We start from the raw sequence: 57,671 nt of genomic DNA, 5'->3' as shown, positions 1-57,671 counted from the left end.
GATGGGGAGAATATTATTGAGGTCATACCGCACAAAGCAAAAGCGGGTTACACCAGCGGATATAGTGACCCTGAGTTTATCGAGAAGTTGCAACAGATCTCGCTACCGTTTTTACGTGCCGGCAAATACCGCGCATTCCCGGTTTCAGGTGATTCCATGCCCCCGCATAAAGACGGTTCTTTTATCGTTGGGAGGTATGTGGAACAGCTTGGGGATGTAATGGACGGGCGGACGTACGTACTGCTCACCAAAAGCGAGGGCATTGTCTATAAGCGCCTCAACCGCAATGGCAATAACCGCCTGATGCTCCAGTCGAACAATTCATTTTACAAACCTTACGAGATACGGGTCTCCGAAGTGCTGGAGATTTGGGAGTATGCCTGCAGTATCGAGACAACAGAATTCGAAGCCGACGACTTAAGTTTTGATTCAATCCGTGGTATGTTTCTCGAACTACGCAATGAAATTCGAAAAACAAAGATATAATCCTTTAAGAGAAAAATTATCATGCTTTACTAAGAACAAGAATTTTTTCCTCTATGCACATATTTCCTAGTACATATAAGATTTCCATATCTTCTTTGGGATTGTAATCAAGATTAAGTTCACAAAATAGTATAAGCCATGCTAAAAAACGTAATGAAATAACAATATCAGCATTTATAAGATTTTGAAATTCGGCCTCATAGTTAGGATAAATTGAAACGCTATGTATTCCGCTTTCAATTTTAGTTGATAGTAGGGCACTTATATCCATTGTGCCGAAATGTGCTATTTCTGACAATGTCGGATATAAAAACTTACCAAGATTCCCTAAAATATTTCTAACATTAGGTGTTTTCTTAGACAGTTTAATAATGGTATTTTTATCCAGTTCGTATATCCGTGTAAGGTTTTCAAGATTCTTCCGGCACAAAGTCATGGCTTCCACTCCATGACCTTCAAATAATAAGCGGTGCAACAGAAAATGCGTACGAATAAAGGAGGCGGATAAAGCAATTTGATATCCTTTTTCAAAAGTTGGGTGTTTGATAGATGTCCTTAGCGTTCCTGCAATCTTACTTATCAGGCCATTAAGAAACAGGCGGATATCCTTTAGTGCCTGAGTTTCCCCATCAAAATATTTTTTTTTTGATGATATTTCAGCTTTATCTATCATCGCTTCAAATTGCCCAAGTGATGAGAGAAGCTCTTCAATAGTATTTTGATTCATAATAATCATTATTTAACGCCCTATTAAAGCTTGTTACGAAGTTAGAAAGATAATCATTGAACCTTTATTTTCAGAGTTTGTAAATGTATTTAATCAATAGAAATTATAAGCCACATACCAATAGTACTAGAACTTAGTTTTAAGGCCCCACTATTATGAGTGAAAAAACCAGTATCTCCGAAGTTCAGACAATATAAAAGAACAAGATGAGCCTAAAGGCTTTCTCTTTATTGCGCTGAAATCTGAGGATCCCTATTTGAAATAATTTTATTAATTTCCAATTCTGCGGAACGGAGTTTTTCCCTGCAGAATTCAACCAACTCGGAAGCTCGCTTGACTTTATCTGCTAACACATCTACCGTTATTATCTCGTTTTCGATTTCCTTAGTTATTTGCTCCAGCTCATTATAAGCTTTCTCATAAGTCATTCCCTCTTCCATTATATCCGTTTTTTTCTTTTATTGTTGACCGTATTATATTGTCGTAAAATACAACATCTATATCATCACCCGGTTCAAGGCTGCCTGCATTATAGACTATTTTATCACTTTTCATTATAATTGCATAGCCCTTCTTTAATATATTTCCAGGAGACATGATACGGATAGCTGTTTCAAAATTCGCTAGTTTTTCATCCTGCTCTTTTAAACAGGCATCTGTATATATTTTTATATTCTTCTCTATGTTCTTAATTTCATTTTTCCTGTCTTTAAGCAGAAGCTGTGGCCTGACAGTAAGTATGGCGGAGATCTGTAACAGTTTTTTCTGTTGGCTAAAGATAATGGATTTTGCCCTTTCAGCTATCTTATGGTTCAGTGTAATGAGCCTGTCCTTTTGTCTGGCTGATGAATTGCGAGAACTTTCTATAACACCATAGTTAAGCACGGTCAATTTTTGCTGGGCAACAGCAATTAACTGTTGTGAGCGCATGACCACGTTTTTCTGGAATGTAACCATCTTTTCCTCAAAATTTCTATTGTAAGCAATAATAAATTCTGCTGCCTTCGTCGGCGTTTTAGTCTGAGTATGTACCATTAAGTCGGTAAGGGTCTCATTTTTCTGATGCCCTATACCGGTGATTATCGGAATGGGGAACTTCGCTACAGTGCGTGCAATTCGATAATTATCAAAGATAAGGAAATCAGTCTGTGCACCGCCACCGCGTACAATTACTACTGCATCGTAGGCAACTCCGGAATTATACACGGCTACCAGCTTATCCACAAATTGCTGTACATTTTTTTCACCCTGCACTCCGGCAAAGTAATCATCCACCTGATAGGTATAACCGTAATCGTTATTGTCAAGGGTGTGCCTGAAATCTTCACTACCGGCTGATATTGATGACGAAATCAGCGCTATACGCTGCAGAACGGGATTCAGCCTGAGTTCATTATTATCTGTAAGGTAGCCGTCCCCAATCTTTTTAATAAATTTATTACGCAGCACCAGCATTTCAAGGGTCGCTTTGCGCTGTTGTTCCAGCAAGCCCAGGGTAAAATTGGGGTCAATATTTAGGAGCGTTACAGATAGCCCGTACTGGGCATGGTATTCAATGCTTACCAGTATAAGTACCTGGATATTATTAGTAAAACGCTGCCCAGTTACATTTTCAAAATCCTTAATCTTCACAGCACTGGTACCCCATGCCTTCCCGGCTATTTTGGCTACAATAGCATGAGAATTTCCATCTTTCTCTACCAGATCAAAATTATGGAAATTCTTCGCTTCTTTATACGAATGGTTAGTTACATCTGCGATTACCCAATAGCTTTTATTACGGAATGCCACCTCTATGGCATCTGTAATCAGGGTGCTCAGCTGCGAAAGCTTTATGGGGTTACTAAATTGTGACACTGGCCATTCAGGTTATAAAACAAATTTAGCATTATTAATGTAATGGCCAAGCTATAATACATGCATGATAACGACAGAAAGGCAAATGGTTATCCCAACCTGTTTCTATCCATCCTTTCTTTAGCCTGAATTAAAATACTATGTATCTTTCGCTCCAGTTCTTTTTTAGATGGAAGTTCCGTCCAGTATTCTGCCACCATTATCCCATCTTTATGCATCTCCAGTAACTCCACCTGCTCCCGGCTGCTTTCAGCGCAAAGTATGAGCCCAATAGGTGCACCTTCCCCATCTGCCTTTTCGTAGCGGTCCAGCCATTTCAAATAGAGCTCCATCTGTCCTTTATGCTTTGCCTGGAATTTGCCCAGCTTTAATTCCACTGCCACGAGCCGCTTAAGTATGCGGTGATAGAATAACAGGTCCAGATGAAAATCCTCCCCATCAATGATCATCCGTTTCTGGCGTTCCACAAAAGCAAAGCCCTTACCTAATTCTAATATAAAACTTTCCAGTTCCCTGAGGATTGCCTGCTCCAGGTCTTTCTCAAGATAGGTGTCCTGCAACCCTAAAAAATCCAGAAAGTAGGGGTCTTTAAAATTGTTATGGATACCGGGGTTGTTGCTTACATTTTGTAAGTTGGCAATAGCAGTGCGCTCAAAATCTTTTGAAGCAATCTTTTTGCGCAGGTCACGTATCCCCAAAACTTCATTCGCGGCAACCTGGGCATAATACCATTGCGCTTCCTGGGTTTTTAAAGGCAGCAATTCCACAAAGTGGGACCAGCTCAAATGCCGTGATAATGTCATTAACACCTGCTCATCAGGAAACTTTTCGGCAAACTGTAGCATACGCCTTAAATTTCGCAATTCAAAATTCCTACCATACTGCGCCTTCAATTGTGTCGACAGTGTCGACACAATCTGTTTTGAATATTCAGCCCTCTTATATTGCAGGATCTCGCGATTAATACGGCTGCCGACATGCCAAAAAAGCATGGTCAGAGTACTGTTTGCCTGTGCCACCAGACTGCCCTGGCTTTGCTCAATAAGGAAAGATAACTCTTTGAAAAGGCTGTCTTCATTGGTGTCTGTAGCTACTATATCTTTAATTGCCATGATACGATTGATTATATGTAAAAGTAGATTAATAATTAAGATCTTTAAAAACCCAGCCTTACTTTTTGATTACCAGGTATGCGAAGGCAGGGTCACTTAACAGGCGGTTTATTTCAGAATGTGTGATATCCTGTATGTCCTGCTTGATCTGCAGATAATTCTTTTGCACCATCGAATTATCAATCTTGCGTATCACTTCAATTTCTTTGTAGCTATCTTCTTCCTCTTTGAGGGCTTTATGGTCGTTGAGAATCTCACAGTGAAACGTTTTAAGCTCAATCTTATTTTCAGGGTCATCGGCAACCATGCCGACAAATTCCCCTGAACTTAAGGATGAAATTTTTGAGGGTGGCACCGCCGATTCCAATTGTTTTGAACGGCTTATCGAGGTGTCACCACTATTGATCGAGAGGCTTTCCCTGTCCTGCATAATCTTACCAAAACGCTCTGACAATTGTTTGGCGGTATCACCGGTTACCTGCCCGCTGGCAATGTTCCCTACAATATTAATAATCACATCGGCCTGCTCACGCCCGTAGTCTTTACGCAGCTGGCTGAAGTCTTGGATACCGAGGCAGGTCGAGACTTTATTGCTACGGGCTGTCGCAATTAGGCTGTCCATATTGTTTAAATAGATGGTCGGGAATTCGTCAAAAATCAGGCTGCTTTTCTGCTTTCCTTTTTTGTTTACCTGCTTTACCAAGCGGGTAACATACAAGGATAAAACGGCTCCATAGATCTGGATTTTCTGGGGGTTATTGCCCATGCAAACAATTTTAGGGTCATCCGGGTTATTGATGTCCAGTGTAAACTCATTCCCTGATAGTACATAATATAGCTGTGGTGATGACAACCTTGCCATGGCTACTTTAGCAGAGGCGATTTGTCCCTCCAGCTGCTCCATAACGTCATTAAGATACGCATTGACAAAGGGATTGATGAGCACTTCAATTTCTTTTTCGGTACGGAGTAATGTAAAGAGGCTGTCATAATCCGCCTGCATCAGTTCAATAACATGGGGAAGGGTACAGAACTCCCCATCCTTATATTTTTTCAGGTACCATATTATGGCGGTAACAAAATTAATGGGAGATTCTACAAAGAAGTCTCCCTGTTTTTTTATCCATTCCCTATTGAGCCCCATCAAGATCGTACGGGCTGACTCTGCCGCGTCCGTAATATCGGTCATGGCTGAAGGTTCTAACGGGTTACAGCGGTTCGTACGAGACAAGTCGTCAAAATTAATAACGTAGAACTTCGGTGGCTTAGGATACAGGTGTTTGTACTTAAGCCAGGTATTGTATGCGATCCGCGAGAGGTCATCAAACTTAAAATCATACACGAACATTGTAAACCCTTTGCGGATGTGCTGGGTAATGACGTGGCGGATCAGGAAATACGATTTACCGGAACCGGGCGTACCTGATACCAGTATCCCACGGAATGGGTTGATGATATTAATCCAGCTTTGCCGTACCTTGTCTTTAAGGTAATAGCGGGCCGGCAGGTTAATGGAATATTCATTTTCCAAAAGCCGCTCTTCCTGTGGAAAAGTCTCATTCTCTTTGTTGAAAATATCTTTGTTGTTAAGCCTGTCCTTTATAATGCGGGAGAGCAGTGTGCCCCCGGTCAGCACCAATAAAAAACCGACACCGGTAACACACATATAGGTTGTTGCTACCCAGATAATTTTAAAGGGCAACAGCAGTGCAAGGTAGCCTGCAAAATACAAAAGCATACCTGTAATAATGTATGTAAAGGCGGCCTTGTAACTTAATTTCTCATCCTTGCGCCCCTTCGCACCCAATAAAGAGATAGCCAAAAAGGCTAAGGCAAATAACTTTGATTTGTGAAAATTACTGTATAATCCTGTATTGCGAACATTGCCCAGAATTTTATCACTGAAGCCGCTAATTACTCCCCACTGCTCAAATGCAGCATAACAGTAATAATAAAAATGCAGTGCCAGTATGACAATACTGATCAGCCTGGTCATGTCAAGAATTTTCCTTAGTGCCTGTTCATTTTCTCCGGTTTGCATTGCCATGATGATTTATATTATGGATTATCGGACCGTCCCCTTCTTTTTTTCTTTTTCCGCCTGCCTTTAAGTTCCCCCGGAATGTATCCCGGTGCCTGTTCAGCCTGCGTTAACAGGTCGGCAAGTTTCTCAATTGCACTATCACCATTTGCTTTAATAAGGCTATTCATAGGAGGTGCGCCTTGTCTATTCGTAATTGCCTTTGCCCTATTACTCTCTGTAATGCGCCGGCTAACATCATTTTTCTTAACCACGACTTTATGATCGTCCTTTGCTGTAGTACCGCATCGCTCCAATATGCCTTTAGCACTGTAGGGCTTGCCCAAGGCGCTACCATTAAAAACACTTTTGGTGGTATGGTCTACGTAGGTAATCCCATAGACTATACCTTCTGTATTTTTCCTTAGTACGGTGTTTACGCCCTCCTTCTCCAAGGCGCCGATGAAGCCGGACAATACAACACTATTACCTAACAACGCCCGGTTAATGACGCTTTTTACCCTGGCCTTGTGCAGCACCTGTGCCACCTTATTTGCAGGGAACTTTTGTTCTAAAAACTTCAAGGTCGGCCTGTTATAAAAATCACTGGCTTTGACAGGCACACCTGTAGGGATGCCATTCTCATCTAATATCCGGTATACTAACCCACCTCCTTTAAATATTCGTGAGCCCTCACTCCCCCGGTCGGCCTTAACATTATATAGTTGGAGCACCGCATTGAGTTCCGGCAGGCTGGCATATTTATAGTTCGGTAGCACAACACTCAATACATTTGTAATCGCTTTTTTTGACTGTATTTTGCCATACCGCACTTTAGCGGTACTGATGGGTTGCAGTTCAAAACCTTCCCCTTTTTTACGCCCTTGTGCCACAACCAAACCATACTCTTTCTCAATCTCTTTCCTTGCCGTCTCGGACTGGTTACGCCCAATATTCTGGGTATCTATCCGGCTGCCATCATCCTTAATTTTTATAGAAACCAGGTGGATATGCGGATGCCCTGCATCATGATGCTGGTACACAAGGTAAGGCTGCTGTCCGAAGCCTATCCGCTCCATATAATCAGCAGCGATATCCATTAGTTTTTCTTGCGGCAAACCTATTTCCGACGGATCGAAATTCAGGGAAATATGCACGCTGTTCCGCGTCACATTATCATTAAGTGCTGCCTGTTTTAATAGCCTGTTAAGCTTCATTGTAAGGTTCATTTTATCCACATCAACGGGATAATTTCCCTCACCAATACATTGCGCCACACCTTCCTTCACTTTATTTTCGTTGTAGTTGAAAATGTTGCGGATGGAATGGCCGGTCTTTATGATTGCAACCATTGTTCTGCCATTTTTTGAATGTGCACTTTAACCTCATCGACCTTATTAAAAAGTATCTTTCGCTCCAGTTCATAGCTGACCAGCCACGCTTTAAATTCAGGTATTTGCTGCACGGTATGCAATTTTTTTACGGCCTGGTTAAAGTTGTTCCCTATCGCATTGAGCTCACCGCGCAAGCGAATCAGTTCACCCATAAATTCATCAAGGGACTGGTTGCGGTAATTGGTCACTACAGGCTTGTCCAAAAGATTTTTACGTACATATTCACTGATTTTTCGGCAGGTTGATTTGCTGAAAGCCTTGAATATCTTTTGGTATTCAACAGGGCTAAGCCTAAGATGTATCCATCTGGTACGGTTGTTTTCTTTCTTTTCCATCTTCTTTCATTTTCATTTCTCCAACACTTCTTTCTTTTCAGTGTCACTGCCCAACGAGTTCCGAGTGACCGGGCAGCCAGATTCGTTTGTGATACAAACGGACATCTGGCCGATTGCAGGAACGTTGCAATCTCCCTTGCCCTTTGAATGTCCTTAAGACCTTTTAACAGCTATAATTTCAAAGGCTTTTCGTACTCCAATGAGAATCAAAATCTAAACCCTACTGGTCCATCCAAAAAATGAGGAAATCCGTAATGGATACTTTTCCTAATTACCATCTTAGAAAAGCCCAACTGCAGGCAGTCACTTTTTAGCTTTCAATGAAAGTGCACACCGTGCATTTATAATCTCCATTTTTTAATTTAGCAACATCGCAGATGCCTTTATGCAACGATTGGGAGGTGTGCTTTTTCAATCCCTATATGAACTTTGAAAACCGATAAATGCCTTCCCGTTTCAGGGAAGGGTTTTGTTGGTTCATCATCAGTAAAAAAGTCCATTACCACATCCTAAGCCTTATACTAATGACGAAGGTAATCAAGGTCTAACTCACTAACAATCATGGCTAAATTTCGACCATGAAATTCTGGAAAACGCTTTTTACTTTTGTGTTTTACTTAGTATTAATTCAAACCATTAAATGTTATGACAACAAATGAAGAAGCTATGGTTTTCGACACCCTTTTGAGTGTCCCTGGCATGAACGACGTAGTGAAGATCGACCTGAAGATCTCGCGTAAAAATGTGTTCCTTTTAAACCACGTTATCAAACGTGGGTTATCTACTGATCCGGAGGACAAGGACTCCAATCTTTTCTCTAATGCACCGGAAGAAACCATTAAGGAGTTAAAGGATTTGGCTTATGATTTTCTGGAAAAAGCAGGGCTGGTTGAACTCAGCGAAAAGCTCAGTTCGCTTTCAGCGAAGGATAAGAAATAAGAGGTAATGCAGTAAAAGGGATGTGTGATATCATGTCCCTTTTTATTATTACTCCACTAGATAACAAAACATATATAATAGCCTGATTTTAAAACATTTTAGCCGTTTTTTGATACGCTTTATTTTAATTATTACACCTAATTTGGCTTAACCGAACGGAATAACAATCTTAAAATTACGGCAATGAAAATAGCTCCGCCTTATAGAGAATATATCATCCAGATTGTCTGTTACCTCTATATAATTTTATTCACTTATGCTGCTGTTAGCAAGCTGTTGGATTTTGAAAATTTTCAGGTACAACTTGGGCAATCACCATTACTTGCCGCGTTCGCGGGTTTTGTTTCCATTGTAGTTCCATCTCTTGAATTATTAATAGTAACAACTCTGGTTATTCCAAGGTTTAAATTATCAGGTCTATATGCCTCCTTCAGCTTAATGACAATGTTTTCGGCTTATATATTTATTATCCTGAATTATAGCTCTTCGATTCCTTGCTCCTGCGGCGGTATATTGGAAAAAATGGATTGGAAACAGCATTTGTGGTTTAATATTTTTTTTGTGATTATAGCCGGAATAGCAATTACCCTGTCTTCACTTGATGATAAAAAATTTAAAATTAAAAACTTAACCGCTCGAATTTTACTATGTATTGCACTATCATCAGGATTGGTAATTGGTCTTTATGCATCTTCAAAGCAGATGCTTCAGTATCATAATTCTTTTATCAGAGTATTTCCAAGAATGGCTGCAGAGAAAGACCAGCAAATTGACTTAAAATACAATTCGTTTTATTTTGCCGGAACTTCAGATGCCGAAATATATTTAGGTAATTATACTACTCCTCTTAAGGTGATCGAATTTGATCGTGATTTAAAAAAAACAAAATCATACCAGATTACTTTAGACCGCCAAGATCTTCCATTTCAATCGGTTCAAATAAGTATCTTATCTAAAGATTTTATAGTCTATGACGGTTCGGTTTCCTGTATTTATATTGGTACAACTGACAACTGGAAAGCACAATTAAAATTCAGAGGCGATACTTTTATCTCAAGTGCCGAACCACTTGATTCCAATACTATTGTATTTCGTGGGTTAAAGACTTCTACTTTGACAAGCAATCTGGGAAAATATACTATTCGACCTGAAAGTTTCGTACACAATGATAGTTTATTACAAAAACAGAATGATGGAATATTTGATTCTGATGGGATGTTGCATTTTGATGTTACTTCAAATCGGATTGTCTATATATACCGCTACAGAAACCAATTCTTTTCTACCGACAAAAACCTGCAATTGATTTCAAGAGGCAACACAATTGATACCATTAGCAAGGCACAAATTAAGATAGCTAAAATCGTAAACCGTAACCAGCAGAAAATGTCAGCTCCACCACTGGTCGTCAATAAAAGTTCAACCGTCTATCACAATCTCCTTTTCATCAATTCTTTAATTATGGGAAGGTTTGAGCCCGAAGATATGTGGAAAGACGCAAGTATAATAGATGTTTATGACCTAACAAACGGCAGCTATAAATGTAGTTTTTATATCTACTCTGAGGGTAACGAAAAACTGAGATCTTTTCGTGTTGAGGGCAATACACTCTATGCTTTAGTGGGCAATGCTTTGGTGGCATATAAATTAAGCCCTGAGATTACTCACAACTACAAATAATACTTCCATAAAAAGTAACCAATCGATGGAAACAGGGGTTAGATCGAAAACCTGGAACAGAGTAGATCACCAACTTTAATTTTTATTTTTATGAAAACAAGCATTTTTAAAATGATCCTGCCAATGGCAGTCATTGCACTGGCTTCTGCCGGAGCCGTCGAATCGCAGGCTAAGAGCCAGAAATCTGCATTAGTAAATGAAACAGGATGGTATCACCTGTCAGCAACGCAGCCCTGTATTTCATCTACGATGTGTTCACTTGCCCCCGGTGCGGTCTGTACAGTAAATGCAATTCCCGGTGCTCAGCAACTTTATAGAAAAGGCGCTGGCAGCACTGATTGTGCATTCGTATTACGACAACCTGAGTAGCAGGTTTTAAATGCAATGCAGCCTTTAGGCTGCATTGTTTTTTTAGTTATTTATTTCCATCCAATTAGGTAATGGTTCACTTTTCAGATAATACCCAAACCAGGATTCTATCTTTTTTGCAAGGTCAAATTTGTTGGATTCATTAAGTATGCTATGATCCTCTCCCGGATATAATAAAAGTATATGGTTTTTGTTAAGCCTTTTCATCGCCAAAAACATTTCTATACTTTGAGTTGCCTGCACTGTAATATCCTCCGTACCTGACCAGCTCAGCAAAGGTGTTTGAATTTTATTCGCCTGGAGGATAGGTGAATTCGCAAAAAATAACTGCCGATCATTAAATAGTGATTTTCCCATCCGCATGTTGCCCGGTGATTCAAATCTCCAAAACTGCAATTGGCTCTTTGATATTGATAAACTTAAATACCAACTTGTCAAATCATTAATTGCCCCGCCTGCAACAGCCGTTTTAAATATATTGGACTGTGTAATGATGTAATTAGTTTCAAAGCCGCCAAAAGAATGGCCGATAATTCCGATATTATTCTCTTGTGCAACTCCCATGCTGACCACTTTTTGTACCGCAGCCAGCACGCAAGCCTTCGCTGATTCCCCCGGCTTACCCATTTCATATTCGATATCGGGAAGCAGGACTAAATATCCCATTGAAGTGAGGTTACTAATATTGAAACCTTCCTCATTTGTAAACCCGGGATTCCTATACATGTGTAACGAATTACTTTGCTTCTCATAAATGTGAACAATCATCGGATAGCTTTTAGATGGAGTGTAGTCAGCCGGATAAAATAGTATACCCGACAAAGCTTTCCCGTTAAAACCTGTGTACTTAATTAAGCTTGATCTTCCCCAATAGAAGTTTTGCTGGTGTACATTAGACTGATACACCTTAAAAAAAGTGCTGTGCGATTTTGATAGTTTTGCAACCCATAATAAGGCTGGTTCATCATAATCTTCAGTAGTAAACATCATTGTACTATTGTCCTGAGAAAACTTTCCATTAGTTATCCTTTTATCCTCATCAATGATTTTAACCAATGTGTTCTCTTTTAGTACATAATATCCAGAACTATAATTTTGCCCTTTTGATTCTAACAAAATACCATCATCACTATCATATACTGCCTTGACAACATTGTTATAATAGCGTACTTCCCTACGCTTTGCTGATACGGGAGAAATTCTAAAAGCTTGGTTCTTCTCCCTACCTTTTGTAAGCCGTATAGCTGTTCCATCTGCGGTAGCTATTTTCCAAATATCAAATTCATCATACAACAATACATAGTTATCTTCCTGATCCCATCCAGGACTTCCATAAGGGACTGCCTGATCCAGAAAGGTAGGATCGGTTTTAAAAAATACAGCATTTACTTTTTTACTGATGTTCCAATGTTTATTATTTTTAAAATCATAGAGATACCAATTTGACGCCTTAGGGTATAACATAAATTTTCCGCCCGGGGAAAAAGACAGTCCCCCTTCAGCACCCGGATAAGCAGTGAGTAAATGTTTTTTACTACCGCTTTCCAGATTAATAACCTGGTAGTCCCGAGGAGCATATGCCTGAAATTGGGGTTCATACTTGTAAGGGTCGCAACTGACAGCATATTTAAAGTCAGCCGTTATTCCAGTACTTGGTAAGGCTTCATCCGTGATCTGGCATATCCTGTTTTCCATAGGAAACCATACCGCCAATTCTTCCCGGCCTGTAGGTAGTTGTGTCTGTGAAAAAGCTGGGTAAATTATCCTGTCAGCTACATTCCATACCTGTACATCCTGAGTATCTTTCTTTAAAGGGACTTTAGTGTTTTTTATCCCAAAGAATATTCGCTGACCATTGTCTGACACCAATAACTGTGTCTCATTGGTGTTGGCAACAGCATACTCTTTTGGAAAACCAGGAACATCATCAGGAACCATCGCATAGAGTTTTGCACCTTTTACATTATAATAATAAACGGCGCCGCCTCCAGATGCAGTACCACTGGGATACTGCGTAAAGCTTATTCCTTCGCCATTAGTTTGCCAGGCCATATTATTATAGGGGCTGGAACCTTTCGCAACCTGAATGCGCCAGTGATTTTTCTCTAATTTTATGATCGAAATTTGGTAGTTGCCATCGTTTTCCCAAACATAAGAAACTGATTTACCCGTAGGGTCCATCAACCAATATTTGATATTTCCGATGCTATAAAGCCTGTTACCTTTCAGATCACTAATCACCAGATTTTGCGTATTACCGCTTTGAGTTACCAATAGTACATATTTTGTATCTCCTGAGAAAGTATACGATAGTACCTCCTTAGTAGCCACAATCGCCCCAGTATTTAAATTTGTAAGGTAAAACACACCCCCGGCGAGGCATCCGAAATAATTTTTCCCACAGAAAGTACCGTAGTGAGCCTGAGGGAAATTATAGCATGTCTTATTTTTAGTATTCTTTAGAAACAGCGTATCCTTCCCGCCATCATAATGCACTTTATAGGACACCCAATTTCCGTTTTCAGAAATGTTATCAAGGCTAAGGCTGTGCCATAGATGGTAAACTTCTTCCTTCACTATTTTTTTTTGCCGTACCTGCCCCCATAAAGAACAGGTTGCAAAAAGTAAAAAAGAAATAAAAAATAGCCTTTGTTCTATTTTCAGGTCATAGCGTATCATCAGTATCCCGGATTTTGAGGGTTAAGGTTCGGATTAACCAGTAATTCGCGTTCCGGAATGGGCAGCAGCCTGTCCGTAATGCTCCAGCCTAGTTTAAAATTCCCTAGGGTACTGTCTAAAGAGTTTGTCCGCTTAAGGTCAAAGAAGCGGTGGCCGTGTTCCGTAAAAAACTCTACCCTTCGCTCATGGGCAATGGCGGCGAGGAGCCCATCGGCAGTTGACCCGGTATTAGCAGGGAGCTGCGCAGTATTTCTAATTATATTCAGGTCTTCCCTTGCCCCGATTATATCTCCCTGGTGTGCACGGGCTTCGGACCTGATCAGATATTGTTCAGACAGCCGCAGCATTACTGAAAATTGGATGCTGCTTCCTGTATTTTCAAACGTGGTGTATTTATTGGGATAATACCAGATGGAGTTACCATCTGTAATTTCCTTGGTCCAGATTTCTTTTCGCAAATCGCCATTTTCAAAGGAAGCCATAAATTGTTCACTTAGTGCCGTTAATGGGGGTGGCCCTTGTATGATAATGAACGTCGTCGCCTCTGAAGCATTTTCTCCCGGCAATGCACTGTCCAGTTGCCAAATTGTTTCGCTGCTTTCAATTTTGAAGACATTAGCCAAATCACTCTCAATACTGTATACCTGCGTCTGGTTCAACACTGCTGAAGCTGCTTCGGAGGCCTCTGCCCATTTCCCCTGATAGAGGTAGACACGTGCCATCAATGCCATAGCGGCAAAACGGTTTGGCCTTGTTCGGTTGCCATCATTATAGGCCTGGGGCAAATATTCTACAGCCAGCAACAGATCCTCTTCAATATTTTGATATACCTGATCCACCGAAGTACGTGAGACATTGCTGTTAGTCAGGTAATCCGTTGTTGTAATATAGGGTATATCGCCATAAACCTGCAAGAGATAAAAATGAAGTAGCGCTCTTAAGAAAAGGGATTCCCCACTTAACCGGGTTTTAAAATCGCCGGTTAATGAACTGGAATTTTCAACACCTTCCAATATTGCATTAACTGCATAGATTTGGTTATACGAACTATTCCACCATTCAAGAATGGTAGGATCATCTACCAACAGGGTGTTCCTATAAAAGTTTTCAGTGGATAATCCTGCCGGCCCATAGTAAATTAATTCATCGGCATAATTACCTAGCTGGCACGACATACCGCTCGCAGTTCCTGTAAGAAGACCTGTATCCCTGATTTTAGAATATACGTCTGTCATGGCCGCGTTTGCTGTAGATTCGCTTTCAAATACAATCCCTGTTGTTAATTGAGATGTGGGAAGGTCGACTTCCACAAAATCGCTACAGGATAAAAGCATTATAAAGGGAAGCAAGATGAAAATCTTGAATGATGCTATATTTTTCATAATAAATTGATTAAAAGGTTAACTGGATTCCGGTGGTTAAGACCTTTAAGGGAGGCAACGCACCGGTTGCGCTGAATTCAGGATCGGCACCCTTGAATTTTGTAAAGATTATCAGGTTCTGGCCCTGAAAATAGATTTTGCAATGTATCTTAGGAATATACTTTTGGGGAATGTCCCACGATAAACCTATGTTTTTAAGCCTTACATATGAGGCATCAGTTATCACTGCGTCACTCGCAATATAACGCCCGTACGCGATCGCTGCTGCGCTGTTCGCCCCACTGGTGTATAGCTGATATGCACCGGTATTTTCCGGACTTGTCCAGCTGCTTACATTCGGGCTGGCAACATTTCTCATTGTTCCCGGCAAGGGGCCAAAAGCCGCTGTATTATAATTGCGTTGTTTTACGAATTGAAATAAGAAGTCGAGTTCCACATTGCCATATTTCAGCTGGTTTTGAATTCCACCGTAAAATTTCGGGTTCAGGTCTACAATAGTTTTACGATCTGCGGCATTATAGAGCCCATCGTTATTAACATCCTGAAAAGTATAAGTCCCGGCCTGACTGTCTATACCCGTATAGTGGTATACCTTTTTTATGTTAAGTGGTGCGCCAACTGCCAATAAATTAGCATAGGTTGAGGTTTCTATACCCGGAAATGATACCAGCTCATTTTTTGATTTGCTGAAATTGATACTGGTTGTCCAGTTAAAATGATCGGATGTTATATTTATTGTACGTAAGGTAACTTCCACGCCCCTGTTTTCAACTGTTGCATCCATATTGGCCTGCAGGGTTTGAAAACCTGTAGTGCCTGGAAGCGGAATCCCTGCAAGTTGATTTGACGAGCGGTTTTTATACCAAGCGGCTGTGACAAAGATGCGGTCCTTGCAAAATCCGGCTTCTAACGCGACCTCCAGTTTCTTACTACGCTCCCATCCAAATAATGGGTTAAAAAGCCGCGTAGGCTGCAAACCGATGACACCCTGGTAATTCGTTCCGGCTGTTGTATAGGTATCCAAAAATTGGTAGTTACCGATCTGGTCACTGCCCGTTGTCCCGTAACTAGCCCGAATTTTTCCAAAACTTAAAAAGCTGTTTTCTTTCAAAAAATTTTCATTTGAAAATAACCATGCTCCCCCAACGGCACCAAACCATGCAAACTGCCTGCCCGGACCAAAGCGGCTGGAACCATCACGCCTTCCTGTAATATTAATGATATAGCGCTTGTCCCAATTGAGGTTAAGACGCCCGTAAAAAGCCTGGTAACGATACTGTGAAATATCGTTGTTAATAACGTAAATGTTCGAGGCGGCAGCCAAATTATAAATTAAGCTGTTACTCGTGAAACCCGAGGCCTGTAAGCCCAGTTGCTCATTGCGCTGACTTTGGAATGTGCTGCCGACCAACGCCTCAACCTGTAATTTCCCGGTGTCAAAGCCGTAATTTAACTGCGGTTCGACAATCCAGGATTTTCGGGAAGTTGTCCCAACAAAAATTTGTGAACTTTCCGGTCCAAGTTCATAGGCCGGGTTAAAAATCGTAGAGGGCTGCGAACTACTTTCCGTATGGTTGAGGTCCGTATACCCCAGGCTTGTTTTTAGTATCAGCCGGTTTGCTATCTCGTATGAAAAATTTGCGCTTGATACCAAATCGTAGGTCTTGCTAAATGATTTGCCGCTGAGCAAACGCAAGGGATTTTCAAAAGTATTATTTTCCCAATTAAGGTTACCTGTAGCATCATAAAGATTTGGGGCATTTGGCGCGAGGCTTAGTGCCTGTGTCGTGATGTCGGTAGAAGGCTGATTGTTGTCTTGTATTGTATAGCCCGCAGAGAAACCGACTTTAAACTTCTGATCCAAGGACTCGTGGTTAAGGCCGGCTCGAACATTCCCTTTAAGATACCTGAAATCACCTGGAAATACCGTTGTCTCCTTTCCAAAATTACCGCTTAAGGAAAATTGTGTCTGTTGGTTTCCTCCGGATAATGAGGATTGAAGGCTCGTAACCTCGGCAGTACCCCCAAAAAGCACTTTCTGCCAATTGGTGTTACGGTTCTGCTCCCACGTGCCGTTGATATCATATTCATATGCTGGATATTCAGTGATCCCGTCATTAACGAAAGCCTGACGGCGCATTTTTAGGTATTGCTGCGTATTCATCATATCCATAAACCTAGTCACTGACGCAAGGCCATGGGCGAAACTGACAGTAAACTTTGTCTTGCCTGCTTTTCCCTTTTTTGTGGTTATCAGTACAACGCCATTCGCCCCACGTGAACCATAAATAGCAGTGGCATCCGCATCTTTCAGCACTTCCAGGCTTTCAATATCAGCAGGATTAATATTGTTTAAGGGGCTTGTCGGAGACTGCATAACCGTGTTTGTAAAGCCCTGCCCAATTGCATCTGCGGTATAGGGTACCCCGTCTATTATGTATAAGGGATTATTACCATCACTGCGCAGGCTGTTTATTCCCCTGATTTTAATATCGAAGCTCCCTCCGGCTATACCTGTAGATTGTGTAACTGCCACGCCGGCCATCCTTCCCTGCATCGTCGCTAAAAAGTTAGTAACAGGCTGTTTCTCTATATCTTTAGATGTAATCCGGGCTATGCTGCCGGTACTTTCCTTTTGCTTCACTGAATAGTATCCGGCGTTGACCACCACTTCTTCAAGTTGCATAGTATCTTCAATTAAAAGGACACTAACAATAGTTTGCTGTCCTATGCCGATTTCTATTGTTTTGAAACCCATAAAGGAAAAAACGAGGATATCTCCTGTTGCAGCATTAATATTGTACCTGCCCAGCTCATCGGAAGTGCTTCTAACGGTGGTACCCTTTACAATAATATTCACCCCTTGTAATGGACCGAGAGCATCGGTAATTACACCAGTTATTTTTTGCTGTTGCAAAAACAGGGGTGGCGCTTCGCTTGCAATAGCAGAACAGGAACAAAGGTATACCGCTAAAACAAGCGTATACCAAAGCCCCACCCTACCTTTGCAGAATAAAAAATAATTCATACATTGGTTAAGTTAAATGAAACGAAATGTTTTGTTAGCCGAGCCTCCTAGTCGTCCGCCAAGAAGATATAGGGGGCTTTTTTTAATCTACAGAAGGTCAATGTAGTTGTCCTTGCATAGGCAATCGCAATAAATGGTTGATTTGAAAAATAGCCCGAGACTCCCGACCACTAACTCAAAAGAAAATCAGTACCTCCCAGGCCTTAAAAGCATAATAAAGATTTTTTATCCCATAGGCAGCAACTATTGGTTCAACAATTACGTATATGCGAGACTATGAATATATGTGAAGTACGCTAAGAATTAAGCAGAGTAAAATTATAATAATGCCAAAAAAAAGAGGCGTGGGTTTAAACTCAGCTTATTGCTTAAAGGATTTACTGGACTACCTGCGCGCGAATAAGTGAGCCCACGCCCTTTAAGGCGTGAGCATTTGCACTCATCATCTTGCGCGCTAAAAAAGTGTCCAGTTTTTCTAAGCAAGATTCAAAGCGAATGCTTCAAATATTTTATTGAAGAATCGCAAAATTACACATTCATAAGTATAATAATTACAAATATATTAAAAATAAATTTCATTACCGAATTCGGTAATGAAATTTTTATTAGCAAGCTTCAACTTGCAAGCAAATGCTAAACCCATGAATGAAACTATCAAAATTAAAGAGTTAATAGCTAATAGAATTAAAAAATCAAAAGGTAATATACCGTATACTCAAATATCTGAAAGATGCGATACTACCTCTGCTAGAATAAGCGACGTTGCAAACAACAAAATAGATTGTCGATTAAGCACTTTAATTGATATTGCTATTGGCTTGCGTGTCCATCCTAAAGATTTACTTGATATTGATTTTGATTTTAATGAATATTATTCGAGCTTAGACGGAGCTATCAAAAAGTGATTGTTTTACTTCTTATTATGGCAAGTTATATACTCAGATTATTTTATTCATGGAATTTAAATATAATTCTTACAAGAGTAATACATCTATGATCAAATCTTAATCACATAGAAATGACAGGAAATATTTATTTAGATGATCTTTATAATTCAGTTAGCAAGATTGATCAAGTTTTTATAACATTTGACACGTACATTGGTCTAGAGAAAGGTGAAAATATTTCAGACAATCCCTTTTTCCAAGCTGAAATTGAGAAGAATAATGCGGACGAATATATTTTACGATTTTTGGAGAGTCAAAAAAATATTCGTGAGCATTCATTAGAAAGGAATTTTTGTTACCAACTGTATTACAGATGGTATTCAATTGTAAACGGTACTGGACATAAGTATTCATCACTAAACTTAAATGGAGAGATAAACAAAGCCAACTTAACGCTGCCTTTAAAAAACTATGAAAATTTAAAGAATTTATCACTTTTTGAAAAAATAAAAGAGAATGGTTTAATAGATCAAACTTATTTTGTTCCTGACTTTGTTTTGCATGGAGGACAAGATAATATAAACCATCAAACGTTAATTGCTGAGGTTAAATTAAATGAGAATTTGAAAAGTGGGAATTTTGAAAAGGATTTTTATAAACTTGCCATTTATCAAAAGTTATATCAATTTAAAAGTTGCTGTTTTATCATACTTAAAATGAATATAAAAGAACTTTTAACTGAACTCAAAAAAGTTGATACTGACACAGTTGATAAAAAATCATTTTGGTTTATTTTAAAAAATGTAAATAATACCTTAATCCTGTGTCTTGATGATTTAGTTTAAATCAACATAACAAATCTAATAAATGACAATCGTAATAAGCGTTAAATATCTAATAATGAAAACGTTAATCTGACGATGAAAGAAATCTATAAAATATATATGAAATTAGTAAATTAATTTAATGTAGGGATGATATACTACAGTAACGTGTTTCTTCTAAAATGACTATCGTGACAATAAATAAGCAGATAATGTTTATTTTTGCGTATGGATAATTCATTTATTTACTTCGATAATAATGCAACCACTCCCATTGATGACAGGGTTTTAGATTCAATGCTGCCTTATTTTAAAGAAAATTTCGCAAATGCTAACAGTACACATCAAGCAGGAATAGCTGCAAATTCGGCAGTTAAAGATGCCCGAAATAATGTTGCGGAACTAATTAATGCAGATCCAACCGAAATTATTTTTACTTCTGGAGCTACAGAAAGTATAAATATTGCCCTAAAGGGCTTAAGTTTACAACATACTAATTATAAAAAGCACATTATTACTGTTAAAACGGAGCATAAGGCTGTTGTAGATACATGTAAATACTTAGAGTCATTAGGATTCGAAATTGATTATCTAGAAGTAAATAATGATGGGTTAATAAATCTTGAGCAATTAAAGCAAATCATTAAAAAAGATTATACTTTACTTGTTAGCGTCATGTGGGTCAATAATGAGACAGGTGTAATTCAGCCAATTCAAAAAATTAGTACAATTACACATCAAGCCAACGCGCTGTTTATGACGGACGCTACCCAAGCCGTGGGTAAATTAACTACAGACGTTCTAGAAAATGAAATCGATATAATGTGCTTTTCTCCTCATAAATTTTATGGACCAAAAGGTGTTGGAGCATTATATATCAATAAAAAGTCAAAAGCTAAGATTTTATCTTTACAACACGGAGGAGGTCACGAAGCAGGATTAAGGAGTGGAACACTAAATGTTCCGGCAATTGTCGGTTTTGGAGAAGCAAGCAAGTGTGCTATTAAAGATATGACTTATAATGAAAAACATATTTCTGAAATCAGAAATATTATTGAGAATAGGTTATTAAAAATTAACGGTTCTTTTTTAAACGGTAGTAAAAGTCAAAGATTATACAATACTTTAAATATATGTCTTCCGAATTTTGATGCAAATATCTTTATAGGTAAATACAAAAACATCGCAGTCAGTAATGGATCAGCCTGTACATCCTCGTTAATTCAATCATCCCATGTTTTAAGTGCCATGGGATTGGATGACACACAATCTTTAGGCAGCTTACGTATTTCTATAGGTAAAGCAAATAAATTTTCTGATATAGAAAAATTGGTTCAGGCGATCGAATTTGAATGTAAGAATGGTAAAAGTTTGCTATAATTAAAAGCTTCTTCGATATTTTCCGACACTGAACAGTTCCATTTGGAAAAAATCGACATATAATAAGGTTTCCACAACCTTTCTTGTGCACCCCCTACAATTCGTATATATTCCGAATCAGTAAGAATATTTTTCACTTTATTTTTATTATAATAATTTTGAATTATAAAATCAATCCCTAAAATAGCATCCATCGGCGGATATGCAATTCTTGGCGTAGGAAGGATAAGACTTTGTCCATAGTTAAATTTTCCGAGCGCATCTTTCATCTTGTTACCTCCAAAAGTAAAATGATAATGCGGATGAGAAAATTTGTTTTCTTCATCAAGCTTATCAAAAATATGTCGATCAAGATGCCATGATGAATGCAAATCAGTACCCTCTGGATAAAGATCATTTAAAACATAACCAAAAAGTTCAATATTAAATTTTAAGTCAATTAATGGGTCGCTGACCGTATATATATCCATTTCTTTGAAATGAATGCATATTGAAAATAAAATTTTTAAATCATCTGTTTCCATTGGTATGCTCTTACCAATTTTGTCGATATTTATGAATTCAAAATCAATAATTTTATAATTATGTTTATCTGAATGGTGGATATTATAAAGACGGCCAGTAGTATTATTAAGTTGGTCGATATCTCTACATAGACTTTCTTTATAAAGTAGTTCTGCTAAGTAATTTAAGTCACTATTCACCATGCGATTATCGTTTTTCTCTTTGTTCTTCCCTTTCCAATACAGCCTTTAGCTTTTCAAGCTTTTCTTTGTCAATTATCGCAACATCTTTCCATAATGTTTTATTTGTGGGCCTGAGGGCCTCATCCCGACTTATATATTCTTTTTCCTGCCAAGGAAAATTATCATCTTGATTAGCAATTATAAAACCATCGACATTATCGATTGCTCGTTTTGTAACTTTACATACAGTCCAAAATTTATTCGAAGTAGATCTTGGAGTTTTTTCGAGTGGGGATAATTTTAAAGCGAATAGCTCACTTATCAATTTAGCTCTATCTAACGATGTTATTGACCTCAAATAACAATCTTTAAAATTTTCATCCCACCAATTTTCAATTTCCACCATCCACCATCGATCATAAAAATCAGAAAAAACGCCTTTATATTTATAGTCGTTAAGAAAGTTATTCTTGAAATTTATCCAATCTTCTGACTGCATTGAGATACCTAATCTGGCTGACAGGTAATATTCATCAATTAAAAAGGATGGTTTCTCAAAGACATTTTTAGTAAGAAATCTTGAAATTACATGAGTTGGCTGATCTTTAATATCATTAAAGTACTGAATGAATCTAAAGTCAATATTAGAAACTTTATCATAAGAAAATATATATTCCAATGACTTTTGTTCATTATTAAAAAATATATAGCCAGCAGCTAAACTTATTAATTTACTTCGGAATGTTGTATAAGCGTTTCCAACATCACTTCTTTTTACGATATTATCAAATAAGTCCTTCCCTGTTTCATCCAATGATGTGTCAACATTTTCATTAGCTGTGATCAGAACAATTGGAATATCATGGTTGATTTCCTTTTCTTTTACCAATGTTCTTATTTCTTGTGCTACGGTTGATCCGCGATATGTTGCAGTGTAACCTTTATTGTTTGCATTGTCATATAGTCGTAAATCTAATATCAAACCATTGTAGCCCTCTAAATTTTTTGGTAGATAATCAACATTTGGTGTTCCATCGATTTCTTTGGTAAACATTAAATCCCATTCCATAGGCTGCATAAAATCAACTTCGAGATGACCATCCTTTTGAAGGGCATTAATAACACCAATTTCATTGCCATCTTTTACGTCATCTATGTATAGATATTTATACTGCATAATCTTGTCTTTGTTTTTCTGTTGCTAATGGCATTTCAATTCTAATGCAAGTCATGTAACCTTGTTCTGGTTCTATTAAATCAATTGTTCCACCATATGTTTGAACAATATCTTTAACAATTTTTAAGCCCAAACCTGTTCCTGTCAAACGTTCATCTTGGGTTGCATCAAATCCTGCCGGTGTTGATGTAGTAAAAAAAGCGTCGAAGATTCTATTTCTATTTTCAGATGGAACGCCGTCACCATTATCTAAGAATTCAAGGTAAAGTAAATCTGCTTCCTTACCAATTATAATTTTAATTTTGCCTGGCACATTCCGTCTTTTGATTGCTTTTTTTGTGTTGGTATATAAATTAAATAAAATAGAACTCCATTCAGACGAATGCATTGGAACGGTAAATAAGTTATATCCATATGGCTCCACTACTAATTCAATTGACAATTTTTTTAAATCGGAAGATATAACATTCTGGAACTTTGTTACAACTACATCAAGCTCTTGAGGCTTTAATTCTCTACTAACATTTGCAGATACCGTTGCATTAAAATAAGAGGTATATGATGTGAATAAGTCGATTGTACGCTTCAAATTCTCAAGTGAATATAAACCCTGTTCGTTTAAAACCTGATCTGTTAATACATCTAAATCCCCATATAATGAGGGAGAAAACTGAACGACCTCATGGGTAAATTCCCCTATGGTCAAACCCAATCCAGCTAAAACTCTAGTCATTCCTAACTCGTCTAAGAGTTTTTGAAAGTCTTGCTTCAATCCATCAACATACTGTCGTATATTAGCTTTGTATGTGGATGCCTGCTCATCGCTTAGGTTTCCTCCTACTAAATCATCAATATTATTTTGTAAGTCATCTAATTTTTCAATTGGACTTCTTATAACATCCGGAATAGTATTAGAAGTTTGTTGTTTTTGTCTTTCATTTTCGTCTTTAATTCTAGTTATTTGAGCACGTATTCTATTGGTACCTGCGCCAAGAGACTTCGAAATAAAATCTCTAAGTTCAAGATAAGATTCATTCTCAAGAACTCCTTCACGACTTGCAGTTTCCTCAAATTGAGCACCTTCCTGATCTACAATTTCAACAAACCCAAAAAGATTTTGATTTCCTGATGGAATATTAGTTTGTCCAGAAGCGTCAAAATATCTTTTATCAATCCCTAGCCAATCATTACCTCTTTCTCCATACGGAAGTACTCTAAAACCATTTCGATATAGTTTTACTCCGCCTTGTTCTTTAGCAATCTTTTGAACACTAGCAAGTTCCGTCTTACTAATATTAGTATAATAAATTTCTCGATTATAAATAAAATAGTAAACTTTAAAATGAATATTTTTTAAGTTTTTATATTTATCAATTATAATCTTTTTTTGAATTTCGACTCCATTCTCCAAAACGGTTGCAGTAGATTTTTTGCCGTAAAGAATAGGGATAATATCATTTTCTAATTCCAAATTATTACTGTATACTGAACAGAAACCATCGTGATCATTGTCGATGTAACCTTCAATAACTGCCAATGCCTTCTCAAAAATCATTTTGTCCGGATTTGCTATAGCAACTTCAGACCCCCAAATTTCTTCTGAAAAATTTACAGTAAATGATTCATCCTGTTGTTTTGCTAAGTTTAAATCTCTACTCCTATCGGATAGATAATCCGGTTGAAATAAATCTGATACATACCGATAAATCCTTTTAATTTCCGCAATACTCCAAGATTCACGTAAATTATCAATAATTAGTTCAGTACCTTCAGGTCTAATTTTGTCAATTTCTTCAACGGGATTTTTAATATTGGCCAAGTCCTGATCTATAACATAGCTATCCCAATTTATAGTTAGTTTTAAGGCCTTTTCAGAAGATAGCGTTTGGGTAATTATTGTCAAATTACGTCCCAGACGGTGAGTAGCGAAACGACCTATACCTTTCCTGCCAGCTTTACTTCTCTGGTACCTTTCAGATATGGGGTTATGTACTTTATCTGAGGATGAGATTGTCATGAAGCCTCTTCTTAGTTGCTCTCTTGTCATTCCTAATCCATTATCAATAATTTTTAAAGTACCGCCTACGATGTTAGAATTTATAAATTTAACTTCTACTAATGTAGCGTCAGCGTCATAAGCGTTTTTAACTAATTCTGACACGGCAGTTTCTGAACGACCAACAAGTTCCCTGCCTAACCTGTCAATAAGGCCTGCATCTACAGTAAAACTTATAGAATCATTAATCTCAACTTGGATTTCTTTTTCTTCTTCCATTATGTTATATGAAACAACTTGCACATCCTTCACCTTCGGCTTCAGCAAGTATATCTAGTAAATATGGTGATGTTGAAGTCTTTCTTTCACTTCTTTTAATGTAATTTTCTTTTATTTGAGCGATCCTTTCCGGTTTTATGATATCTGATAGTGGCTCATCTTGTATCCAAGCATATCCATCTTTCTCGTATTCCATTGCTTCAGCAAACTTTTCAGGATGTTGCTCATATAGCCAAATCCACTCAATTTTTTGTTGATAAAAGCAGAAAAAACAGCCAGATCTGCTTCTGGCATAAGTTCCTTTTTTACCATCAATTTCAAATTCAATCTCTTTATAATATTCTGGCACTCCTACACCTGAGTCTTCTAACAATTTAAAGATATCGTCTCGTACTAAAATTTCTTCATTATTGATTAGAGCAAAACTATCTTCTTGGGATAATGGGTAATTAGTAGTCTTTATAAAACTAAAGACAGCATGATTAAATTCCTTAATTCCAAGGTCTAATAATTGATTTAATTTTTGTTGTTGGTTGTAGTTGGGTGAAAGTTTTGTCAACAAGATTTCTTGTATTCTTTCAGATTTATTATTCTGAACTGCAGATTTAAAAATATCGGATACTACCTCTATATTTAAATTTGAAAGAAATTTGCTGATGACATCTTCACTCCAGATATTTTTTCTGAATGGAAATATTGATTGAATATTTGTTTTTTTTGAAATATATCCTTCCCTGTCTTCATCGCCACGGATACCTACGTAAGAGATTACTGGATCATCACCAACAAATTTTTCAAAAGGATCTAATTTAAGATACTTCGTACACCACCTATTTTGAGCTGATGGCAAAAATCCGCCCAACATTTTTAGTTTATGATCAAAAGCAATTTCTGGACTTTCTTTATATCCTCTTAATTGAATAATTTTTTTTCCAAGAAAAATTTCCAGATTCTTAATTAATTCGTATGTCTCCTTTAATTCTTTACCTGTATCTGCTGTATAATATTCTATATCTAGTTCAGGATAATGAATTTTCATATATATCGCTAAAGCAGCACTGTCCTTTCCTCCTGAGATGCCTAACACATGCCTTACTTTACTCATTTCTTATAATTTCGTTTAATAGATTTGTCAATGCTGCAATATTCAAAGTCGGATCATTCGATAGTTGTTTTCTAACATTGTCCTGAATGCTATCAATTTGATTTTTTTTACTTTTAGGTAAACGTACTACTTTTTTACTAGAACCGTTAGAAAAAGAATTAATTTGTAAATCGAATACATCTTCTTTATCTTCTTTAAAATCAGACTTTGATAGGACAGTTAAACTATCTAATTCTAAAATCATTTCTTTGAACTTGTCATAAATTATAATTTCCTGCTCATCTTTAATATTGTCCAAAGTTGTATTTATCAACGCTTGAACCAAAGAATTTATCCAAGCTCTCTTATCATCAATTCCGGAATCTAAACGTTGAACAAACACTTTCTGATGTCCTAATAATAAATGTCTCCTAAGTTTTTTATACCTACTCTGTAGGTTTGTTTTATAATTTTCAAAAGATAAAGACTCGCCAATAATTTCCTGAAGAATGAAGTCTTCAAAACGATTTACTAATTCATCATAACTTGTCCTAATATCACGAACTGCTTCCTGTAATTTAATACTATAATTTTGTAAATCATCTCCAGAAGATTGAATTTTTGATATGGAATAACCTAAAGCAAGAGGGAAATCTTCAAAAAAAGTTTGTTCAGGATCTTTTGAAGAAGCTATAACATTTCTTACTTCTAAACCTTCCCTAGTAAGACGCTTAGTAAACTTGGAATAGTTAGGTAAATTTTTATAAAATGTTAAAAATGGCTTTATTGTTTCTATAAAATTGCCATTAGTAAGCTTATGTTTTGAATTCTGATTTAAAAAGATTCTATAACTATTAAATATATCTAACTTAACGCCTTCAATATCGAACGTTTTTATCTCGTAATTCTCCGGATTTTTAACTAAAAGTTCTAAAACTTCATCATTTAAATATGGTATATAACCATTACTTCCAAAAAGAGCAAAGTCATCTCGTTTAATAAATAAAAATGTAGGAACCCAAAAATCTATCAGTCCTTGTTTTAGTTTAAATGGTTTTTGATTAAGTAGCACTGTAAATTCAGACAGTTTGCGTTTAGAAATCTTGGCGCTTTCCAGGAATTTTTTTGATAAAGTCCATAGTTCGTCAAATCTATTTTTACTATTTGGAATACTTTCAACAATTGAATCATCGCCATATAAATAGATGTCATTGTTTTCCAAAAGTGATAAATATATTGTCTTCTCTGGTGGATATTTTCCTGCTTGAAAACCTAATTGCGGCTTATCCCAATTATTTACAAGTGCTTTAAAATAACTCTTTTTCGCAGTATGAATTGACGAAGATATTTTGTGCTTATTTACTAGCTCATTATTAAAAATAGGAGCTTTGGAATAGATTATATTACATATGTCTGACAGAGTATTATTCAAATTCTTTTTATTGGCTATGGCAATTATTTTTCCATCAAATATCCATTCAACCTCAGATTTAACTCCATTAAAGTTATTTAATATTTTGTGGGATAATAAATTCTGCTGATGTATAACAATGTTGTTTAATTCACGAATAGCAACCTTATCATCACCATTTTCTGCAATGACTTTTTTTGTTTTTTCAATTTCAAAAAGTAATTCTCGTATAACCTTGGAATTTTTATAATAACAGAACAAGATTGCTTCAGGATTACTCGCCGAATGTTCCAATATACTTTCTATAGTTTCCTTTTCATTAAATACCAAATTTATAAATCCATCAATATCATCTTTAGGAATATCACTAATTGGGTATGAAGAAATCCTATATTCAAATAAACGAGGAGTTCCTGTCTCATATGTAATTTTTTTGGCTATTGTAGGTGGTAATGTGAAATGCTTATTCAACAATGTAACAATATCTGTAACATCATCTACTTTCTCTCCTGCTTCAATTAGGGCATTCTGAATATCTAAATCACTCCCTTCAAAAAGGACAAAACGCATACTATAATTGCGATATATTATTATTTTTTTAATTTCCAACGCCTCAATCAATTGCATCGAGTTATTTATTGACAAACACTTTTTTGAATACTCTGCTAAAAAAGTTCTGTCAAGACGTGCTCCAACTAGGGAGTTTATACTTAATAAACCAATAGTTTTAATAATTTTTATACTGTCATTTACATTATCTTCAAATGATGTCTCAACGTTTTCTATCGCAGATTTTATTGATTTCCAGCTACTAAAATCTGGATTGTAACGCGAATTTAAGAAAGAGTGATAATTAAACATCAAGTAATCATACACGTCTGCAATTGAGTAAAAACCATCCTTGGTTTGAGTATGCTGGAATAATCCGGTATGATCAGTTGATTCCAAGAAAGTAAACAACGACCGTTCATTTTGCCCATACTTTTGTAAAGATAAAGTTAAGACATAAGCGGAAATTGAATCTAGCGGAAATAATTTCTCGGCTATTTCGCTAACATAATCTTCGTTAATATTAAATGCTTTCGACTTTAATAATAAATTTATAGTTTCAACAATATCTCTTGAATATTTTTTTGTTGATGGTCTAGTTTTAAGATGCTCAGAAGCTAAAAATAATAGTTGTTCAACAGGTTCATTAAAGGTGATTTCTTTAAATCTGCCTTTAACTTTACCCCATTCCATTCTTTGTGCTTGGCTCAGACTGACCGCATAAGCATCGAAGTTTTGATGTACAGTAGTAAATAAGACAATATTGTGATCTGGATTATTTATAAATTCAGCTAACTGCTGGACAAAATAAAGCTCTTTTTCAGGTTCATTTTGAGCTGCATATTCTAAAAATTTACCAAATTCATCAATCAGGATAAATAATATTGGACTTGTTTTACCCAAACTGCGGTATTTCTGATATATTTCTAAGAATATATCCTCTGCAGTCGAAGTAGTCGGCATTTGAAATGTTTCAGCAAATACTTCTCTAAGTGATCTAAATTCTCCTATTAAATCAATAAATTCAAAAGATGGATCGGCGACAAAATTGATTCCGAAATATTTTTTTTTATTCGCAAAACTTTCCTGAAAAGCCCATAAAAAAGAACTTTTTCCAGTTCCGTAAGAACCGATTATATTAAATGATCGTAAGCCTTTTTTAAAATCGTTCACGATTTGATTTACGACCCTAATAGAGTTGGGGGTCGGAATATAATTTAATTCCTTGCCTTTGTCACGAATTATATTTATAGAGGTTGTAAATTTAATTGACATAATATTGATCTAAAATTTCAAATTTGTTAGGCTTTGTCTTAAACTGTAATTCCTTTATTCCGGCGTGATCATTAAAAGTTATACCAAAAGTTTTGAATTTATTATTTAATGTTATATTTTCCAATTTAGAAACTAAACCGGTTCTATTAATTCCGAAAATACTTCCCGGTTGATTTCGTCCATATTCGATTTCGGATAAATTTATCGATTTATCGAAAATATCCGCATCAAGAATTACAAAAAGTATCACTTCTTCTGGAATAATATTTTTTTCATCATTAATTATTGAATAAGAATTTAACGACTTAACATCTCCAAATCTGCCTTTTTCTTCATGCAATATGTTAATTTCTGTAAGAATTCCCGAGAAAGTATCTTCTCTATCCTTGGAGTGTATATCTGTCCTAAGGTACATTTTTATCAGGACTTCAAAATCTGCTGAAATAGTATTTTTATTTATTTGAGTAATGTTGTATTCCTCTGCTTTTCGAAGAACATATGCAATGAAATGATCTTTAGTGAATTCAATTTTTTCTCTTCTAAAATCGTTAAATATTAAACTATATATAGATGCAATATTATTTTTTACCAAATGATAATGAAGCAACCAAATTGTACCTTCATCTTCTAAATAACGGTCTTTACCATGATTGTCATTAAAAATATACTCTGCAAATTCGGTCAAATCATTATTTTTGTCAATAATTCCAAATGCTTTCATCCAAAAATTTATAGCTGAAACCATATTTCTACCTACGCCTAGTTTAACAACTGCGTCGTCGTTACTAAATTTCTCACCCTTTTTTATGAAGTCAAAGCCCTTTTTTAACCATAGATGACGACAATGAAAAGTATCATGTCCTGAGAAAGTAAACTTAACTTTTTGACTAATTAATTCGTCCACAGATTTTCATTTTTATTATATACAAATGTAGCAATAAAAAGGCAGGGACTAACTAATCACTTTAGAAACCATGGTCAAATATTTGGTCACTGATTGCGTTTTATAAAATTATTCTACGTAAAGCTTAATTTAATTTCAAGCTTACCTAGTCAAGTGTAAATATAAAATTACTCCAAAAACATTTCATTTTTAATTAAAAAAATAGGGATTAGCAAATTATTTGTTTTAAACTTTTTTGTAGTTATTAACCATTTAGATTATGATCTATAATTTCTCTACTACTAATTTAAATAGTCCTTTAAGAGTAAAAGTTCTTAACCATGGGAATCATAGTCTTAAACTACGTAGCTGATCTTTCAAGAATAATGGTATCGATCGATACACCCTACTCCCGAACGGTCTAGTACTGGAATTCATCGGAGAGTGCCAAAAATCGTATAATTTATTGTAAGTAAGGAGAATGGCACAGGCCCCGCCTGCTGCGGCAGGGAGTGCAGCGGCATCCTTTTCAGCGAAAAGATACAGCGCAAAGCCCGGTTAGCCGCCAAAAATCGCAAAGCCCTCTGAAAAAAATCAAAGGGCTTATCAGTAAAGGACTATTTCTTTCCTTCTTCAATAGAAACCTTACGGTATTCTTTAAAAAGTTTCTCCAGCTCTAAGGTTGCTTTACGGGCACGTGCACCAGCAGCTTTGGTGCCTTGGGCAAAAGATTCTGACTCTTTCTGGAATACTTCAATCCCTGCGCTGATCTTTTCGTTCAATTCGTTCATGTGTTTATTTTTTAAATGAGCCTGCAAAAATAGGTTTCTTTACCAATACCCAAAAGCGAAAACTGCAAATAATAACGCAGAGGGCACCTCCTACCCTATTCCTTAACCCTCCTCCTCCCCTTCCTCATTTTTCCTTTTCATCTCCTGGATAAAAAATACTGCCGGCATACCGGTTACTGAAAAGAAGGCATTGGCAAACCGCTGGGTACTGCTGTAGCCTACTTCTTCCCCTAAAGCCTTGTTAGTATAGTTGAGCATTTTCTTATCCTCCTTTAGCCTGTCAATGAGGTAATTTATCTTCAGGTCGTTGATGTATTCTGTAAAGCCCTTATCACGGTAATGGCGGATTACTTTGGAAAGGTATTTCGTATTAGAATTAAAGGCGGCTGCGAGCTTTACCAGTGTCCAGCCTACTTCCAAAAATCGTTTATCCCTTTCAAATTTGGCTAGTAATAGCACCAGTTGTTGCGCAGCCTCAGGGTTAAGGTCAGGGTATTCTGCCCGTACTTTTTCCACAGGCGGGGAAGCTATGGCTAAAGCATCTTTCTGCATCAGCGCTTCAAACTTTTTACGGAATATCTTTTGATTGGTTATGTGCCGGTAAACAAGATAAAAAATGGTCAAAAACAAGCCTAGGATTGCCGACCCGTAGATATAATCATTGTACTTCCTGCGGTCCAATAGTAGTTCGATACGCTGCTTCTGTTCCAGGAGCTCTTTCGTATCATAGTCTTTATGGACCCTGCCGGAGAGGTAAACGAACGTCGCCTCTATAATGCGGTCGGCCCTTAATAGCTTTTTCACATAATATAACTGCTGCTCCAGGTCTTTCATATCCTGGTAATAGCGGATTAGTATCTCATAATTTTCACGCAGGTCGGGGCGCAGGAAGTTAGTATCCTCAAAACTTTTATCCACTTTTACAAAGTAGGGCAGCGCACTGTGTAAGTCTCCCAGGGCCATGTAGCATTTGCCTAAGTAAAAATTCCCCACAGCCTCATTGGCAAAATCTTTTTTACGGATAATGTAGGGCAGTGCCTGATTGATATTATGTATGGCGGCAGTATAATCCCCAAGAAAATAATGGTTGATACCTTCGGAATGGATAAAATAAGGCTCCATATCGCGTACACCAAGCCGCTTACCTTCACTGAGCCCTTCAGCATTAGTTCGGGCAGAAAGCCCATAATTCCCAATTTTATTATAACACAATCCCAGGGAGTGCAGCGAATTCAGGTACCCCCTGTCGTCATGCCCTTCGAAGTAGGCTGTGCATTCTTTAAGCAGGGATATCGCTTCATGGTAGAAGCCAAGATACTGCTTAATCTGCGCCATGTTGTATTTGGTCTTATAGATAAGATATTGATCGTTCGTGTTTGCAATTAGGCCATTCGCAATAAGGTAATTATCCAGTGCTTCCTTATGCTTTTTCTGCCCGTAGTAGGCTATGCCTTTTGTCAGGTAAGCCGAACCCTGCAATGCCCTGTCATGGGTTGTCTTTGCGGTCAGGACCATACTGTCCGCATAATTAAGCTGCTGGCTCACGGGGGCATAGTACACATAATTTTTGTAACCGTTCACCAGCTCTTCTTCATTGTTCTCCCGTTTGGCTTTTTGCAGGAAGGCATCCAGGTATACCGCCTGCCGCTTACTACCGGGGTCGCTGTTATCGATACAGTCGTACAGGTAATCATAGGCCTTGTTTTGTAATGTGTCCGGCTCTTCAATTTTGTGCTGTGCTACTGCTGAACCACCTGAACACAGGGAGCCCATTAGGATGTACTTTTTAAGCATAATAAAATGTGTTTATGCATTAGTAAAGCCAGCTTTGCCATTCTAAAGTACTTTTTAAAATGATTTGGGGATGCTATGCGGGCATACTATCAAATGTAATGGAAAGTTTGTATTTCCATTAAATCTTTAACAAAAACGTGCTATGGATTTCGTGGAAATCCATAGCATTTTTCATGGAAACGCACAGGACTTGTGTTGCCCCGTATCAGGACAGGCTATAGTTTTGGCCTTGAATTCAAAAGCGAAACATTTGGCATATGCCGGATACTGGTTCTGCTTACCCGGGTGAAATGAACTGACGAAAAAAAAGTAATCAGTCACATTTAACACATTTCTGACCATGAAAAATTTCCTACCAGGAACTGCACTGCTATGCTTTGCATTCCTTTCGTGTACCACTGAAGCTATCCAGAGTGGCGCAACTGAATATACTCTAAACGCTAACCAGGCTTTTGCAAGCAGGCAAGGCCAAGGTGACGCTACCCCTGCCAATACCCAAAATCCCTACGACTTTGCGGGTGCAGCCCAGAACGAACTGCTTGACCTTTACCTCGATGGCAACTACAGCTACAGTTCTATTGAAGAGGTAAGTGAACAGGTAGCACTGCTGGCTATCCAGCACTATACATTCGGTGGGCAGGATACACCGCCCACGATATCACAGGAACAGATTGCGGCTATTCTAACAAACCCCAGCGCGGCCCTCGGTGCCGTTGCGACGAGCCCTGCCTTATCCGATACTGCAGCAGCAGCCTTTTCAGACTTTATGGTAACACTAAATGCTGCCCAGGGCGCGACTTATGAAGAACTATATTCCCTGATTATTTCATATGAGGCGACGGTAATCAATAATCCGGCCTACAGTTCCACCGACAAGGAAGTTATCCTTACCTCGACGTCCATCGCACGCTATACGATTTACTACAGGAAGAAACGAAAAGACAGGGATTGGGATACCTCCGTGGGCAATATCGTGGCTGGTGCCAGTGGTGCGGAGGAGAATACCATTAGTGCTGTAGCGATGGCAGTAGTTACCGGTATTAGTATTAATAATGGAATTACGCAATAGCATGGATCCTAATTCAGTGATGGAATCAAAAGTAGTGGGCACAGCGTGCCTGCTACTAATTGTTGTTAACCTGGTAAGCCTTTATTTCATAGTAGACCTTTACAGCTATGATGAAATAACAGGTTACTTAGGCAACGGCGCCTTAAAAAGCTGCGGCACACGCGGCTTCGTATACCTGATGTTCCCCGTTACAATGTCGAACCTGTTGTTTATCGGTATTGCCCTGATGGTAAGGTTTATAAAATAGTCTGCTGTTTATATTATGCTAAGACTCGTGTAGAAAACTAAAGGAAAGCCATGAAAGAACCTCAACAAATCCCGCACTATTCCAACTACGGCCCGGGCCTGTGTTTGTACTATATAAAATCAGGGGTACCCAATTCGGTGCTAAGGGAGGTTTTTACTACCACTGCGGTCCGTATAATCCTGATAACAGACGGTACGCTGGAAATCGAACTTACTACGGGGCAGTATACGCTGCACCAAAAGGATCTTCTTACTATCCCAGCAACTATCACAGCCAAGACGACGGGAAACAAGTATGAACTTTGCCTGCTGACGGCAAGCATAACCTTTCTTGTAGAGCACAGCCTCAACAGTATTGGGAAAGAGTCCTTTGGTTTTCTGCTCACACAAACGCCGGGAGTCATCCACCTTAACATAGAGTCTTTTAATACTCTTACTGGATTGTTAACACACCTGGAATCGATACTTTCTAATGCTTCCCTTTTTCAAAGGGAAAAGGTAATGCTCTGCTTTAACCTTTTGCTGTTTGAGCTTACGGAGCTTTACAATACCGATTCGGCCGGAGTAATGAAAAGGGGCAGCCAAAGGGAAAAATTAGTTTTGGGATTCCTAGCAGTGGTCGCGCAGCATTGCCGCGTGCAGCATGGTGTAAAATTTTACGCTGACCGCCTTTACGTCACCCCGGATTACCTCAATAAGGTTGTAAAGGATATTACCGGCAGCACGGTAAAGCATTTTATAGAGGAAGCGATAATAGCTGAAGCGAAAAACCTTTTGCGTGCAACTGAAGATACCGTCAGGGAGATTTCCGAAACTCTCAACTTCAGCCACCCGGGATCATTCAGTACATTCTTTAAAAAACGGACAGGCACTTCACCCTCTGCATATCGGCGAACCAGGCCTGGTGATACAACCCGGGAGGGCGGCACTTATGGAGCCTTCTTTGTAGTTTGGGATAAAAAATCCGGTCAATAACTTTTATAGCGCCTTATGTAGAACCGCAAAACAGATAATTGTATGGCACAAAACTATACCCTGGAATGGCTTGACTCCCAAATTTCCATTGTACTCAGCCCACATAAGATGTATTTTCAGGATATCTCAAAAGATGAGCTGCAGGCTATGTCCGAAAAGGCCACTATAGAAACTATCGCCATTCAATCGGAACTCAGGAACCAGGTTTTCTCATTGCACAAGGAAAACCAGATCAAGCTTCTGGTACGCAAATACCATTCTGCACTGATCATCTTGCTGGACACCATTACCGAGCATCAAAAGCATCCGGCCTTTATCCAGGCTGACCTACTTAACATTGCGGCAACACTGATCTCCTGCCTTGATGAATTGCTGACCTTTATTGAAAAGAGGTTTTCTAATTTCCTGAGCCTTGAAGAGCGTGTCCCTTCAACGTACCTGGCTGTTTCCTGCAATGAACTTAAGATTAAGCTGGACCGGTTAAAAAAGCGATTAGTCGCCAATGTCGCAGATACACGTTTTACAGATTTGGTATTGGGCAACCTGTATGGTTTTATTAATTCAAAAAAAAATGGGCGCGTCACCTTCAGGGAAATGCTTTACCGCAAGGAACTCGTAAAAGAACTGGAACTTGTGGGGGAGAAAAAAAACCAAACGAGTGTCTATGCAGCACTACATGAGTTGTTGGTCTATATGAATTTCAACGGCAGGAGTTATATGAATTATTTTACGCAATGTATCGCCGATAAGATCAACCTGCTGCAGAATAAAGTTGAACGCATCGACAGCCTGAATTTCCATTATAAGGAATTCCAGCAGATGCACAGCAACCAAAATATGGTACTGTACCCGCACCACGACAACCTGAAAGATGTCCTCAATAACTGGTTCAGCCAGGAGATCGCCTATCTTGAAAAGACATTGCACCTCGCAGTAAGTCCACTGAGTGAACATCGCGCGCCGGCGGCAGTACCCATTAAAGATGAAAAAATAATATGTGACCTCTCAGCAGACCAGCTGGCCCTTATATTACGTGCAGCGGATGAATCCAGGGTTGTAGTTGCTAAGTCAATGACCGAAGTTTTTAAGAGCATCGTACCCCACCTATCCACTACCCGGAAAGAAACGCTGTCCTATACGGCAGTGCGCAGTAAAGCCTACAATGCTGAAGACCGGGATAAAGAACTTGCGGTAGTGGCACTGCAGCGCATGATCGAAAAGATAAAAGGGTATTGACTATAACGTAAATAAACAAATAAGAAAGGGATGCACCGTTACCGGTGCATCCCTTTTTTTCATCCTCCTGCAAAAAATAAATACTTCTTAACGCCCTAAAGTAGCGGGGGAACAAGGGGAACAGCACGGGGGCACAAAAAATTTGTGCTTGTAGCATTTTTGATTGATGACTTCATTTGTCCCATAAAACTTCCCGGCCAACTCCGGGTACAGCGAAAATGTTCAACGATAAAAGAAAAGATTATGCTGACAAACATTTCATGGGGCACTTACGTTACAGCCGTCGCCCTGTTACTCACAAGCTGGTACGCCTTTGTAGGATTTCGCTTTTACCTTACCGAAGTAAAAGGCCTGTTATCCGGAAAACACAAATTCAGGGTCACAGGCCCAAGATCCCTTAGCATGGATGAACCGCCTCTACCAGAGGCTGAGGCACCTCCCATTGCACATGAGATCGACACCTCCGCCTTTGCTGTCGAGGACCCTACGTTCAATGATGTGGATGCGGTCGTTGAAAAACTCAAATCTACTATTGCCGACGCGGCCAAACGCAGTGTCGTAAAAGAGGAACTGCTTACATACCTGCACTTGGTATTAGAAGAATTTCCCTCGGTAAAAAATTCCCCTTTCCGCGAGTCGGTCAGTGAATTTATCGCCTCAGAATGCAATAAAAATGACACTCTTACCGTGACCGCTGAAGAAGCGGATGAATTGTGGGATTAAAACTAAAATAGCACAGGAAAGCCCTTGCCTGTCCCCAATGCGGCAGGACGTGATGTGACAGAAGGAAGCGGGCTACAAGGCAACGGCAAACCTGCGCTTTATTACATATCAACTTAATATAAAGCACCATGAAAAAATATAATTCCTATTATAAATATCCCAACCAAAAAGCAGCAATCTATATACTGCTATTGTCAATCGTATTCCCCTACACTTTATTAGCCCAGGACGGCCTTGCCGGGATCAATGAAGCTAACGACCAGGTGCGCAGCTACTTTGCAGCAGGCACCGACCTGATGTACGCAATAGGTGCCCTTGTTGGCCTTATCGGCGCGGTTAAAGTCTACCAAAAATGGAACTCCGGTGACCAGGATACCTCCAAAGTTGCCGCAGCGTGGTTCGGCAGCTGCATCTTCCTTGTTGTTGTAGCGACGATCATCCAGTCCTTCTTTGGTGTCTAAAAAGCTATGGAAAGCTTACTTAAGGAAAAACTATGGGCGCACATTGCCCATCATAATCCGGACCTCATGCTCAACCTGCAGGCGGACCATTCGGTAACAAAATACCTTGATGAAAAAATGAAAGGTATTATGCCAATGATAGCGCAATTAGTTGCTGAGGCAAAACCGCAATATATCATTCAGGAACTGTGTTTGAAAGCCCTTACATCAGACCTGATACCCTCAAAATTCCATTATATCCGTTCGATAATTGAAGAAGATTTCAGTGACGATTTTGAGCGGCTGAAGAAAACAGGGATCCTGACGTTTGAGGTGGCCAACCTCATCACGATCTGTAATGCTACGGTTTTTAAAAGTTTAGGCTTTACGACGGACAATCTGGAGGACCGGCATCTTCGCTACGCGGTCATTGCAGAAATATATTACTATCTCCTGGGGTAATGCAATTGATGAAAGGGAACTATGAAAACAGGGTACTATGGCTTACAATATCTCAAAAAAACTCGAAGGCAATGTCCGCGCCATCCGTGTGGCGATGGATTTCCAAAAAGGCCAACCGCTCTCATCGGAAGACCTTGCCACCCTTCAAGGTTACGCAGGTTTTGGCGGTATTAAAGCCATCCTGTACCCATATGGCTCCGAGGAAGGCTGGCAGGCAAACGGGGCGACCCGTGAAGATCTGAAATTGTATCGCGATATCATGGCGTTGCACGACCTGTTGAAAGAGAACCATACGGAACCGGAATACAAAGAGATTGTAGCCTCCCTTAGAAATAGCGTACTAACGGCTTTCTATACCCCTGAAGTCATTCCCCGGACAATCTACAATGTTTTAAAGGAACGAGGGATAGCACCTAAAAGGCTTTATGAACCTTCAGCGGGTTCCGGTGTATTTATCAACGGGGCTCTTCAGGCATTCACAGGCCTTGAACAGGTTACGGCAGTTGAAAAAGACCGGCTGACCGGCCTGATACTTTCGGCGCTTAACAGCACAATAAGTGTACAATCCGATACCCATATTAGTGGGTTGGAACAGGCACCAGTAATTGACAACGGCACCTACGACCTTGTGGTAAGCAACATCCCTTTTGGTAACTTTCCTGTATTTGATGCATCGTTCCCCAGTAAAGACCTATCGGGCAGGATCCACAACTACTTTTTTGCCAAGGGACTGGATAAACTGGCGGATGGCGGACTGATGGCCTATATTACAACCGATGCCTTTTTAAACAGCCCTTCCAACCAGGGTGCAAGAGAATACCTTTTTAAGCATGCGGACCTGATCAGTGTGGCAGTAATGCCGGACAACCTGATGAAGGATACCGGAAATACAGAGGCGCCAAGCCATCTGCTGATTGTCCAAAAGAATAACAGCAAGGAGAAATTAAGCTGGGAAGAGGATTTCCTAAATGAGGTACGTGAAAAAGAAAATGAGTTTGGCAGGTATCCTTACAATTATTTACTATCGATAAACGACCATGACGTGGTGATAGGAAACTCCCGCAAACCGGGGACGAACCAGTACGGGAGGGCTACGGAAGTTATATGGCAGGACGGGGACATCAACCAGATTGGGGAAAGCCTTCATGCAAGCCTAGCACACCAGTTCCGGAACCGCTTTAATATGGAGCTTTTCAAAAAAGCCCAGGCCCCTACTGTCTTGCAATCGGCACCCCTACATCAAAAGCTGACCTACTTACCCCTGCCGGAAAATAAGGCTCGGGGTTCAGCGGTACAGCTTGGCTTGTTTGACCTGGCACCGGCAGAAAATAGTAACCGTGCTTCGGCCTACCTCAACAGTAATGACGAGGGTATCATCCGCAAGGAATCAGTCAGGCTGATCGGTACTGTCCGCAATACGGAGAACCCCGGCCACGAGAACATTGTCCTGTTGACCGCTAAACAACTTAAGGGAGAGCGGTACCTCTACAGGTTACATTCCAACCTTGGGGAAGTCAATAACCTATCGGTTAACTGGATGAACGCATCAGTATTGGCGTATGAGATTAATGCGATCAACACGATGCTGAATAGTTTCGGGCAGACCTTCAGGTTTGAGGGTGACCAGACGCTGGAGAGCCTGTTCCGCTTCCACGAAAAGGAAATCGGGCCCTTTACGGAACTACTGCCTTTTTACAGGCAGGGCACTTTGGTGGTACATATGGGACGGGCAGGAAAACTGGACAACCCGGATCCTGAATTTAAACAGGCTGCGTTCCATCCCCTCAGCGGGCAGGGTACTCTCAATTTTTATAAGAGTTATATCGCACTTCGTGACAACTACCTGCAATTGTCCGCCCGCGAAATTGAAGGCAATGAGATCAGCAGCGGCGAAAGGGAAGCCCTCAACGGGCAATACGACCGCTTCGTATCAAGCTACGGTACGCTGAACAGCCCTGCCAACCGAAGGCGCATTACGGAAGACACTGCTTTTGGGATATCTCTTCTGGCATCCCTGGAGCGTAAAGAAGGCGAACGTTATGTGAAATCCGATATACTGAGCCATTCTGTCCAAAAATCGAAAGAGCGTTTTGTAACAGATGACCCCATAGAAGCGCTTGCCCATAGCTTAAATGATACCGGCGGTGTAAACCTTGACTTTATAAAAGTGGCTTTGGGCACCGATGAGATCGAAGCCATAAAACGCCTTGGGGATAGCATTTACCTCAATTCGGGATCAGGCTCATGGGAAACCGCAGACCAGTACCTGAGCGGAAATGTAGTGGAAAAGCTTCATTTAGCGCGGGCACATCTTGAAAGAGAGCCTGAAAATATACAATACAAGCGAAGCGTTACCGCATTGGAACACATACAGCCGGAACGTATCCCCTTTGAGATGCTGGACTTTAACCTTGGGGAGCGCTGGATACCTACTGATTATTACAGGCAGTATGCCACGGAACTTTTTGAGAAGGAAACGGATATCAGTTACTTTCCGTCACTGGACACCTTTAAGGTTGCAACAGCACATAACATCAAAATAGACCGTGAATATGCTGTTACACCGCAAAATGGAAGGATCACCTACGGCTATACCATACTGGAACATGCCCTGGAAAATACGACCCCATTTTTTACCTATGAGGTATCGGTTGGCGGCGGTAAAACTGTCCGTGTGCCGGATAATGATGCGATACAATTGGCGCACCAAAAGATAGAGCAGATCAGGAATGGTTTTGTGGACTGGCTAAAGGAACTGCCGGATACAGACAAGAAATATATTGAGAACCTTTATAACGACACGTTCAACTGCTATGTGCTGCGCGAGTATGACGGCAGCCACCTGACTTTCCCCGGGCTGGATAAAAAAGCACTTGAGATCGATGACCTGTACAGTTCCCAGAAGAATGCGGCATGGCGCATTGTACAGAACCGCGGCGCGCTGGTGGACCATGAGGTGGGGCTTGGAAAAACGCTTACCATGATCGTGGCAGCCCAGGAAATGAAACGGCTTAAGACGGTTCATAAACCGATGATCATTGCCCTTAAAGCTAATGTGGACCAGATTGCAGAGACCTACCGCAAGGCCTACCCTGCGGCAAAGATACTGGCACCAGGGCAAAATGATTTTACCCCGGCGCAGCGAACCAGGCTGCTGCACGAGATTAAGAATAATAATTGGGACTGTATTATCCTGACACATGACCAGTTTGGCAAAATCCCGCAGTCCCCTGAGATACAAAAGCAAATTTTTCAGGAAGAGCTTGATAACACTGAGCGGGATCTGGATAGCCTTCGTGAGCTGGGCGGGGATATCTCAAAAAAGATGCTTAAGGGCCTTGAAGTACGCAAAAACAACCTTGAAGGTAGCTTAAAGGGGATACTGCGCGATATTGAGGAAAAAAAGGATACGGGCATTAACTTTAAGGAAATGGGTATTGACCACCTGTTTGTGGACGAAAGCCACAAATTCAAGAACCTGACCTTTACCACAAGGCACAACCGCGTTGCGGGCCTTGGCACCACAGAGGGCAGTCAGAAGGCGCTGAACATGTTGTTCGCCGTGCGTACACTGCAGGAAAAATTTGACTCGGACCTGTGCGTTACCTTTTTATCAGGTACACCGATTTCCAACAGCCTTACGGAAATGTACCTCTTGTTCAAATACCTGCGCCCACGGGAAATGGAGCGCCAGCACATTGAGAATTTTGATGGCTGGGCAGCAGTATTCGCCAAGAAAACTACTGATTTTGAATTCAGCGTCACCAATGAGATCGTTGCCAAAGAGCGCTTCAGGCATTTTATCAAAGTACCGGAACTGGCCATGTTCTATAATGAGATCACTGATTATAAAACGGCGAAGCATATCAACCTTGACAAGCCTGAATTACAGGAAACCCTTGTGAATATTGCCCCGAGCGATGAGCAGAGGGAATTCATAAAAAACCTGATGGCTTTTGCCAAGACGGGCAATGCAGAACTGATAGGCCGCGCTAAGCTCACGCCAAAAGAAGACCTTGGGCGGATGCTGATCGCTACCAACTATGCCAAGAAGATGGCGGCGGACCTGCGGCTGGTGGATGAAGATAAATATAGCGACCATCCTCATAATAAAGTGAATACCGCGGCGCGGAATATCGCGTCGATCTATGAAACAAGCACCCCACATAAGGGCACACAGATCGTTTTTTCAGATATCGGGACGCCCAAGCCGAACAGCTTTAATATGTATGATGCGCTAAAGGATAAACTAGTCAGTGATTTTAATATCCCGCCCAACCAGGTAACGTACATCCATGACTGGACGGACAGGCGAAAACCGGAATTGTTCCGGAAAATGAATAAAGGGGAAATCCGTATACTGATCGGGAGTACTGAAAAAGCAGGGACCGGACTTAATGTGCAGGAGCGCGTCGTGGCGATGCACCATTTGGATATCCCCTGGCGGCCTTCTGACCTGGGACAGCGCAATGGCCGTGGCGGCAGGCAGGGCAATAAACTTGCAAAGGAACAGTACGACAACAAGGTCCAAAATTTTATTTATGCCACCGAGCAGTCGCTGGACAATTATAAGTTCAACCTGCTGAAAAACAAAGAAACGTTCATTGCACAGATGAAAAACTGCGAACTGAATGTACGCACCATTGATGAGGGGTCCATCGATGAAAAGAGCGGCATGAACTTCTCAGAATACATCGCCATCCTCTCGGGAGATACCTCACTGCTGGAAAAAAGCAAATTGGAAAAGAAAGTGGCCGTTATGGAAAGCCTGAAGACAGTTCACTTCCGGGAAGCCAGCCGGACAAGGATCGGGTTGGAAAAAATGCAGAATGAAAGGTTCAGCACCGCAGCAACACTGGAAAAGTTGACAGACGATGCGTCCCACTATATATCACGCCTGCAATATACCCCGGATGGCGTCAAAGCAAACCCTGTAACCTTAAGCGGTCTTGTTTCTTCCGATCCCGAAGCTATTGGCAAGCATATCATTAGCTTGTATGAGGGATGGAAACCACCGGAAGGACAAGCGGAGCAGAAGATCGGAAGCATCTACGGGTTTGACCTTTTCATCCAGCGAAAATATGAAGCCTACGAAGAAAAAGGCAGCTATGAGTATCGGTATTCCAACAGCTTCTATGCGCAGCGACAGACAGACGGGATCAAGTATACCTATAATGACGGGCTGCCCAATATTGATAACCCTAAACTGGCGGCACGCCACTTCGTCAATGCCATTGACCGCGTGGACGGCCTCAAGGAAAAGTACGATTCGAAATTAAAAGAGCTGGTAACCGAAATACCCAAACTGGAAAAGTTATTACAGAAATCCTTTGCGCAGGAAAGTGAACTGCAGCAGATGAAAAATGAGCTTGCAGGCCTGGAACGGGAGATCACGATTAAAATCCAGGAAAGCCAACTCAAACAACAACAGGAACATTTCGGCAACGCTGGTGATGATGCTACTATTGAGATAAGCCATACGGTAGTAACGGAACAGGAAGCAGCGGCACGCGGGCCCACGGTGCAGGAATCAGAACCTGTAACCAAAACGGAACCGGAACGAATACGCAGCAGGATGCGATTATAACTTTAAAAGTAAACTAATTATGTCAAACAGCGTCTACCAAGTCAATAAAGGGATTAATAAATCTATAGAATTCAAGGGGCTGAAAGCACAATATATATGGTATCTCGGGGGTGGCATCGCCGCGTTGCTGGTAGTGTTTTCCGCAATGTACCTCATAGGCCTACCCTCCTTAATTTGCGTGGGAGTAATTCTCATAGCAGGCGCACTACTGGTAATGAAAGTGTATGGGATGAGCAATAAATATGGTGAGCATGGCCTGATGAAAGCAATGGCGCGAAAGCAGGTACCTAAAGTTATCAAAATACGCGGCAGGCAGATATTCCTTAAAAAATAAGCCATCAAACTATGTAACGACAATACTATGGAAAAGACAATTGAAAATATGTTTCCCATAATGGATGTGGAACATGACTGTATCATCAGCAAGCAGGGAGATGTAACCATAGTCTTCCGTGCGGACCTTCCGGAGATCTTTACGCTTTCCGACCAGGAATATGAAACCTTCCATCAGACGTGGGTAAAGGCCATTAAGATACTCCCAAAATTCAGCATATTCCATAAACAGGACTGGTTCCTGGACAGCAGCTACACGGCTGATTTTACAAAGGAAGATACAAGTTTTCTTAGCCGCAGCAGCGAGCGTTTTTTTAACGAACGCCCTTTCTTAGAGCACAGTTGCTACATTATGCTGACTAAAAAGCCGGCAGGCCGTAAAACGTCAACATCGCTTTTCTCCAGCCTGCTGCGTACTACCGTGGTACCGGAAGAAACCCTGAAGCCACAGCTCCTACAGGAATTTCTGGACAGTGCAGGCCAGTTCCAGAGGATACTGGAAGACAGCGGTTTTGTACAATTAACAAGGCTAAAAGAAGAAGCGCTAAAAAGCCATCAGGACAAGCTTGGGCTGATCGAACGGTATTTTTACCTGGCAGACAAAGCGGACGACCTTATCATTAACGACCTCAAATTCGATGAGGGATTGCGTGTCGGTGACAAATATTGCCAATTATACACACTGGCGGATGCTGAAGACCTGCCGGCACTCTGCGGCAGCCGTATCAACTATGATAAGTATTCTACGGACAAAACTAAATTCAGTGTCGGGTTCGCTTCCACTTTGGGTCAACTGCTTTCGTGCAACCATATTTATAACCAGTATGTATTTATTGAAGATGCCCAAAAGACACTCCAAAAACTGGAAAGTAAAAGGCTGCGCCTGCAATCCCTATCGGCCTATAGCCGTGAGAATACGATCTCCAGGGATGCCACCAACGATTTCCTGAATGAGGCGATTGGGCAACAACGTTTACCGGTTAAGGCACACTTCAATGTACTGGCGTGGACCGATACTAAAGAGGAGCTTAAAGACCTGAAAAATATGATCTCCTCGGCTATTGCACAAATGGATGCCGTAGCCAAGCAGGAAACCGTAGGCGCCCCGCAGATCTATTGGGCAGGCATACCCGGTAATGCAGCTGATTTTCCAATGAACGATACCTTTGATACGTTTGCAGAGCAGGCTACCTGTTTCTTCAATTTGGAGACCGGCTACCGTTCTTCTATAAGCCCATTCGGCATCCGTTTGGGCGACCGCCTGACCGGAAAGCCGGTACACGTTGATATTAGTGATGAACCCATGGCAACGGGAATTATCACCAACCGGAATAAATTCATTTTGGGGCCTTCGGGCAGTGGGAAGTCTTTTTTCACCAATCATATGGAACGCAGCTATTATGAACAGAACACGCACATCGTACTTGTGGATGTAGGCCATAGCTATAAAGGGTTATGCGATATGGTAAACGGTTACTACTTCACGTACACCACCGAAAATCCTATCCGTTTTAACCCTTTTTTTATCGGGGAGGGCGACGCATTGGATACCGAAAAAAAAGAAAGTATTAAAACATTACTGCTGGCCCTGTGGAAGAAGGACGATGAGTCGTTCCGTCGAAGTGAATATGTAGCCTTATCTAATGTCATAGCGGGCTATTACAGCCACCTCGAAGCAAAAGATGACTTATTCCCGGGCTTCAATAGTTTTTATGAATTCCTGCGCGATGAATATGTGCAGGTTTTAAAAGACGACCATGTAAAGGAACGGGACTTTGATATTGACAATTTCCTGTATGTGCTCCGCCCCTATTATGAGGGAGGTGAATTTGACTACCTGCTGAACGCTACGGAAAATCTTGACCTGCTGCAGGAGCGCTTTATCGTTTTTGAACTGGATAATATTAAAGACCATCCTATACTGTTTCCTGTGGTGACGATCATCATCATGGAAGTCTTCATTAACAAGATGCGAAAGATGAAAGGCATCCGCAAGACAATACTGATCGAGGAGGCGTGGAAAGCCCTCATGAAGGAAGGTTTCGCAGAATATATAAAGTACCTGTTTAAAACGGTTAGGAAATTCTTTGGTGAGGCTATTGTGGTTACCCAGGATATTGAAGACATCATATCCTCTCCGGTGGTAAAACAGGCCATTGTAAATAACAGTGACTGTAAGATACTCTTAGACCAGTCAAAGTACCAAAACAAATTCGACCAAATACAGGAACTGCTTGGCCTTACCGATAAGGAAAAAGCCCTTGTGCTGTCGATGAATAAGGCTAATGACCCTTCCAGGAAATACAAAGAAGTTTTCATATCCCTCGGGGGCACACAGTCAAAGGTCTACCGCACCGAAGTATCGTTGGAAGAATATCTGGTCTACACAACGGAAGAAACGGAAAAAGTCAAGGTGCAGGCCTATGCTAAAAAATTTGACGGTGACATAAAAAAGGGCATTGCGGCACTGGCTAATGATATACGTAACGGAATCTAAAACACACTACCATGAAACTGAAAACTAAAATCACGTTTTTGCTCCTCTGCTTTTTACTGGCTGCGCCGCCTGTATTGCCTGCTATCCCTGCAAGTTCAACTACAACGGCTGCTATACCGCTGGTCAATATCATTAAGGAAGCCATTAAGAAAGTCATCAAAGCCATCGACCTTCGGATCCAGCGCTTGCAGAACAAGACGATCTGGCTGCAGAATGCCCAGAAAAAACTGGAAAATACGTTGTCAAAGCTAAAGCTGGATGAAATATCGGAGTGGACGGAAAAACAGAAGGAACTCTATAAAGAGTATTATGATGAATTGATGAAGGTGAAAACAGTCATCACGTACTATAAGCGCATTAGGGATATTACCGATAAACAGGTGCGTCTGGTGAATGAGTATCAGAGGGCCTGGGAACTTTTAAGGCAGGATGATCATTTCAATGATGGCGAGTTGCAGTATATGGATAAAGTATATGCAGGGATACTGGATGAGAGCATCAAAAATATAGACCTGATCTTCATGATCCTGGATTCGTTTACGACGCAGATGAGCGATGCAAAAAGGCTGGAACTAATTAATGCAGCGGCCGACCAGATCGATGCCAATTACGACGACCTGAAGCTCTTTAATAAGCAAAATATGTTATTGAGCCTCCAGAGGGCTAAATCGATCAATGATATAAATCAGGTTAAACGCTACTACGGGATACCTTAAAATGCTATAAGATGAAAAAGCTATTATTATACTGCCTGCTGACCGGTCTATTATCAGGTAGCCTGCAGGCACAGAACAAGCAGGTTAAAGTACTGTTGGAGCAGATAGCTGCCCTGCACATTTATATAGGCTATGTACAGGATGGCTATAGTACGGTTAAAAAGGGGCTGGACGTTATCGGCGATTTTAAACGCGGTGAACTCAACCTGCATGCCGGTTATTTCAGCTCCCTGAGGATGGTTAACCCAGCAGTTAAAGAGTACATAAAGGTTGCTGAAATCATTGCCCTACAGGCTAAAATACTGCAGAGCTCTAACAATACCCGGAATTTATTACAACAGGATGGTGATTTTTTTAATGGCAATGAGCTGGCGTACGTGGGGAAGGTTTACGACAAGCTGCTGGAAGACTGCGAACGTATTCTCAATGATCTGGAAGCAGTGGTTACCGACGGCCAATTGGAAATGAAAGACGATGAGCGCATGGCACGTATTGATATGCTCCATGCGAATATGACGGACAACTATATTTTTTGTAAGCGCTTCGGCAATAGCGCCAAAGTACTTGCCATATCGAGGATTAAAGAAAAGATGGATGTACAAAACGCCCGTGCATTGCGCGGCATAAACGACTGAAATTATGAAAAAGCTATGTATACTACTACTGCTGACAATCTCTTTATCCTGCCCAAGTACGGGATATGCACAAGCCCAGGAATTGCAGCAGTTGGCACTTAATATCGAGAAGCTGGCGCAGTTCCGACAGATCCTTAAAGACATGAAGAAAGGTTATGAAATACTGACGAGTGGCTATAACACGGTAAAGGACCTCACGGAAGGGAATTTCAGCCTGCATAAGACATTCCTGGATGCGCTCCTGGAAGTAAGCCCCACGGTGCGGAATTATAAAAAAGTCGCTGAAATCATAGAGTACCAGATACAGTTGGTGCATGAATATTCGACAGCGCTGAATCGTTTCAGGGATAGCGGTGATTTTAATGATGAAGAACTAGGTTATCTCGAGCGTATCTACGATAACCTCTTTAACCAAAGCCTTCGCAACCTTGATGAACTTACTGTTGTAATTACTGCCGGGGAACTACGCATGTCAGACAGTGAACGCCTTGAAGCCATTGATAAAATCCATGCTGATATGCAGGACAAGCTGCTTTTCCTAAGGGACTTTAATAACAACACTTCAGTGCTTGCGGTACAGCGCGCCAAAGAGCGCAACGAAGTAAATACAATGCGCAGCATTTACAGGATAAACAACTAAAACATTTCCTACTATGAAAAAGATAAGCAAGGCTGTAACCCTTACAGCCGCAGGGACGGTATTGCCCTATTCTGCAAACGCTCAAAGCCTTGGAGATGAAATGAACAGCCTTCACGGCGTCCTTGAGCAACTCTATGATGAGATGATGCCTTTATGTAGTAACCTACTCGGTGTTGGACAGGGAATTGCAGGGTTTGCTGCCCTTTGGTACATCGCATCAAGGGTTTGGCGCCACCTGGCAAGTGCTGAGCCCATAGACTTCTATCCGCTGTTCCGCCCTTTTGTTATTGGGTTCTGCATTATGATATTCCCCTCCGTACTGGCTATGATCAACGGCATCATGAAGCCGACGGTAACTGCTACCGCAGCCATGGTGGAAGGCTCTAACAAAGCTATAGAAGTTTTGCTTCAAAAGAAAGAAGAGGCCATAAAGACAACGGATGTCTGGCAGATGTACGTTGGGGAAGACGGTAGCGGTGACGAAGACCGCTGGTATAAATATACCCATGACGGCGATGACCCCGATGATCAGGGGCTTATATCGGGCATTGGGACTTCTATCAAATTCGCTATGGCAAAGGCAGCCTATAACTTCCAGAATTCTGTAAAAGAATGGATGAGCGAAGTACTCAGGGTATTGTTTGAAGCTGCCTCACTATGTATCGACACCCTGCGAACCTTCCAGCTTGTAGTACTTTCAATTCTTGGGCCATTGGTATTTGGGCTGTCTGTGTTCGACGGTTTCCAGCATACCCTCACTGCCTGGCTGGCACGCTATATTAATATATACCTGTGGCTGCCGGTGGCCAATATCTTCGGCAGTATCATTGGTAAGATACAGGAAAAGATGCTGATGCTCGATATCGAGCAGGTAAACGATTACGGCGATACCTTTTTCAGCAAGACCGATATGGCCTATCTCGCTTTTATGATCATTGGTATCACAGGTTATTTTACGGTGCCCTCTGTCGCCAACTACATTGTACAGGCCGGCGGCAGCGGATTAAGCCAAAAAGTAACGAGCCTTTTTAATAGTGGCAGCTCTTCGGCTATACATTATGGCAATGTTGGTGGTGGGGCTTTTGCAGAGCGTTTTGGCAGTGGCCTTGTAAATATGGCTCACGCACCCTTAGACATTATGGATGGTTACCAAAATGGCGGGCAGGAAAAGTCCGGCGGCCACCAGCACGACAAATTGAAAGGCAACTCATAACCTAAATTACAACCACTATGTTCACTAAAATGAAAAATATAGATACCGCATTCCGGCATGTACGGGGTTTTACCATGCTCATTATTGCGGCATGCATACTACTGAGTGGTTTTGCGCTTTACAAAAGCTTTAGCCTTGTGGCCGGGATGCAGGAAAAAGTATACATCCTTGCCAATGGCAAAGCCCTCGAAGCCTATGCTTCCGATAGGAAAGATAACATACCTGTTGAGGCAAGGGACCATGTAAAGACGTTCCATAAACTCTTCTTTACCCTTGATCCCGATGAAAAGGTCATCCGCTTCAATGTCACCAAAGCCCTGTATCTGGCAGATGACAGCGCAAAACGTGTTTACGACGACCTGAAAGAGAACGATTATTATTCCGGTATTATTTCAGGAAACGTCAGCCAGACCATTGTCGTGGATAGTGTCCAGGTGAGCTTAAATGATTACCCGTACCACTTCAGGTGCTACGCCACACAAAACATTATAAGGACGACGAGTATTGCCCACAGGAGCCTGATCACAGAGGGAAACCTGCGAAACGTTTCACGCAGCGACAACAACCCCCATGGATTTTTGATAGAGCGTTGGAACACCATTGAAAACCGCGATTTAAGTACCGAAAACAGAAAGTAGATTATGAAAGCACTATTTAAAAAAAACAACGATAAGCCGGGCGAAAATAATACGCCGGTTCCTAATGCTATAGCACGGCAGTTTGCCAAAGGATATTCATTTGTCCAGATAAAGTGGGCAAAATGGATGGCAAGGAAAACCTCTAAATGGTCCAAAAAGAAACTAACTGCAACCCTTGTGCTTTTCTGCTTTGTAACAGGGGCCTACAGCACATACTTAATAGTATATAGCCTGCTAATTCATGTCGAAGCAACAAGCTCAATAACTACAACCAAAATTTCGCGGCAGGCTGTCTTGTCTAAAACAATAGCACATAAAAGCGAGGCTGTTATCACTGATGAGGAAATGGATCGCATCATAACATTCAGACATTATCTGGACAGCCTTAAAACTACAACCAGCGGGACTAAAGCCTACGACAGTATAGTAAATAATTATTCCGGGCTGCTTGATAGCTTAACTATAGTCGAAAATTATTATTACCGAAATCTTAAACATTAATATCATGGAAGAGAAAACTAAATCAGCAAAACTACTCAGGCAACGTAAGATGCTTTTGGTATTGCCCCTGCTTGTACTGCCTTTTATAACTATGGCATTCTGGGCGTTGGGAGGGGGCAAAATGGATACCGTAAACGCAAATGTGGTGAAGGAAGGATTTAACCTGACCTTGCCGGGGTCCAATCTAAAAGAAGGCACCGCCTTAGACAAGATGAATTATTATGAGAGGGCTGCGCTTGATTCCGCTAAACTTGAAGACCTGATAAAAAAAGACCCTAACTATTTATCGAAGGCCACAAAGACAGATGAGGAAAAACCGTTACAGGATACCACATCCCAGAGAAGTAACGGCGGCTTGAAAACCTCGGGGTACCGCAACCCTAATGAAGAAAGGGTGTATAGGAAATTAGAAGCCCTTCAAAAAGCAATGAACAAGCCGGCAACATCCCAGCGACATAATGTAGCATCCCGATATACAAAGCCCGCTTCTGAGGATGCTGAAGGGGATATTGCAAAATTAGAAGCGATGATGCAATCGATGAACCAGCCCCAGGGAGCTGATCCCGAAATGCAGCAACTAAACGGGATGCTTGAGAATATCCTTGACATCCAGCACCCGCAGAGGGCACAGGAAAAATTGAGAAAGGCCTCAGAAGCGCAACGCGGACAGGTTTTCGCGGTCGGCACCGGTACATCGGAAGAAATTATATCCTCATTGAATATATCCAATAGTAGTCCGGCTTTAGCGTCGGGCCATTCAACACGAAACGGATTTTATTCTATTGAGGAACCTGTTTATGCCGATGTCCTTCAAAATGCGGTACAGGCTGTTATCCATGAAACACAAACCGTAGTAAATGGCTCCACGGTAAAACTAAGGCTGGCCTCAGATATCTTCATTAAAGGGATTAAAGTCCCTAAAGATAATTTCCTGTTTGGTACTGCCTCCCTTAAAGGTGAAAGGCTTTCTATAACTATAAACAGCCTGCGGTTTAATAATTCACTATTTCCTGTGGAACTTTCGGTGTATGATATGGACGGCATGGAGGGTATTTATATTCCCGGTGCGATCAGCCGTGATGTAGGCAAAGCATCGGCGGACAGGTCAGTACAGACCTTAGGTGTGGCAACTCTCGACGATTCGTGGAGTGCGCAGGCGGCAGGTGCAGGTATCGAAGCTGCCAAAAGCCTTTTCAGTAAAAAAATTAAACTGATCAAAGTGGTCGTCAAATCCGGTTACCAGGTGCTGCTGAAAGATGAAAAACAAAAAACTACCCACTAATTCTAATTATAGTATCATGAAAAATATCAAATTAATCGTAACAACTTGTTTCCTCCTGTTGATCAGTTTGGCCTACCCGCAGCAAAATATCACGGGTACCGTCATAAAGGTGGACTCTTTGTCAATCACCTGTACAAAGACTACAAGTATCATGTTCCCTTACGCTATTAAAAGTGTTGACAGGGGCAGCCTGGATATACTTGTCCAGAAAGCTAAAGGCTTTGAAAATGTATTACAGGTAAAAGCAGCAGTCGAATGCTTTACAGAAACGAATCTGACGGTAATAACTTCCGATGGAAAACTCTATTCTTTCCTGCTCAACTATAACGAGCAGCCTAAAGTTTTGAATATACAAGTTACTAAATCTGAAAATGGAGCCCCCGTAAATGCATTTTCATTAAATGGAGCCAATGCAGAAGAACTTAAACAATTTTCAACATTGGCTTTAGCGCACAGGAAAAAGTTAGGGGGTGTAAAGGATTACCAGAGTAATATAAGGTTCCGTCTTACGGGATTATTCATTCACGAGGGAATTTTGTATTACAGGATAACGATTAAAAACGACTCCAATATTAACTATGATATTGAGCAACTGCGTTTTTTCATCCGTGACCAAAAAAAGGCAAAAAGGACTGCCTCCCAGGAGATAGAGCTTACACCTGTCTATGTTGATAGCCCCGTTATACAGGTAAAAGGTAACAGCCAAAATACTGTCATCTATGCATTGCCCAAGTTCACCATCCCCGATCAGAAATACATGGCTATACAGCTTATGGAAAAAAACGGGGGGCGGCATTTGGAATTGGGTCTGAAAGACAGGACTATTCTTAATTCGGTACTGCTTGAACCTGTAAATGCCGGCAGTAATGATCATCAATAGTTACGACACTAATGAACTTTTAAAATCGATGACCCAAATGGCGGGCGAAGGGTTTGTGCTCGTAGCATTTCCTACTGACGAGGTATCGGATATAAGTAACCTGGCTTATTTTAAAACAGCTTACGAAGCTTCAGAGCATTGTTATGAGATGTCTACTGATATAGATTTTTACAAGAGCTTGCCGCTGCAACAGGTCATCGAAGATTTAAGGGCAGTAGTGCCTTTTGGTATTGATACTACAGTAAATGAAGCCATTGAAATTTCAGGATTGGCAACAATGTATAGTGAGAGCATAAAAGATCAAAATATTAATGTAAACAATACAATCATGAACGAGAAAAATTTTGAATACCTGGAAAAACAGGTAAAATTTACCGGATTCGGTGAAGAAATGAAGGATGACTTAAGGGCAAAAATTGAACAGAAGCTTCCGGAATTTACCCTACAGCACACTTCACAGTATGGCCAGGATGCAGCTGTAGCAACCTTAAACTTCAGGAAGTCTGACCAAACCGATATGTATTTCTTTAACTCTTACAAACTCAATTTAGAGAATGAATATTCCAAAGAAAAGACCGAGCAGACCTTTTACATCAATTATGGGAATACCATGACGTTAAAAGAAGCCTATAACCTGATGCAGGGCCGCGCCGTCAATAAGGATTTAATCAATAGAGAGGGCGAGGGATATAATTCCTGGGTTCAAATGGACTTCAAGTCTCCCGACGAGCGTGGTAACTACAAACTAAACCATTTCCACCAGAATTACGGCTATGACCTTGAAGCAGAACTAGCCAAACATCCGATCAGGGAACTGTCGGACCAACAGCAAAAAGACCAATTGGTTGATTCCCTAAACAGGGGAAACAGGCAGGCTGTAACATTTGAAAAGGATGGCAAGCAAGTTATGCATTTTGTTGAGGCTAACCCGCAATTTAAGGCTGTGAATGTCTATGACGAACACATGAAAAGGCTTGACAACAGGCAGTCTAATGACCAAACGCAGTCACAGGGCGAGAAATCTTCTGCTAAGCAAAGCGCAAAACAGGGACAGGATGCTGAAGACGACGTAGGCGGCAAGCCGAAAAGAAAAAGCCAGGCCAACTCCATGAGATAGTTGCAAGCCACTAAGCCATTGCTGAGTCTGACTAACGTAATGTAACTACTCAGGAATGGCTTAGATTATTAAAACCTGAACTACAGTAATATTATCCTGTATTTCAGCGAAGCTACAGATTTAAATATGTGGAACAGGCCAAAACAATTAACAGGTAATGGAATTACAAAAGCCTTTTACGGACTTCTTTACAGCTATTAATAAAGACTACCGGATCAGTACAACACATATCGGAATCTACGCCGCGCTGTTGCAGTTCTGGATCACAAAAGGGTTTGCAGTACCTGTGAGGGCATACCGCTACGAAATAATGGATATTGCTAAGATTTCAGCACCATACACCTACCACAGGTGTATGAAAGAACTGAGCGAGTACGGATACATTGTATACCTCCCTACACGTAAAAGGAATCAAAGGAGTACAATTTACTTTTCTAATCCTGTATAGTATAAGTGTAAAACGTGTTTATGTAACTATTCAATAATTAAAAAAACTATCATGAGCGAAGGTATCACTAAAGACGATCTAAGGCAATTTGGCCTGCTCTTAATGGATAACATAAGAGCAATGATTGGTAAATCAAGTGAAAAGGAGGATATTCATCCCGACTGGTTGAAGAGCAGGGTGGTTAGAAAACTGATGGATATGTCACCGGGGACATTACAAAATTTAAGGATTACCGGGAAGGTACGTTTTAAAAAGATTCTCGGTTCCTATTATTATAACAAGGCAGACTTACAGCAATTGTTTAACGAAGAAGAAAAAAACCATGAAAGCGGCTGAACTTTTGAAGTATGTATCCTCATTCGAGAAGGATGAGAGGCTATCTGTTTGGCATTTGGCATTGCTTTTTGCAATACTGACATTAGCGTATAAGCAAAAACAGTATCGGACGATCCAGGTTAGCCGTAGCAAAATTATGAAATTGTCACATGTAAATACTTTACCGACCTACCATAAATACTTTAAAGAACTACAGGATTTCGGATATATAAAATATATCCCTTCCTACCATCCTGATTGCAGGAGTGAAATAGATTTATTAAAACGGTATTAACATAGGATTTATGTTAGTACAGTTTAATTTTTATGGCTTTTCATTTAATAAATATATTCTACTATTTAACGCACTTCTCCCCTGCTTTGCTGTCTTCAATGTCAAAATCATTTCCACAAGTACTGGCCTTGTCTTAATTGTTCTTGTTAAGAAAGAAGCACGGACAGAAAGATAGCTGCTTTACTTGCAGAAATATTGTCCTGATCCATATTGTAACTATTTTAAACAGATTCAATCGTTTGGGTATACAAATTGCAGTCCCTACTACCACCCCCCAGACTTTAGAAATGAAATAGTATAACCTAAAAATAATTAAAGATCATAGTTTAAGATTTCATAGTACATATAATTAATGTGAAATATCAAATTAGAGTGATATATAAACTAAATAACCATTTATTTTGTAAGCAAAAATGCTTACATTTGATGTATGGATATGCAATTTCATAAATATAAAGGAATCCATCCCGGAGCGATAGTAGCACGTGAACTAAAAAAAAGAGCACTTGCACAACGCCCTTTTGCCTTAACAATAGGTATTGCACCTCAATCTTTTAACCAGATTATAAAAGCAAAAAGGCCTTTACCCTTATCAGCCGCTTTAAAAATAGAAAAAGCGCTTAGTTTGGAAGAAGGTGCATTAGCGGTACTACAAACCTATTATGACATTGAAATCCAAAAATTAAAAGATGCCACAATAACAAAGCCTAATATTACGCGCCTGAGAAAAAGCTTGTTCTGGGATACGGATATTGATACAATTGACTGGGAGAAAAAGTCAAAGGCAGTCATTGAGCGGATATTTGAAAGGGGGAATATTACTGAAAAGAAAGAAATAATCCGGTTTTATGGAACTCCGAAAGTACGGAGTATCATCTCAAACCCTAGTACAAAGGCTAAGTTCACGAGAAGCCATAAGCCCTAACTATAATAACGCTTAATTATGCATTGGCAAACGGTAAACGAACTTCTTCGCAATACCTTGGTATTACTTATGAATTCCACAGAATTTGATGAATTTCGCTTAGTAGGCGGCACTGCGCTCAGCCTGCAATTGGGGCATAGGTTATCGGTAGATATAGATCTTTTTACTGATGCCGACTACGGCTCCATTGATTTTAAAATCATTGAGGATTTTCTTGATGCTAATTTTGGGTATGTTGACAAAGGGTTTGGAACAATAACCGGAATGGGAAAGTCTTATTTAGTTGGAGAAGATCGTGAAAACACCATAAAATTGGACCTCTTTTACACAAGAGACCCATTTATGGAACCACCTTTACTAATCGAAGAAATAAGGATGGCAACTTTAGATGAGATTATAGCCATGAAAGTCGATGTTGTGCAACGTACAGGCCGCAAGAAAGACTTTTATGATCTGTATGAAGTATTACCCCGATATAGTATAAAAGAGATGATAGCACTTCATAAAAGACGCTACCAGTATTCACACGACGAGGCACTAATCCGCGAAAATTTCAAAAATTTCACTGAAGCCGATGGTGATTTTGATCCTGTTTGCCTGCGTGGTAATTATTGGGATTTTATTAAAGAAGACATTATTAGTGCAATCGACAATGAATAGCTCTGCTCTGCCCTTCCTTAGACTCCGGAGCTGCTTTTTTTAAAGGAAAAGGTTGACAAAGAAACCGGATTGTCCTTTAATGCACTACTCCCTAATCTGTATAGAGATGGCGGGGACAGTGTAGCCTGGCATTCCGACAAGGAACACCGTATTGGAAAAAATCCCAATATAGCTTTCCTTACCTTCGGACAGACCCGTCCTTTCCGGTTCAGGCACAAAACAGATAAAAGCCTGCCGCAGATTGAGATTCCACTGCATCACGGCACATTATTGCTGATCTCTGGGACGACTAATACCTATTGGGAGCATCATATCCCTAAGTCGGCTAAAGATATGCTTCCCAGAATCAACCTCACTTTTAGAAAAGTAATCACCAGAAAAATGTTTTGATATTATTTCTTAAATGAAATAACCAGCCAGTTTTCTCCTTTTTCCACATCGACAGCCATCCAGCCTATAAGGTCTGTGGCCTTTGCAGCAAGCTTTGAAAAAACTAGTGGAGAATGCATCTTGTTTTCAAGGCGCATCGCTCTTTTGGTAAAACTGATATTTATATTACTGAGGATTTCCGATACACTGTAACCATCGCGCATGTAAAGCTTTACTGGATCAATGCTATCGACAATGCCGAAAAGAAACAACAACGGGAAGTTATTTAAAGAAATTTCCCTGAATCCTGGCTGCACAAGATATTGCAGACCGCTTTCGGTATATGCTATAACATCTTCATGGTCCGAAGGAAGGGTCCACATATTATGACAGGCAATAGCCGCTGCAGCCTGTGCATACTTCTTCTCTAGTGAATGATGCCATC

At 40.2% G+C, this 57,671-nt stretch carries 49 protein-coding genes (2 of these 49 cut by a window edge); 30 read left to right on the top strand and 19 right to left on the bottom strand.

Features of this window, described 5'->3' with window-relative positions; genetic code table 11:
• Positions 1 to 486 carry the 3' portion of an XRE family transcriptional regulator gene (locus G509_RS0112170; RefSeq protein WP_026991784.1) on the top strand. 273 nt of this gene lie to the left of the window's left edge, so only the last 486 of its 759 coding nucleotides appear in the window; its start codon lies beyond the left edge, outside the window; the stop codon is at positions 484 to 486.
• Between the two features lie 19 nt (positions 487 to 505).
• On the opposite strand, the gene G509_RS0112165 is transcribed toward G509_RS0112170, so the two are convergent.
• From G509_RS0112165 to G509_RS0112135, 7 genes are all read right to left on the bottom strand, one after another.
• Positions 506 to 1,213, bottom strand: coding sequence for a hypothetical protein (locus G509_RS0112165; protein WP_131450714.1), 708 nt, complete (start codon positions 1,211 to 1,213; stop codon positions 506 to 508).
• A gap of 227 nt (positions 1,214 to 1,440) precedes the next feature.
• On the bottom strand, positions 1,441 to 1,653 hold the full coding sequence (xseB, locus tag G509_RS0112160) for an exodeoxyribonuclease VII small subunit (protein WP_026991782.1): 213 nt from the start codon (positions 1,651 to 1,653) through the stop codon (positions 1,441 to 1,443).
• On the bottom strand, positions 1,631 to 3,070 hold the full coding sequence (gene xseA, locus G509_RS0112155) for an exodeoxyribonuclease VII large subunit (RefSeq protein WP_026991781.1): 1,440 nt from the start codon (positions 3,068 to 3,070) through the stop codon (positions 1,631 to 1,633). The genes xseB and xseA overlap by 23 nt, the downstream gene beginning before the upstream one ends.
• A gap of 89 nt (positions 3,071 to 3,159) precedes the next feature.
• A complete protein-coding gene (locus tag G509_RS0112150) occupies positions 3,160 to 4,182 on the bottom strand; it encodes a PDDEXK nuclease domain-containing protein (RefSeq protein ID WP_026991780.1) in 1,023 nt (340 codons plus the stop codon).
• A 58-nt stretch (positions 4,183 to 4,240) separates the two neighbouring features.
• Positions 4,241 to 6,223, bottom strand: a complete 1,983-nt coding sequence (mobC, locus tag G509_RS0112145; protein ID WP_026991779.1) for a conjugal transfer protein MobC — start codon at positions 6,221 to 6,223, stop codon at positions 4,241 to 4,243.
• 17 nt (positions 6,224 to 6,240) lie between these two features.
• Positions 6,241 to 7,554, bottom strand: a complete 1,314-nt coding sequence (locus G509_RS0112140; protein ID WP_026991778.1) for a relaxase/mobilization nuclease domain-containing protein — start codon at positions 7,552 to 7,554, stop codon at positions 6,241 to 6,243.
• On the bottom strand, positions 7,539 to 7,931 hold the full coding sequence (locus G509_RS0112135; protein ID WP_026991777.1) for a plasmid mobilization protein: 393 nt from the start codon (positions 7,929 to 7,931) through the stop codon (positions 7,539 to 7,541). Before G509_RS0112135 ends, G509_RS0112140 begins: the two co-directional genes overlap by 16 nt.
• Positions 7,932 to 8,576: 645 nt before the next feature.
• Between G509_RS0112135 and G509_RS0112130 the strand changes: the two genes are divergently transcribed.
• The 3 genes from G509_RS0112130 (at position 8,577) to G509_RS0112120 (ending at position 10,919) form a co-directional block, all read left to right on the top strand.
• Complete coding sequence (locus tag G509_RS0112130) at positions 8,577 to 8,870, top strand: hypothetical protein (RefSeq protein ID WP_026991776.1); 294 nt, start codon at positions 8,577 to 8,579, stop codon at positions 8,868 to 8,870.
• Positions 8,871 to 9,053: 183 nt separating this feature from the next.
• Positions 9,054 to 10,550, top strand: coding sequence for a MauE/DoxX family redox-associated membrane protein (locus G509_RS0112125; RefSeq protein WP_026991775.1), 1,497 nt, complete (start codon positions 9,054 to 9,056; stop codon positions 10,548 to 10,550).
• Between the two features lie 90 nt (positions 10,551 to 10,640).
• Positions 10,641 to 10,919, top strand: coding sequence for a DUF6520 family protein (locus G509_RS0112120; protein ID WP_026991774.1), 279 nt, complete (start codon positions 10,641 to 10,643; stop codon positions 10,917 to 10,919).
• A gap of 42 nt (positions 10,920 to 10,961) precedes the next feature.
• Here G509_RS0112120 and G509_RS0112115 read toward each other — a convergent pair whose 3' ends face one another.
• Genes G509_RS0112115 through G509_RS0112105 form a run of 3 tightly spaced genes read right to left on the bottom strand, consistent with a single transcriptional unit; the run spans position 10,962 to position 18,008 of the window.
• A complete protein-coding gene (locus G509_RS0112115) occupies positions 10,962 to 13,598 on the bottom strand; it encodes a S9 family peptidase (RefSeq protein ID WP_026991773.1) in 2,637 nt (878 codons plus the stop codon).
• Positions 13,598 to 14,980 carry a RagB/SusD family nutrient uptake outer membrane protein gene (locus tag G509_RS0112110; RefSeq protein WP_026991772.1) on the bottom strand — a complete coding sequence of 461 codons (1,383 nt, stop codon included), beginning with the start codon at positions 14,978 to 14,980 and terminating at the stop codon, positions 13,598 to 13,600. Before G509_RS0112110 ends, G509_RS0112115 begins: the two co-directional genes overlap by 1 nt.
• Before the next feature lie 10 nt (positions 14,981 to 14,990).
• Complete coding sequence (locus G509_RS0112105; protein ID WP_026991771.1) at positions 14,991 to 18,008, bottom strand: SusC/RagA family TonB-linked outer membrane protein; 3,018 nt, start codon at positions 18,006 to 18,008, stop codon at positions 14,991 to 14,993.
• A gap of 593 nt (positions 18,009 to 18,601) precedes the next feature.
• Here G509_RS0112105 and G509_RS0112100 point away from each other — a divergent pair.
• The 3 genes from G509_RS0112100 to G509_RS22025 all read left to right on the top strand — a co-directional run bounded on the left by G509_RS0112100 (position 18,602) and on the right by G509_RS22025 (position 21,099).
• Entirely contained in the window at positions 18,602 to 18,913 is a 312-nt protein-coding gene (locus tag G509_RS0112100) for a hypothetical protein (protein ID WP_026991770.1), read from the top strand.
• Between the two features lie 113 nt (positions 18,914 to 19,026).
• Positions 19,027 to 19,740 carry a hypothetical protein gene (locus G509_RS0112095; protein WP_026991769.1) on the top strand — a complete coding sequence of 238 codons (714 nt, stop codon included), beginning with the start codon at positions 19,027 to 19,029 and terminating at the stop codon, positions 19,738 to 19,740.
• 207 nt (positions 19,741 to 19,947) lie between these two features.
• Positions 19,948 to 21,099, top strand: coding sequence for a cysteine desulfurase family protein (locus G509_RS22025; RefSeq protein ID WP_035738918.1), 1,152 nt, complete (start codon positions 19,948 to 19,950; stop codon positions 21,097 to 21,099).
• On the opposite strand, the gene G509_RS0112085 is transcribed toward G509_RS22025, so the two are convergent.
• The 8 genes from G509_RS0112085 to G509_RS0112050 form a co-directional block, all read right to left on the bottom strand.
• Complete coding sequence (locus tag G509_RS0112085) at positions 21,054 to 21,806, bottom strand: hypothetical protein (protein ID WP_026991768.1); 753 nt, start codon at positions 21,804 to 21,806, stop codon at positions 21,054 to 21,056. The two genes, G509_RS22025 and G509_RS0112085, sit on opposite strands and share 46 nt — an antisense overlap.
• A 4-nt stretch (positions 21,807 to 21,810) precedes the next feature.
• On the bottom strand, positions 21,811 to 22,962 hold the full coding sequence (locus tag G509_RS0112080; protein WP_026991767.1) for a hypothetical protein: 1,152 nt from the start codon (positions 22,960 to 22,962) through the stop codon (positions 21,811 to 21,813).
• Positions 22,952 to 25,237 carry an ATP-binding protein gene (locus G509_RS0112075; protein WP_207382700.1) on the bottom strand — a complete coding sequence of 762 codons (2,286 nt, stop codon included), beginning with the start codon at positions 25,235 to 25,237 and terminating at the stop codon, positions 22,952 to 22,954. Before G509_RS0112075 ends, G509_RS0112080 begins: the two co-directional genes overlap by 11 nt.
• Positions 25,238 to 25,241: 4 nt before the next feature.
• Positions 25,242 to 26,342 (bottom strand): phosphoadenosine phosphosulfate reductase domain-containing protein, encoded by a 1,101-nt coding sequence (locus tag G509_RS0112070; RefSeq protein WP_026991765.1) that lies wholly within the window; start codon positions 26,340 to 26,342, stop codon positions 25,242 to 25,244.
• Entirely contained in the window at positions 26,335 to 29,454 is a 3,120-nt protein-coding gene (locus G509_RS0112065) for a hypothetical protein (RefSeq protein ID WP_242604859.1), read from the bottom strand. The genes G509_RS0112070 and G509_RS0112065 overlap by 8 nt, the downstream gene beginning before the upstream one ends.
• Positions 29,455 to 29,545: 91 nt before the next feature.
• Positions 29,546 to 30,460, bottom strand: a complete 915-nt coding sequence (locus G509_RS0112060) for a DUF4007 family protein (RefSeq protein WP_026991763.1) — start codon at positions 30,458 to 30,460, stop codon at positions 29,546 to 29,548.
• 596 nt (positions 30,461 to 31,056) lie between these two features.
• Entirely contained in the window at positions 31,057 to 31,230 is a 174-nt protein-coding gene (locus tag G509_RS0112055; protein WP_026991762.1) for a histone H1, read from the bottom strand.
• 102 nt (positions 31,231 to 31,332) lie between these two features.
• Positions 31,333 to 33,024 carry an AraC family transcriptional regulator gene (locus G509_RS0112050; protein ID WP_035738916.1) on the bottom strand — a complete coding sequence of 564 codons (1,692 nt, stop codon included), beginning with the start codon at positions 33,022 to 33,024 and terminating at the stop codon, positions 31,333 to 31,335.
• Positions 33,025 to 33,364: 340 nt separating this feature from the next.
• Here G509_RS0112050 and G509_RS0112045 point away from each other — a divergent pair, with 340 nt between their 5' ends.
• The 23 genes from G509_RS0112045 (at position 33,365) to G509_RS22015 (ending at position 57,247) form a co-directional block, all read left to right on the top strand.
• Positions 33,365 to 34,093 carry a hypothetical protein gene (locus tag G509_RS0112045; protein WP_026991760.1) on the top strand — a complete coding sequence of 243 codons (729 nt, stop codon included), beginning with the start codon at positions 33,365 to 33,367 and terminating at the stop codon, positions 34,091 to 34,093.
• 1 nt (position 34,094) lies between these two features.
• A complete protein-coding gene (locus G509_RS0112040) occupies positions 34,095 to 34,340 on the top strand; it encodes a hypothetical protein (protein WP_035754816.1) in 246 nt (81 codons plus the stop codon).
• Positions 34,341 to 34,390: 50 nt separating this feature from the next.
• On the top strand, positions 34,391 to 35,314 hold the full coding sequence (locus G509_RS0112035; RefSeq protein ID WP_081663296.1) for a helix-turn-helix domain-containing protein: 924 nt from the start codon (positions 34,391 to 34,393) through the stop codon (positions 35,312 to 35,314).
• Positions 35,315 to 35,356: 42 nt separating this feature from the next.
• Positions 35,357 to 36,550, top strand: a complete 1,194-nt coding sequence (locus G509_RS22020) for a hypothetical protein (RefSeq protein ID WP_051200185.1) — start codon at positions 35,357 to 35,359, stop codon at positions 36,548 to 36,550.
• A 243-nt stretch (positions 36,551 to 36,793) separates the two neighbouring features.
• Positions 36,794 to 37,273, top strand: a complete 480-nt coding sequence (locus G509_RS0112025) for a hypothetical protein (RefSeq protein WP_026991757.1) — start codon at positions 36,794 to 36,796, stop codon at positions 37,271 to 37,273.
• 128 nt (positions 37,274 to 37,401) lie between these two features.
• Positions 37,402 to 37,734, top strand: a complete 333-nt coding sequence (locus G509_RS0112020) for a DUF4134 domain-containing protein (RefSeq protein ID WP_026991756.1) — start codon at positions 37,402 to 37,404, stop codon at positions 37,732 to 37,734.
• A gap of 6 nt (positions 37,735 to 37,740) precedes the next feature.
• Positions 37,741 to 38,175 (top strand): hypothetical protein, encoded by a 435-nt coding sequence (locus G509_RS0112015; RefSeq protein ID WP_026991755.1) that lies wholly within the window; start codon positions 37,741 to 37,743, stop codon positions 38,173 to 38,175.
• Between the two features lie 37 nt (positions 38,176 to 38,212).
• Positions 38,213 to 43,762 (top strand): helicase-related protein, encoded by a 5,550-nt coding sequence (locus G509_RS0112010; protein WP_026991754.1) that lies wholly within the window; start codon positions 38,213 to 38,215, stop codon positions 43,760 to 43,762.
• Positions 43,763 to 43,781: 19 nt separating this feature from the next.
• Positions 43,782 to 44,096 carry a DUF4133 domain-containing protein gene (locus G509_RS0112005; protein WP_026991753.1) on the top strand — a complete coding sequence of 105 codons (315 nt, stop codon included), beginning with the start codon at positions 43,782 to 43,784 and terminating at the stop codon, positions 44,094 to 44,096.
• 27 nt (positions 44,097 to 44,123) lie between these two features.
• Entirely contained in the window at positions 44,124 to 46,592 is a 2,469-nt protein-coding gene (locus G509_RS0112000) for a TraG family conjugative transposon ATPase (RefSeq protein WP_026991752.1), read from the top strand.
• 11 nt (positions 46,593 to 46,603) lie between these two features.
• Positions 46,604 to 47,308 (top strand): hypothetical protein, encoded by a 705-nt coding sequence (locus tag G509_RS0111995; RefSeq protein ID WP_026991751.1) that lies wholly within the window; start codon positions 46,604 to 46,606, stop codon positions 47,306 to 47,308.
• An 11-nt stretch (positions 47,309 to 47,319) separates the two neighbouring features.
• Entirely contained in the window at positions 47,320 to 47,943 is a 624-nt protein-coding gene (locus G509_RS0111990) for a hypothetical protein (protein WP_026991750.1), read from the top strand.
• A 4-nt stretch (positions 47,944 to 47,947) separates the two neighbouring features.
• The gene (locus G509_RS0111985; RefSeq protein WP_026991749.1) at positions 47,948 to 48,583 is read left to right on the top strand and encodes a hypothetical protein; all 636 of its coding nucleotides are present in this window, start codon (positions 47,948 to 47,950) and stop codon (positions 48,581 to 48,583) included.
• A 142-nt stretch (positions 48,584 to 48,725) separates the two neighbouring features.
• A complete protein-coding gene (traJ, locus tag G509_RS0111980) occupies positions 48,726 to 49,796 on the top strand; it encodes a conjugative transposon protein TraJ (RefSeq protein WP_242604860.1) in 1,071 nt (356 codons plus the stop codon).
• Between the two features lie 29 nt (positions 49,797 to 49,825).
• Positions 49,826 to 50,434, top strand: a complete 609-nt coding sequence (gene traK / locus G509_RS0111975) for a conjugative transposon protein TraK (RefSeq protein ID WP_242604861.1) — start codon at positions 49,826 to 49,828, stop codon at positions 50,432 to 50,434.
• 3 nt (positions 50,435 to 50,437) lie between these two features.
• The gene (locus tag G509_RS0111970; protein WP_026991746.1) at positions 50,438 to 50,935 is read left to right on the top strand and encodes a hypothetical protein; all 498 of its coding nucleotides are present in this window, start codon (positions 50,438 to 50,440) and stop codon (positions 50,933 to 50,935) included.
• Between the two features lie 4 nt (positions 50,936 to 50,939).
• Positions 50,940 to 52,217 carry a conjugative transposon protein TraM gene (gene traM / locus G509_RS0111965; protein WP_026991745.1) on the top strand — a complete coding sequence of 426 codons (1,278 nt, stop codon included), beginning with the start codon at positions 50,940 to 50,942 and terminating at the stop codon, positions 52,215 to 52,217.
• Positions 52,218 to 52,233: 16 nt separating this feature from the next.
• A complete protein-coding gene (gene traN / locus G509_RS0111960; protein WP_035739124.1) occupies positions 52,234 to 53,097 on the top strand; it encodes a conjugative transposon protein TraN in 864 nt (287 codons plus the stop codon).
• Complete coding sequence (locus tag G509_RS0111955; RefSeq protein ID WP_242604862.1) at positions 53,084 to 54,214, top strand: hypothetical protein; 1,131 nt, start codon at positions 53,084 to 53,086, stop codon at positions 54,212 to 54,214. The genes traN and G509_RS0111955 overlap by 14 nt, the downstream gene beginning before the upstream one ends.
• A 499-nt stretch (positions 54,215 to 54,713) precedes the next feature.
• Positions 54,714 to 54,998 carry a DNA-binding protein gene (locus tag G509_RS0111945; RefSeq protein ID WP_026991741.1) on the top strand — a complete coding sequence of 95 codons (285 nt, stop codon included), beginning with the start codon at positions 54,714 to 54,716 and terminating at the stop codon, positions 54,996 to 54,998.
• 704 nt (positions 54,999 to 55,702) lie between these two features.
• A complete protein-coding gene (locus G509_RS0111935) occupies positions 55,703 to 56,197 on the top strand; it encodes a helix-turn-helix transcriptional regulator (RefSeq protein WP_026991739.1) in 495 nt (164 codons plus the stop codon).
• A 69-nt stretch (positions 56,198 to 56,266) separates the two neighbouring features.
• Entirely contained in the window at positions 56,267 to 56,857 is a 591-nt protein-coding gene (locus G509_RS0111930) for a nucleotidyl transferase AbiEii/AbiGii toxin family protein (protein ID WP_242604863.1), read from the top strand.
• A gap of 30 nt (positions 56,858 to 56,887) precedes the next feature.
• Entirely contained in the window at positions 56,888 to 57,247 is a 360-nt protein-coding gene (locus G509_RS22015) for an alpha-ketoglutarate-dependent dioxygenase AlkB family protein (RefSeq protein ID WP_081663294.1), read from the top strand.
• Positions 57,248 to 57,249: 2 nt separating this feature from the next.
• Here G509_RS22015 and G509_RS0111920 read toward each other — a convergent pair whose 3' ends face one another.
• Positions 57,250 to 57,671, bottom strand: the 3' end of a protein-coding gene (locus G509_RS0111920; protein WP_026991737.1) for a hypothetical protein. Its footprint extends 628 nt past the window's final position; 422 of the gene's 1,050 nt are visible here — the last part of the coding sequence; its start codon lies off the right edge, out of view; its stop codon occupies positions 57,250 to 57,252.

Source organism: Flavobacterium subsaxonicum WB 4.1-42 = DSM 21790, assembly GCF_000422725.1.
GTDB classification, from domain to species: Bacteria; Bacteroidota; Bacteroidia; order Flavobacteriales; family Flavobacteriaceae; genus Flavobacterium; species Flavobacterium subsaxonicum.
Note: the sequence above shows the minus strand (reverse complement) of the source record. Positions and strands in the feature narration are given on the sequence as shown.

Coding starts and splice junctions, on each gene's coding strand:
- G509_RS0112165 (WP_131450714.1), bottom strand. CDS start 1,213: ATGAATCAAAATACTATTGAAGAGCTTCTCTCATCACTTGGGCAATTT.
- xseB (WP_026991782.1), bottom strand. CDS start 1,653: ATGGAAGAGGGAATGACTTATGAGAAAGCTTATAATGAGCTGGAGCAA.
- G509_RS0112150 (WP_026991780.1), bottom strand. CDS start 4,182: ATGGCAATTAAAGATATAGTAGCTACAGACACCAATGAAGACAGCCTT.
- mobC (WP_026991779.1), bottom strand. CDS start 6,223: ATGCAAACCGGAGAAAATGAACAGGCACTAAGGAAAATTCTTGACATG.
- G509_RS0112140 (WP_026991778.1), bottom strand. CDS start 7,554: ATGGTTGCAATCATAAAGACCGGCCATTCCATCCGCAACATTTTCAAC.
- G509_RS0112135 (WP_026991777.1), bottom strand. CDS start 7,931: ATGGAAAAGAAAGAAAACAACCGTACCAGATGGATACATCTTAGGCTT.
- G509_RS0112130 (WP_026991776.1), top strand. CDS start 8,577: ATGACAACAAATGAAGAAGCTATGGTTTTCGACACCCTTTTGAGTGTC.
- G509_RS0112125 (WP_026991775.1), top strand. CDS start 9,054: ATGAAAATAGCTCCGCCTTATAGAGAATATATCATCCAGATTGTCTGT.
- G509_RS0112120 (WP_026991774.1), top strand. CDS start 10,641: ATGAAAACAAGCATTTTTAAAATGATCCTGCCAATGGCAGTCATTGCA.
- G509_RS0112115 (WP_026991773.1), bottom strand. CDS start 13,598: ATGATACGCTATGACCTGAAAATAGAACAAAGGCTATTTTTTATTTCT.
- G509_RS0112110 (WP_026991772.1), bottom strand. CDS start 14,980: ATGAAAAATATAGCATCATTCAAGATTTTCATCTTGCTTCCCTTTATA.
- G509_RS0112105 (WP_026991771.1), bottom strand. CDS start 18,008: ATGAATTATTTTTTATTCTGCAAAGGTAGGGTGGGGCTTTGGTATACG.
- G509_RS0112100 (WP_026991770.1), top strand. CDS start 18,602: ATGAAATTTTTATTAGCAAGCTTCAACTTGCAAGCAAATGCTAAACCC.
- G509_RS0112095 (WP_026991769.1), top strand. CDS start 19,027: ATGACAGGAAATATTTATTTAGATGATCTTTATAATTCAGTTAGCAAG.
- G509_RS22025 (WP_035738918.1), top strand. CDS start 19,948: ATGGATAATTCATTTATTTACTTCGATAATAATGCAACCACTCCCATT.
- G509_RS0112085 (WP_026991768.1), bottom strand. CDS start 21,806: ATGGTGAATAGTGACTTAAATTACTTAGCAGAACTACTTTATAAAGAA.
- G509_RS0112080 (WP_026991767.1), bottom strand. CDS start 22,962: ATGCAGTATAAATATCTATACATAGATGACGTAAAAGATGGCAATGAA.
- G509_RS0112075 (WP_207382700.1), bottom strand. CDS start 25,237: ATGGAAGAAGAAAAAGAAATCCAAGTTGAGATTAATGATTCTATAAGT.
- G509_RS0112070 (WP_026991765.1), bottom strand. CDS start 26,342: ATGAGTAAAGTAAGGCATGTGTTAGGCATCTCAGGAGGAAAGGACAGT.
- G509_RS0112055 (WP_026991762.1), bottom strand. CDS start 31,230: ATGAACGAATTGAACGAAAAGATCAGCGCAGGGATTGAAGTATTCCAG.
- G509_RS0112050 (WP_035738916.1), bottom strand. CDS start 33,024: ATGCTTAAAAAGTACATCCTAATGGGCTCCCTGTGTTCAGGTGGTTCA.
- G509_RS0112045 (WP_026991760.1), top strand. CDS start 33,365: ATGAAAAATTTCCTACCAGGAACTGCACTGCTATGCTTTGCATTCCTT.
- G509_RS0112040 (WP_035754816.1), top strand. CDS start 34,095: ATGGATCCTAATTCAGTGATGGAATCAAAAGTAGTGGGCACAGCGTGC.
- G509_RS0112035 (WP_081663296.1), top strand. CDS start 34,391: ATGAAAGAACCTCAACAAATCCCGCACTATTCCAACTACGGCCCGGGC.
- G509_RS22020 (WP_051200185.1), top strand. CDS start 35,357: ATGGCACAAAACTATACCCTGGAATGGCTTGACTCCCAAATTTCCATT.
- G509_RS0112025 (WP_026991757.1), top strand. CDS start 36,794: ATGCTGACAAACATTTCATGGGGCACTTACGTTACAGCCGTCGCCCTG.
- G509_RS0112020 (WP_026991756.1), top strand. CDS start 37,402: ATGAAAAAATATAATTCCTATTATAAATATCCCAACCAAAAAGCAGCA.
- G509_RS0112015 (WP_026991755.1), top strand. CDS start 37,741: ATGGAAAGCTTACTTAAGGAAAAACTATGGGCGCACATTGCCCATCAT.
- G509_RS0112010 (WP_026991754.1), top strand. CDS start 38,213: ATGGCTTACAATATCTCAAAAAAACTCGAAGGCAATGTCCGCGCCATC.
- G509_RS0112005 (WP_026991753.1), top strand. CDS start 43,782: ATGTCAAACAGCGTCTACCAAGTCAATAAAGGGATTAATAAATCTATA.
- G509_RS0112000 (WP_026991752.1), top strand. CDS start 44,124: ATGGAAAAGACAATTGAAAATATGTTTCCCATAATGGATGTGGAACAT.
- G509_RS0111995 (WP_026991751.1), top strand. CDS start 46,604: ATGAAACTGAAAACTAAAATCACGTTTTTGCTCCTCTGCTTTTTACTG.
- G509_RS0111990 (WP_026991750.1), top strand. CDS start 47,320: ATGAAAAAGCTATTATTATACTGCCTGCTGACCGGTCTATTATCAGGT.
- G509_RS0111985 (WP_026991749.1), top strand. CDS start 47,948: ATGAAAAAGCTATGTATACTACTACTGCTGACAATCTCTTTATCCTGC.
- traJ (WP_242604860.1), top strand. CDS start 48,726: ATGATGCCTTTATGTAGTAACCTACTCGGTGTTGGACAGGGAATTGCA.
- traK (WP_242604861.1), top strand. CDS start 49,826: ATGAAAAATATAGATACCGCATTCCGGCATGTACGGGGTTTTACCATG.
- G509_RS0111970 (WP_026991746.1), top strand. CDS start 50,438: ATGAAAGCACTATTTAAAAAAAACAACGATAAGCCGGGCGAAAATAAT.
- traM (WP_026991745.1), top strand. CDS start 50,940: ATGGAAGAGAAAACTAAATCAGCAAAACTACTCAGGCAACGTAAGATG.
- traN (WP_035739124.1), top strand. CDS start 52,234: ATGAAAAATATCAAATTAATCGTAACAACTTGTTTCCTCCTGTTGATC.
- G509_RS0111955 (WP_242604862.1), top strand. CDS start 53,084: ATGATCATCAATAGTTACGACACTAATGAACTTTTAAAATCGATGACC.
- G509_RS0111945 (WP_026991741.1), top strand. CDS start 54,714: ATGAGCGAAGGTATCACTAAAGACGATCTAAGGCAATTTGGCCTGCTC.
- G509_RS0111935 (WP_026991739.1), top strand. CDS start 55,703: ATGGATATGCAATTTCATAAATATAAAGGAATCCATCCCGGAGCGATA.
- G509_RS0111930 (WP_242604863.1), top strand. CDS start 56,267: ATGAATTCCACAGAATTTGATGAATTTCGCTTAGTAGGCGGCACTGCG.